This is a genomic window from Salinimicrobium profundisediminis (genome assembly GCF_026241755.1).
GTDB lineage: Bacteria > Bacteroidota > Bacteroidia > Flavobacteriales > Flavobacteriaceae > Salinimicrobium > Salinimicrobium profundisediminis.
In genome coordinates this window covers 173,015-230,205 of the sequence record NZ_JAPJDA010000002.1, presented here as the reverse complement: position 1 = coordinate 230,205, position 57,191 = coordinate 173,015, and the positions used below count along the sequence as shown (strand labels likewise).

Below are 57,191 nucleotides of genomic sequence, written 5' to 3'. Positions count from 1 at the left end.
TCGCTTTTTTGGCATTTTTGGCACCTTCTTCCAGTTTGGCGTGCACCGCCTCTACAACCACAATGGCATCATCTACCACAATACCAATAGCCAGCACGAGTGCAAACAGCGTAAGCAGGTTGATGGAGTAACCAAAAAGGTTGAGGAAGAAGAAAGTTCCAATAATAGACACCGGCACTGCAATGGCAGGAATGAGCGTAGATTTAAAATCCTGAAGGAAGATAAACACTACCAGGAATACCAGCAAGAAGGCTTCAAAAATGGTCATTACCACCTTGCTTATAGAAGCGTTCAGGAATTCGTTAGAGTCGAAGTTGATCACCGTTTTAAGTCCGGTAGGATAATTTTTTTCAAGCTCATCAAGTTTATCGTGAACGGTCTCGATAATTTCCTGGGCGTTTGATCCCGGGGTTTGATAAACTGCCATACTCACCCCCGGTTTTCCGTTGGTGAAAGATATCACGTTATAACCCTGGGCATCAAGTTCTACCTGGGCAACATCTTGAAGCTTTAAGAACCTTCCGTCATCAAGGGCTTTAATAACAATATTATTGTAGTCTTCGGGGGTATTATATCTACCACTGTACCTAATAACATATTCAAAAGCTTCAGCATTATTTTGACCTAAAGATCCGGCTGCAGCTTCCTGGCTTTGCTCGTTAATAGCACCAATAACATCTGAAGGGATCAGGTTGTAGGCGGCCATTTTCTCAGGTTGTAACCAAACCCTCATCGCGTAGGTCTTGGCCCCAAACACACTCACGTCACCAACCCCGTTGATCCTTTTAAGTTCAGGGATCACGTTGATGTTAAGGTAATTCTGAATAAAAGTAGCGTCGTAAGCTTCATTTTCAGAAAGTACCGTAAGGAACATGAGGGCACTGGTTTGCTGCTTTTGGGTGGTAACCCCACTTTGAGTCACCTCGCGTGGCAGTAAAGGAGTAGCACGGGCTACCCTGTTCTGTACGTTTACCGAAGCAATATCGGGGTCTATTCCCTGTTTAAAGAATACATTGATACTTGCACTACCGTTGTTACTGGCAGTAGAGGTAATGTAGTCCATTCCCTCAACCCCGTTAATTTGCTCTTCAATGGGAATGATCACACTTTCGAGTACGGTAGCTGCGTTGGCCCCGGCATAATTGGCATTTACCTGCACCGTGGGGGGAGCAATATCGGGATATTGGGTCACCGGTAAAGTGGTGATGGCCAAAATTCCCAGCATAACTATAACTATCGAGACTACTGTAGATAGTACAGGTCTCTCTATAAAAGTCTTTAGCATTAGTCGTTCTTATTTAAAGATTGGTTTAATGGAAGTGGCAATACTGTCAAAGGATACAGGCTGAGGAATAATTGGAGTGTTATTTCTCAATTTTCCAACTCCCTGCGCTACGACCTTGTCGCCAGGTTTAAGTCCTTCTCCCACTACAATAAGATTTTGAACGCGGTCAAGCACTTCGATTGGTGCACTGGTAGCAAGGCTGTCTCCCTGTACTGCGTACACATACACAATTCCCTGTTGTTCAAAGGAAGCAGATTCGGGTACTACCGGAACGTCTTCATAGGTACGCGGAATTCTAATTCTCCCGCTGTTACCGCTGGCAAGAATACCGCTAGGGTTAGGGAACATAGCTCTAAAGCTCACTGTTCCTGTTGATGGATCAATTTGCCCTGTTACGGTTTGAATCTCTCCTGTTTCAGAATAGATCCTGTCGTTCACCAGTTGAAGTTGTACCGGCGGGAAATTCTCTATTTTTTCTGAAAGGTTTTCCCCTTCAGCATTTTGAATGAAGTCTAAATAATCTCTTTCATTCATAGAGAAAAAGGCATAAACCTCATCAATGTCTGAAACAGTGGTGAGTGGTGTTGGATCACCCGGACTAACCAGCGCTCCTTCTCTAAAATTAATGGCACCTACATAACCGTCTACAGGGCTCTTTATAGTGGCGTAACCAATATTTGCAGCAATACTGCTATAACCGGCTTTTGCCTGCTCAAGTCTTGCTTTTGCAGTTTCAAGTTGTACCGGGCTTATAATCCCTTTTTCTACAAGGGGCTGTAGTTTATCTACCTCTACCTGTGCGGCATTTACGTTAGCTTTAGCTGCACCGGCTTCCTGTGATAAAGACTCAGTTTCAAGCCTGAAAAGCGTTTGGCCTTTTCTCACTTTTTCTCCTTCATCTACTAATACCTGCGTGACATATCCTGGGACTTTTGCTCTCACGGCACTGCTTACAGTACCTTCAATACTAACGGGATATGAAGTAAAACCTGTGATGGTTCTTTGTGGAACTTCAATAACCGGAAAAGGAGTGGCAGCACCACGTTGGGCTGCGCCTGCCTGCTGGTCCTGGCATGAAAAAGCCATAAAGGCAATTAACATCATTCCTATAGCGTGTAGTTTTCTCATATTCTGCTTTCTGTCTGTTTTAATTGTTTCTAGATAAAAGTTTGTCCCTGAATTTTTTTACTGCGTTTGAAGTTTCCTCTAAATAAGTGAGAAAATCTTCCTGAAATTCCAGATCAAATTGAAAGCCGCCGGTTTCCCTGGCTTCGCAATTGCACTGCTCTTTATATGCCCGAATTTTGAGGTGGAGCCTTTTCTCTTTGTCCCATTTTGTGATCATTTCCTCCATTAGGTTGAGGATAAGATTAGGGTCAATGACAAAGTACCGCTTGCGGTCCCCAGGTTTGGTAAAATATGTTACCCTGTTTGTTGCTTGAAGATGATCCAGATGAGTAGAAACCGTACTTTTTCCTGCACTTAATTCACACACCATCTCATCGAAAGTCACCCCTCTTCTTCCCGCAAGAATAAGAGTAGCAAGAATACGCGCTGCAAGGGGGGCAAGATTGTCCTCCTCCAGGTGTACTCCCAGTTCTTCTATTAGCGTCTTTCGCTGAATTTCTAAGTCCACGTTTTTAACTTCTCAAATTTGAAGCTGCAAAACTACCACTTAGTTCGGGAATTTCCGAACTAAAGGAACTATAAAATTTTGTTAATGCCTGCTGCCTGAATATGAAAAAAGCCGCCTAAAAGCTATTGTTGTCATCCTGAAGTTTCAGAAATGACATTTTAAGAGCTTTTAATACAGCTTTTTAGGAGGTGTATTCGGAAGGAATATTACTCGCCGTAGATGCCTATTTCCAGGTCTCCATCCCGGTTCATTTTTGCGCGATACATTCCGGCGGTATTAAATTCCATGGCGACATTTCCATTGTGATCTATTGCAATAATGCCACCGTCTCCGCCCAATGCCGGGACCTTTTCTTGGATTACTTCCCTTGCGGCATCCTCCAGGCTTAATCCGCCGTATTCCATAAGTGCCGAAATATCATAGGCCACCATACCGCGGATGAAGAATTCGCCCCAGCCCGTGCTAGATACCGCCACGGTTTTATTATTGGCGTAGGTACCCGCGCCAATTATAGGGGCGTCGCCAATGCGGTTGTATCTTTTGTTGGTCATTCCGCCGGTAGAGGTTCCTGCGGCAAGATTTCCGTGTTTATCGAGCGCAGCACAACCCACAGTTCCAAATTTGGAATCTTTAATATAGGGATCCAAAAATGCTGTTTTTTGATCGTCATGGTCCAGCTGTGTTTTCTCCTGTTCCCTAATACGCTGCAGACTCCTGTACCGGTTTTCGGTATAAAAATATTGCGGGTCTACGATCTCGATGCCCTGTTCTTTGGCAAATCTTTCGGCGCCTTTACCGGCCAGCATCACGTGTTCAGAATTTACCATGACTTCATAAGCCAGGTTGATGGGGTTCTTGATGGTAGTGACCCCGGCCACTGCGCCTGCATTGAGGTTAGAGCCGTCCATAATTGATGCATCGAGCTCATTAGTGCCTTCGTTGGTGAAAACAGCACCTTTCCCGGCGTTAAACAATGGCGAATCTTCCATCACATTAATGGTTCTTTGCACGGCTTCTACCGCAGTACCGCCATTGGCCAGGATCTCATGTCCTGTTCTTATGGCTTCTTCAAGCTTTGCCCGGTATTGCTGCTCCAGGCTGTCGCTCATATTTTCTTTTAAGATGGTGCCGGCGCCACCGTGAATCACAATCCCAAAGTTGGGTGCTGTATCTTTCTCTTCGGAAGCTGCTTCAGGGGTTGCCCCCTCTACCTTACTTTGTTTTTCAGCATTATTACAGGCCAGGGTGCCAAAAATGGCAAAAACGAGAAGTATTTTTTTCATAACCGGAAGTTTTTCAGCAGGAAAGTTATAAAAAAAGAGCGGTATCACAGCAAGTAATGCTTTGGGTGGTGCTTCAGGAAAAGATTGCGTAAATTTAAGGTCCAAAAATAGAGACATGGCAATTTCAAAACCTTTTAATTTAAATAAGTGGATAGCGCAGAACCGGGATCTTCTAAAACCGCCTGTGGCCAATAAAAGCATCTATCCCGACGCCGAAGATTATATTGTAATGGTAGTGGGCGGCCCAAACTCGCGGAAAGATTACCATTACAACGAAACCGAAGAGTTGTTTTACCAGCTGGAGGGGCAAATAAAAGTGCACGTTCAGGAAGAGGGTCAAAAAAGGACTTTTGAGCTGGGGCCCGGCGATATGTATCTCAACCCCGCAAAAGTGCCGCATTCGCCCGAGCGTACAGAGGGTTCTGTAGGGCTTGTGGTGGAGCGAAGAAGGATAGAGCTTGATGCTAAAGACGGTTTATTGTGGTTTTGTGAAAACTGTAATAATAAATTATATGAAGTCTATTTCCCGCTGAATGATATCGAGAATGATTTTCAGAAGCATTTTGAACATTTCTACAACAGTGAGGAACTGCGCACCTGTAACAACTGCGGAACGGTGATGGAAAAGCCGAAGTAGGGGTTTAAACAAGGCTTTCCTCTTTAATTTTTTTATATTCGCAACTATCCAAACAAAAACATACTAAAACAACAACAAGAATGAGCGCAATTGCTGAAAAATTCGGAATAAATCAGGCTTTAAAAGATCTTGGTCTTAATGTAGACAAGGTGAACAACGGTACTTCTACCGGGAAGGAATGGTTTTCTTCGGGAGAGGTCATCGAATCTTACTCCCCGGTTGACGGAGCTTTAATTGGAAAAGTAAAGTCTACTACCCGCGAAGATTATGAACGCACCATCAAAACTGCACAGGAAGCTTTTAAAGCCTGGAGAACAATGCCTTCGCCTCAAAGAGGGGAAATAGTAAGGAAATTTAATGACGAATTGCGCCGCTTAAAAGAGCCTCTTGGGAAACTGGTTTCTTATGAAATGGGAAAATCTTACCAGGAAGGGCTGGGAGAAGTACAGGAGATGATCGATATCTGTGATTTTGCAGTGGGATTAAGCCGGCAGTTGCACGGGCTTACCATGCACTCAGAACGGCCCGGGCACCGCATGTACGAACAGTACCATCCGCTGGGGATAGTGGGAGTGATCTCGGCTTTTAATTTCCCTGTAGCTGTATGGTCGTGGAACACCGCTCTTGCCTGGGTATGTGGCGATGTATGCGTGTGGAAAGGATCTGAAAAGACCCCTTTAACCTCTGTGGCCTGCCAGAATATTGCAGCCAAAGTTTTCTCAGAAAACGGACTTCCTGAAGGTATTTCCTGTTTGATCACCGGAGACTACAAAGTTGGTGAAATGATGACCAATGATAAAAGGGTTCCTTTGCTATCTGCAACCGGGTCTATAAGAATGGGTAAAATAGTTGCCCAGGCAGTTGCTGCAAGACTTGGAAAATCTCTTCTGGAACTTGGTGGAAACAATGCCATCATTGTAACTCCCGATGCCAATATTAAAAATACAGTGATTGGAGCCGTTTTTGGAGCCGTGGGAACTTGCGGGCAACGCTGTACTTCAACCCGTAGATTAATTGTGCACGAAGATGTTTACGACCAGGTGAAGAACGCTATTGTTGATGCCTATAAGCAAATACGAATTGGTAACCCATTAGATGAAAATAACCATGTAGGGCCACTTATCGATAAGGACGCGGTTAAAAATTACCAGGCTGCTTTAGACAAAGTAGTTGAAGAAGGCGGAAACATCCTTGTAGAAGGTGGGGTGCTTGAAGGTGAGGGTTATGAAAGTGGATGCTATGTAAAACCGGCAATTGCTGAAGCCAAAAATGAATTTGAGATTGTACAACACGAAACCTTTGCTCCGGTCTTATACATTATGAAGTATTCGGGAGATCTCGAAAATGCGCTGGAACTTCAAAATGGAGTGGTACAGGGATTATCATCTGCAATTATGACCAACAACCTAAGAGAGGCTGAAAGATTCCTTTCGGTAGAAGGATCTGACTGCGGAATCGCCAATGTGAACATAGGAACCTCGGGCGCCGAGATTGGTGGAGCCTTTGGAGGTGAGAAAGAAACCGGTGGTGGTAGAGAATCAGGTTCTGATGCCTGGAAGGTCTATATGCGCCGACAAACAAATACGATCAACTACACGACTGAACTGCCACTGGCGCAGGGAATCAAGTTTGATTTGTAAGAGCTAAACACGCTGAAACAATAAAGAGGCTGTCCCGAAAGACAGCCTCTTTATTTTAGCATTTTTGGAACCTTATTTTAGTGCAGGTTCTCTTTCAGTTTTTACCGGGTAATCTAAATATCCTTCTTTTCCGGGGGTGTAGAAGGTTTTCTCATCCCATTCGGTTAGTTCAACGCCCTGTTCAAACCGCTCTACCAGGTCGGGGTTTGAAACGTAAGGTTTTCCGAAGGCTACAAGATCGGCATTGCCTGCTTTCAGAACGGTATTTCCACTTTCCTGGTCAAAGTTGGTATTGATCATTAAAGTCCCGTTATACATAGGCCTGTAACGTTTCGCGATCTCAGTTTCAGCAAAAGGAAGATCGGAAACATCATTAAAAGGTTCAGAAAGGTGAAGGTAAGCCAGGTTGTAATCATTCAGCTTCTTAATGATGTAATCAAAAGTAGGAATGGTTTCTTCATCCATGGTCATCCCAAAGATCCCGTGCAGGGAAGGGTTAAGGCGCAGGCCAATTTTCTCTTCGGGCATTACTTCTTTAATGGCGTCAATCACTTCAAAAAGGATCTTTGCACGGTTTTCAATGCTGCCACCATACTCATCGGTGCGTTGGTTTGAGGTTCCATTAAAGAACTGGTGCAGCAAATAACCATTTGAGGAATGGATTTCTACCCCGTCAAAACCGGCTTTCATGGCGTTTGCAGCGGCTTGTTTAAAATCCTGCACGGTAGATTTGATTTCCTCCACGCTCATTTCTTTTGGCGTGACCGTGTCTTTTAAACCTTCGGAAGTGAAGGATTTTGAATTTGGATTTATGGCTGAAGGTGCCACGGGTAAATTTCCGTTGTGAAAATCGGGGTGAGACATTCTACCCACATGCCAAAGCTGTATAAAGATCTTTCCGTCGGCTTCATGAACTTTATCGGTGACTTCTTTCCAGCCTTGAATTTGTTCTTCAGAATGGATCCCCGGCGTATTGATATAACCCACGGCCTGTTTAGAGATTTGGGCCCCTTCGGTAATGATGAGTCCGGCGCTGGCCCGTTGTTTATAATACTCCCCCTGAAGTTCTCCGGTAGGTTTATTTTCAGCGTTTGTGGCCCGGCTTCGTGTCATGGGAGCCATGACCACGCGGTTTTTCAGGTTCAAACTTCCTTTATTATACGGTTGTAATAGTGCTTGTTCTTTGTTCATATCTATAATTTTATTTGTCTTGTTATGAGGTTAATCCTCAACAGTGTAAAGGTAATAAAGGCCTGGCGGGTTAGAATTGATGTATGTCAAAGGAAAGGGTTAAAGTATGTTAAGTTAAGCCTGTTAAAACCCTTGCGTAGAAAAACCACTTCTTTTAAAGTGACAGATTCTTTATCTTAGAACAAACTAAACCAACTACTCAAATGAAAAGAATCTTTACAGTCTTGTTGTTTATCGGCCTTATTTTCTCCTGCGTCCCCGAAGATCATGTTCTGGAACTGGAACTTGTCAACAATACTTCTGAAACAGTTAAAAACCTGCGGGTCTTCACTGCCGGGGAAAAAGTAAGTTTTGAGGTCGATGCCTTGCCGGCAGGGCAGGAAATAGCGCATACCCTTCAGGTGCCCGGAGATGCTGTTGATGGTAAGTACACCTTCAGGTTTACCCGCAACAACGGAAAAGAAGAATCGGTTACCGGAAGTTATCTCCAGGAGGGAGACGATTATTTTAAGAAGACCCTGGTTTTTGACATTCAGCAGAATGCGGTCAACGTGAGCCACAAGAATCTGGAGGTAAAGTAGAGATTCAGGAATAACAGGAGCGGTTATTTCCGAAGAAAGGAAATGCTGCTAAGGTGTGAAAAATGGCATTTTTCGCCCCTAATTTTTCTTCAGAAAAGTAGATGCTTTGCTTGTGAATCGCGAAAGCACCATCAGTTTTTTCTTGGTGTTTATAAAGTATACTCCCGTGAGAAGAACGGCTGCGGCAATGGCCGACTGGCTTGTGATTTGTTCATCTAAAAAGTACCAGCCCAGAATCATGGCAATAACCGGATTTACATAGGTGGAAGTGGCCACTTTTTCGGGAGAGATCACCTTCAGCAGGTAATTAAAGGCTGTAAATGCTACAATACTTCCGAAGATAATGAGCAGTAGCATCGAGTATTGTACCGGGGTGCTCCAGTTGAAAGGAGAGCTCCAGGGCTCGTTGAAGGCAAGACTTGCTATGGCCAAAATGATGCCTGCTGCAAACATTTGATAGCCCGTATTGACAAAATGATTGGTTGGTAAATTTGCTTTTCCCACAAAAAGGCTTCCGTAAGACCAGCTAAGAAGACAGCAGAAGATCATGATACTTCCCAAAACTGAATTTTCTTCTGAAGTGACCTGCTTCTGGCTCACGAGTAGGTAAATACCTGTTAAGCCCAATGCGACCCCTACCATAGACATGGGCAGGATCTTTTTTCCCTCAAAAATGCGCATAAACACCAGCACTACCAGGGGTTGTGCCGAAATTATCAGGGCTGCAAAGCCGCTGTCTACATACCTGAGAGTCCAAACCACCACGCCGTTTCCAAAAGCCAGGAAAAGGAATCCCGCAATCGCGGTATTGAAGAATTGTGCGCGGGTAATTCGCAGTCTTTTGCCCATGGCACGGCTTATCCCGAATATGAGGAGGCCCGCTGTGGCAAACCTGATAGAAGCCAGCATGAATGGCGGCAACTCGGTCACCGCGATCTTGTTGAGCAGGTAAGTGGAGCCCCAGATCACATAGATGGAGAAAAAGGCCAGAACTATAAAAAGCGGATTTTTGGTGGTACCCATGCTAAAAATTTGCTGTGCAAACTTAGCAATAAAACGGCTGCTTCAGCTACCGCGATTTTTTCTTTAAAAAACAGGATTCCTGTGGATAGTTTTTGAAAAATCTTCAGCAGGAAAATTGATTTCCTTTTTAGACATAATTTTTACTGAAAGAGTTCCTGGAAAAGCTGCTCAAAATTGCCATTTTTGGAAGGAAACTTCCGCAGAAAGAAAACAAAAAAAAGAGGCTGTCTTTTTAAGAACAGCCTCCCAATGCTTATAACTTTCCGTTTGGTGTTACCCAGGCAAACTGGTGCGGATCTTGTGGAACTTTGATCCTCTCAGCAATTCTCGTCATCCTGTCTGGAAGTTTCATGAGGTAATCACGGGCTTTTTCGGCTTTATCTGTAAGGGAAGTCATTTTGTCAATTTCCCAGTAGTCATTCAGTTTTTGAAGGATCTCGATGTAATCTTGTGTAGTGTAGACGCCAAGCCTTTGAGCAGCATTTGAGAAGTTTTCAAAAGCCTCGCCAATGCCCTGGCCACTCTCTCTAATGAACTGGGCAGGCATAACGATCTTCTTTTTCATCATATCTTCAAAAGCAAGCATCATCTCACTTGGATCGTACTCAAAAATGGTCTTTACAAACTCCCTGTAGGCAAGGTGGTGACGCATTTCGTCTCCCGCGATGATGTTACACATCTTGGCCAGCATTTTATTACCTTTCTTTCTCGCAAGTTGCCCTACTCGTTTGTGAGAAATATTGGTTGCCAGTTCCTGGAAGCTGGTATATACGAAATTGCGGTAAGGATCACGCCCGGTACCAATGTCAAAACCATCATTAATGAGGTGTTGCGTGGTTTTTTCCACTTCCCTCATGTTTACTCTTCCCGATAAATAAAGGTATTTATTGAGTGTATCTCCATGACGGTTCTCTTCGCCGGTCCAGTGGCGAATCCATTTAGCCCATCCGTTTTGATTCCCTTTTGAGGCCCCGTGTTGTTCTACACCTTCCATGTCCATAAGCCAGGATTCGTAAGTAGGCAGGGCTTCTTCGGTGACCATATCGGCTACGAGCACCACCCAGAAATCGTATCCGAGTTCCTGTGCTTCTTCACGGATCTGGGTCACTTCTTCAAAGAAATTCTCTTTCTGCGAATTTGGCAAAAGATCTGTAGGCTGCCAGATATCTTCCACCGGAATGAGATACTTTTCTACAAATTCATCGATAGACTTTTCAACAGTCTTCATTACTTCTAATCTAATATTCTCTAGCGCCATATAGGTAGGGTGTTTTTCATGGTTATATTCTCAAGAACCGAACCATTATAATTTTGGTAATCTACAAAGATAGAAAGTTAATAGAGGAGAGCGTTAAAAAAATTCTTAATTTCTACCCGATTCGTCAGGATAAAGGCTATGTACCGGGTCACTTTGAACCACTTTTTTTGAATTTACATCGAGTAAAGATAGCTTTCCCATAAAGGCCGCACCGGTGTCTATGTTAAAAACATTTGCAAAATTCGCAGGTTTGTCTTCACCAATCCTGGTAACCGGCGTATGGCCAATATAGATCTCCCTGAATAGCTCCAGGCGTTTTGGATAATGCGTTTCTCCCGGCTTTAATGCGGGATTAACAGCCATGGCCATTTCCCAGAGGGTGCGGTCCCAGTAGAACGGCGTGGGGGTATATTCCTCTTCGGGGCCTTTTTGATTGGTGAACCCGGCGTGTACAAAAAGCCGGTTTTCGGCATCAATATAATAATTGACCATTTCTTCAAAGAACCTGATGTGCTCCTGTTTTTCTTTATTGGTAAATCTACGGTAGGCATCAATGCTCGACTGCCCCCCGTGTTGCAGCCATTTATCATTCAGCTCGCCGGTTTTTAACCAACGGTGGGTGAGGTCGTCATGGTTTCCGCGTAAAAAAATGCAGGTGTTTTGTTTTGAAAATTCTATTAGATAGGAAACCACATTGGCCGAATCGCTCCAGCCATCTACATAATCTCCCAGGAATATGATCTTATCATCTGGCGTTATTTTGGCCCTTTCCAGTAATTGAACAAGCGCTTTTAAACCTCCATGAATATCTCCTATTACAAGAGTCCTTTTCATTTAATTATATTTTACTTTCCTCAATATCCGCAGGCTTTCCTTGTACTGCTGATATATTCTTTCATCAAAATTTTTCAGTTCTTCTTTAGCATCTTCCAGCCTGTCAAGGGCTTCGCTAAAGCCGTTGAAATGACATAATAAATAAGTGGCAGGCACATTATAAAGGTCTTTTTCTTCGGAAGGGGTCAGCTGCAAGTTTTGTTTCAGCTTTTGTACCAGTGCAATATTGGAATTGTAGATGTGGTAAAGCGTTCTTTTCTCGAATTGCGGAGGTTCAAAAAGCATGTTGGTTTTAATCTCGTAAGTGGCATTATCCTTAAAGAGGATCTTTACTTCTTCAAGCGGATAGTATTTAAACCTGTCATTAAGCCCCAGTTTTACATACTCCAAAATGGTAAAAAGGTCTTCAGAAATATTAATGCTCACCTCATCAAGTTCAGAATAAAAAAGTTTTACCTGCTCATTAATAAGTTCAATATCTACTCTCGAGTAGTAAACTTCCTGGTTGATTTCTTTCTTCTTGCCGCTCCAGCACACTACAAAGTACTCTTTAAAAACCTTATACTCGGGGCTCAGGTTCTCATGTTTTCCCATGAAGTCGAATACCCCGTCAAGGGTAAGTTGTACGTTATTCTGAGAATGCGCCTCAATGGCACCCACTACTTCTGAATTATCGCTTTGAATGCCCCGGGAAAATTCTGAAGCTATGCTTATGCTGCCTTCCCTGAAGAATGTACTGCCCGCAGGATACTTCCAGATGCCTTTTCGCAACGAACAGGTTGTACCTTTGTTGGGTTTAATGGTCACCAATCCCACCACCATGTCGTGGGGCAAATGCGGGAATGGAATATTCTCATAGGCTACCAGCGGAGGGTTCTTGAGATAGGCATTCACGAGGTTCTGGATCTTGCTGTCGTCAAAAAAATCTACTCCCTGTATTTCGTTGTCGGCGTCTTCTACGCCAATCACCATATAAGAATTATTGTTGGGGTTGGAATTGGCAAGGGCGCATATATGTTTTAAAAATTTGGCCTTTCCTTCTTTTTCCCCCAGGTTGATCTGGCGCTTTTTATCGTAAAAACTATTTTCGCTGTTATGCGCAAGCAGGTTTTTGATAAGAAGGCGCTTATTAATCATTTCTTCCTATTCCTTGTGCACAATGGTAGAAGTTGCCTGTGCGGTAGGCAGTACCAGCAGGTCGGCAATGTTCACATGTGGCGGGCGGGTCACCACAAAAGCTACGATCTCGGCAATGTCTTCAGGTTTAAGGGCATTAAAGCCAGTGTATACAGATTTTGCCCTTTCGGAATCTCCTTTAAACCTCACTTCACTAAAGTTGGTCTCTACCAGCCCCGGGTTAATGGCGCCCACTCTTATCCCCTTTCCGTTGAGGTCTATGCGCATTCCCTGGTTTATAGCATCAACAGCGTGTTTGCTGGCGCTGTATACGTTCCCGTTTGGGTAAACTTCTTTTCCCGCCAGTGAGCCAATATTGATGATGTCTCCGGCGCCCCTTTCCACCATCTGCGGAATGATCTCCCGGCTTACGTACAACAGGCCTTTTACATTAATATCTATCATTGCGTCCCAGTCTTCAATGTTCCCCGTTTGAATTGGGTCAAGACCGTGGGCATTTCCTGCATTATTAATCAGTACATCAATGGTCTTAAAGTCCTGCGGAAGGCTTTGGATGGCCTCCTTCACCTTTTCTTTATCTCTCACGTCAAACTGAAGGATGTGAACTTCAGTTTTACCGCTTAGTTCATTTTTTAAGGTCTCCAGGGCTTCTTTTCTTCTGCCGCAAATAACCAGGCGATAACCTGCACCGGCCAGTGCTTTCGCGGTTGCTTTGCCAATTCCACTACTGGCGCCGGTGACTAAAGCTGTTTTGTTCATAGGTGTCAAAAAAGTGTTTTTTTCAAAGTCTTTCCGGCAGCTTTTTAAAATCCTCTTCAATGATAGAGGTATGGAAAGCTTTATATGCCGAATCTATTATCGCTTCAGAATTTCCTTTAATCACAGCATGAAACTGGGCTTTGTGGTGCAGTAACCATGCAAAAAGCAGCTCTTTTGGGCGCAGGTTGTACTTTCCGGCGGCTTTTTGGAGCTCTTCATGCTCATTTTCCCAGTCCCCGCTTTCAGGAATGATCATTTGAGTGATCCCTTCGGAAGCAGCTTCAGCTAAGGTAAGGCTTTTCACGGTTGCGGGTGTAAAACTGAAGGCAGAAAGTGTGGCGCTGGCAGGAAAATCTTCCAAAAATGCCTTTTTCTCTCCCAGGCGTTTTTCCACTATTCCAACTTCCACAATCTTACCCACTGCCCTTAGCTTTTTTATAGCCGAAAGAAGGACTTCTGATGGTACGTCAAAATCGAGAAGCAATAGATCGAGGTAGTCGGTATCCAGAAGTTCGAGAATTTCATCTACCCGGTCAAAAATAGCTTGTTCTTCTGTAAGATTTGTACCGGGACAGGCTGCTATTTGTACCTGGTCACGGCTTAATCCGCTCTCGCTAAATGCAGCTCCCAGGTCATGAGTGTAGCTTTGGGTCCCGGAAAGGTCAATTAAAAAACTGGTGATTCCTTTTTCCACGCAATGTTGAAAAAGCTGAATTTTCTTTCCTTTTGAAAGTTGTTGCCAGGCTTCAGGATCCTGAATAATACGGGAATAAGAATTTCTTTGCCTCATGTTTTAAAAGTAATGAACTCTATTCTTCTACGAAGGAGGCGGATTGTTAAAGAATTCGAAGGAGAGTTAAAAAGAGTTAAACTTCGTTTATCGATAGATTAAACCCTTTCATCGAGCGTTATCATGCCTAAACCAAAACAAATCATTTATGAAAAAGTATCATTTATTTTTATTCTTTTCTGCCCTGCTTAGCGGGCTTGTTAGTTGTAGTTCAGATGACGATGCCAGTGGTTCCGACAGGGGTACTGCAAGAGTGGCAGTAGAACTAACCGATGCTCCCGGTGATTACAAGCACGTATACGTGGAAGTTGAAGATGTAATGATAAAAACAATCACCGAAGGTAATGACGAAGAAGGCTGGACGAGCCTTGAAGGAGTGAACACAGGAGTAATTGATCTTTTAAGCCTTACAGGTGGTGTGACCGAATTATTGGTAGACACCGAAATTGAAGCCGGTTACCTTCACCAGATAAGACTTATATTAGGTGGTGACAACAGTGTTGTTGTTATGAATGGAGATGTAGAGCAGGAATTTGCTTTGAAAACCCCGAGCGGTCAACAATCTGGCTTGAAAGTAATGGTGGGGCAGGAACTGGAAGCAAATGCCGAGTACACTTTTATTCTTGATTTTGATGTAGACCAATCTGTGAAAAATACTTCAGCCGATGGTTACAACCTTCACCCTGTAATAAGAATGGCAGTTGAAGAGAAATCAGGTTCTATTATGGGGAGCGTACATCCAACTACAGAGCAGGCTTTGATCAAAGTTCAAAACGCTACTGTGAATGCTTCTGCTTATACCGATGCCAATGGAAAGTTTGAAGTACACGGGCTGCCTGCAGGTACTTATAAAGTTACCGCTGTCCCTGCCGAAGGTTCCGGGCTTAATTCTGCAGTAGTGAATAACGTTGAGGTTGAACAGGGGGAAACAGTGCCTCTTGATCCTATGTTCCTTGACGGAGAGTAAATAAGTCTTTAAAAAAGCATTTTTAAAGCAGCGGTAACCCCGCTGCTTTTTTTGTTTTAACAAAAATTTAAGATACTTTGGTTGAATATTTGCTGAGGTTGCGCCGTTGACAATAGATAAGTATCTTCACCTAAATAAAATTTTTTATCCATGCAGGAAAATAACAGCTCGGTAGACATAGCCAGTATCAATGAAAAAATTGAGCGCGAAAGTGCCTTTGTTGATATTTTAAGTTCAGAAATGAAGAAGGTCATTGTGGGCCAGAAGCATATGGTTGAACGTCTGTTAATTGGTTTGCTGGGCCAGGGGCATATTCTTCTTGAAGGTGTGCCGGGGCTGGCAAAAACCCTTGCTATTAATACGCTGTCACAAGCCGTACATGGTTCCTTCAGCCGTATACAGTTTACACCCGATCTTCTTCCGGCAGATGTTGTAGGTACCCTTATATACAATATGAAGCTGAATGATTTCAGCATAAAGAAAGGGCCCATCTTTGCAAATTTCGTGCTTGCCGATGAGATTAACCGGGCGCCGGCCAAAGTGCAGTCGGCTTTGCTGGAAGCCATGCAGGAAAAGCAGGTGACCATTGGGGAAGAGACCTTTGTGCTGGACAGGCCGTTTTTAGTAATGGCAACCCAGAACCCGGTAGAGCAGGAAGGAACTTATCCGCTGCCCGAGGCGCAGGTTGACCGTTTTATGCTGAAAACCGTCATTAAATATCCTGAAATGGCCGATGAGCAAATGATCATTCGTGCCAATTTAAAAGGTAGTTTTGAAAAGGTGAATCCGGTGGTGAGCCTGGATCAAATTGCCAGAGCCCAGCAAGCGGTGCGCGAGGTTTATATGGATGAAAAGATCGAAAAATATATCCTGGATATCGTTTTTGCAACTCGTTTCCCTGAAAAGTACGGACTTGAAAGTCTTAAGCCTTTAATCAACTTTGGTGCTTCGCCAAGGGGAAGTATCAACCTGGCAACGGCGGCAAAATGCTACGCCTTTATCAAGCGCAGGGGTTATGTGGTGCCCGAAGATGTTCGCGCCATAGTACACGATGTGCTGCGCCACAGGATTGGAATTACCTATGAAGCCGAAGCCGAAAATGTAACTTCTGAAGATATCATCAACAAGATCGTCAACGAGATCGAAGTACCTTAAACAATGAACAATTAGCAATTAGCAATGAACAGAATTTGAAGGTCTGTCAGCTGTTAATTAGTCACTGATAATTGTTTATTGATCATTGTCAATTGAAGAAATGGATACTAAGGAGTTACTCAAGAAAGTACGAAAAATAGAGATTAAGACCCGCCGGTTAAGTGACCACATTTTTGGCGGGGAATATCACTCTACCTTCAAAGGGCGGGGAATGACCTTTAGCGAGGTACGCCAGTATCAGTTTGGGGATGATGTAAGGAATATTGACTGGAATGTTACTGCCCGCTATTCTGAACCTTTTGTGAAGGTGTTCGAAGAGGAGCGCGAGCTTACCATGATGTTGGTGGTTGACGTTTCCGGCTCCGGATTGTTTGGTACCCGCAATGGGTTCAAGCAGGACATTATTACTGAAATTGCCGCTACTTTGGCATTTTCGGCTACCCAAAACAATGATAAGATAGGGCTTATCCTGTTTTCAGATATTATTGAACTTTATATTCCGCCTAAAAAAGGGCGTTCTCATGTACTTCGTATTATCCGCGAACTGCTGGAATTTGAACCTAAAAGCCAAAAGACCAACCTGGAAAATGCCCTGAGCTACCTTTCACGCGTCATGAAGAAGAAGGCCATTGTATTTGTGCTTTCCGATTTTATTGCTGAAGATTATCAGCGTACCCTAAAGATCACCAGTGGTAGGCATGATGTGACCGGGATTAGGGTTTATGACGAGCGCGAGGAAGAGATTCCTAACCTGGGAATGGTCGCCATGCAGGATGAAGAAACCGGAAAAAGGATACTTGTAGATACTTCTTCCAAATCAGTGCGCCGCAATTATTCGAAGTATTACCACGAAAGGGTGGAATATTTTACTGAAAGCTTCCGAAGAAGTGGAGCGGGAAGCCTTAGCACCCGTGTAGATGAAAGTTATGTAAAAAAATTACTGGGCTATTTCAAGGCCAGATAAAAGAATACCAATGCAAAAAATAGTAAGGCAGAATGGCATTTTTGACACCCCCGCGAAGAGCGTTCTCTTTTTCTGCCTGTGTACATTTTTTCTGCTGCTTAACAATTTTAGGGGGCAGGCACAGGAAGTTTCTGCTTCCGTAGACACCACTACGATAAAGATAGGGGAGCAGATCACCTATAAACTGGCTGTGGAAACCAGTCGTGAAGACCTGGTTGTTTTTCCCGAAGGGCAGAGCTTCTCTCCGCTCGAAATGATAGAGACTTTTGCAATAGACACCAGCGAGATAAGCGACCGTTACCGCCTTACCCGCGAATATGCGCTTACTCAGTTTGATTCTGGCAGCTATTCTATTCCGCGGCAGCGTGTTTTAATAAACGACAGGGAATTTCGCACCGATTCGTTTTCGGTGGTAGTGAATGATGTGGTAGTTGATACTACCAAACAAAAAATGTTTCCCATAAAACCTGCTGTTGAAGTACCGCCGGCCTTTGGTGTTCCCACCTGGCTCTGGTGGCTGCTGGGGCTTATTCTTTTGGGGATAGTAGCATATCTGCTTTACAGGAGCAGGAAAAAGAGAAAAGAGGCTGCAAAACAGCTTCCGCCTTATGAGCGTGCACTTTTTGAGCTAAAGCAGCTGGACGATTCTCATCTTTTGGAGCAACGGGAAATAAAAGAATACTACTCCCAGCTCTCTGCCGCAGTAAGGCGATACCTTGATGGAGAGATCTATGACCATGCACTGGAAAGTACCACCAATGAGCTTATCACCTACCTTGAAGCCGAAAGAGACAAGGGTAAACTGAAACTGGAAAACACCACCATTAGCCGCTTAAAAGAAATACTGGAAAGAGCCGATCTTGCAAAATTTGCCAACTCCAAACCCGATGTGCTTACGGCAAAAGAAGACCGCAGCAGTGTTGAAAATGTTATAAAAGACACTAAAGCTTCTATCCCGCAGCCAACAGAAGAAGAACTGTTGAGAGATCGTGAATACAGGGAGCGACTTGAAAGAAAAAGGAAGGTCAAAAAGATCATTTTTGGGATCGTTGCAGTTGTACTTCTTATAAGTGCAGGTGCTGCATACCTCATTTCTACCCGCGGGATAGAATATTTCACAGACACCTACATTGGGAACAGCAGTAAAGAGATGCTTGAGAGCGATTGGATCTCCAGTGAATATGGTACGCCGTCTGTTACTATTGCCACGCCCGATGTGTTGGTAAGAAATATCCGCGATAGCGTAGGAATGTCGCAGGGCAAAGAGACCTTTAACTTTGGCAGCCTTGATACCAACCTGTTTGTAAGTGTAAGTACGCGCCCCGCCAGTGAAGATTTTGATGTGGAGATGGCTGTAGAAGATGTTTATGCCTTCCTTGAGGCTAACGGTGCAAAGAACATCATCACCAAACAGGAAGGTTATGAAACTTTGAACGGAGCTCCCGGTTTCAAAATATTTGGAACCATGAGCCTTCAAAAAGATGAAAAATCACAACCTGTTTCCAAAGAATACACTATCCTAAACTTCGGAATGGGAGAAGGATTCCAGCAGGTGGTAGTGATCTATAATGAAAATGACAAATATGCCGATGAGATCGCCCAGCGCATCACCACATCGGTTGAACTTATAAACAACAGCAATTAATGTTCGAAAGATTAGTTTTTGAAGATCCGCAGTTCTTTTGGTTATTGTTGCTTTTGCCACTGGCCCTGGGCTGGTACATTTGGAAACGACACCGGCAAACCGCCGAACTCAGGATCTCGAGCATCAAAGGTTTTGAGGCTAAACCCGGTATGTTAGGGAAGTTGCGGCCCATTCTCATGGTGCTCAGGTTGTTGGTTCTTGCGCTGGTGATCACTGCCCTGGCCAGGCCCCGCAGCGTTGATGTCTCTTCTCGTACCAGCAGCAACTTTGGTATCGACATTGTCATGGCTATAGATGTTTCGGCCAGTATGCTCGCACGCGATTTAGATCCCAACCGGCTGGAAGCTACAAAAGAAGTGGCAGCCGATTTTGTGAAAAACCGTCCTGCAGATAGAATTGGGCTAGTAGTCTATGCCGGGGAAAGTTTTACCCAAACCCCAATTACAAGTGATAAGAGTATAGTGCTAAGTGCGCTTGAAGATATTGAATACAATAATGTACTCGAAAATGGTACCGCAATTGGAATGGGCCTCGCTACAGCAGTAAATAGATTAAAAGACAGCAAAGCCGAAAGTAAAGTAGTGATCCTGCTTACCGACGGGATGAACAATGCCGGTTTTATAGATCCAAAGATTGCCAGCGAACTGGCAGTGGAATTTGGGATTAAGGTTTATACCATTGGAGTGGGAAGTAATGGAACCGCACTTTCTCCCATAGCAATTTTACCTAACGGAAGTTTCCAGTACGGCAGGGTACCGGTAGAGATCGATGAAGCTCTTTTAAAAGATATTTCTGAAACCACGGGTGGAAAATACTTCCGGGCGACCGATAATAAGTCCCTCGAGGCAATTTATGATGAGATAGATGAATTGGAAAAAACTGAAATAGAAGAATTCAGGTTCTATAATTATGAAGAGAAATTCCGGCCTTTGATTTTACTGGCAGGATTCCTGTTATTGGTGGAAGTGCTGTTGAGATTTACTATTTTCAGAAGCTTTGTTTAAAAAGAGAATAAGATGTTTTTGTTAGAAGATAAGACTTACTTGTGGTTATTGATAGGTATCCCGGTCATTGTACTGCTGTATGCCATGGTCATCTTTTGGCAAAAAAGAACGCAGCGGAAGTTTGCCGATAAGGAGTTGCTGGACAGGTTGAGCCCTAATCGCTCTACCGGAAAGCAGGTGCTTAAAATTGTGCTGCTTTGCCTGGCTATTGCCAGTTTTGTTATTGCCCTGGTGAATCCGCAGTTTGGCACAAAATTGGAAACTGTAAAACGGGAAGGGGTTGATGTTGTTTTTGCAATAGATGTCTCGAAAAGTATGCTGGCCGAAGATATTGCCCCCAACCGGCTTGAGAAATCAAAACAACTGGTAACCCAAATCATCAATAACCTGGAGAGTGACCGCGTGGGGATCATAGCTTATGCCGGAAGTGCTTTTCCGCAGTTGCCAATCACGACAGATTATGCTGCGGCAAAAATGTTTCTGCAGGGCATGAATACCGACATGCTTTCATCGCAGGGAACAGCCATTAGGGAAGCGATTGAGCTGTCTAAGTCCTACTTTAATGATGACGAGCAAACCAATAGGGTTTTATTCCTTATTAGCGACGGGGAAGATCATGAGGGTAATATTGAAGATATTGCTGCTGAAGCCGCCCGAGAAGGCATCAGGATAGTAACTATTGGAGTGGGAACTTCTAAAGGTGGGCCAATTCCCATCAAAAGGAACGGAGTAGTTCAGAATTATAAGAAAAATAATCAGGGGGAAACGGTGATCACCCGGCTTGACCAGGAAACCCTGAAGGAGATAGCTTCCGAAGCAAACGGCAGATATATTGATGGCAGTAATACAGCGCAGGTAGTGGAAGAAGTGACCGACATTCTTCAGAATATGGACAAGAAGGAGTTTGAATCCCAGCAGGTGGCCGATTACAAAAGCCAGTTTCAGTGGTTTTTAGCCCTGGGTCTGCTCTTCCTGTTGCTCGATATACTTTTGCTTGAGCGACAAACTTCCTGGTTAAAAAGGTTAAATTTGTTTAACGAAAAAAGAAGCTGATGATGAATAGGATGATGAAACCACACCTGCCAAAAATGCTGTTTTTGGGTTTGCTTTTTTCTTTTCCGTTGGTTGCAGGTGCACAGGAAAATCCTGAAGCAGCAGTTAAAGCTGCAAGAAAGTATATGCAGGAGGCCGAAGCTGCTTTGGCAGATAATGACCCTGCTACGGCCGAGGCGTATTACCGTAAGGCAATAGCAAAAGACCCGGCAAATGCCGAAGCAAAATACAACCTCGGAAATCTTTACTACAACAAAGATATAACGTATCAGGCGCTGGAGCGACATCGCGGTGCTGCAGCAACAGCCGAAGAAAAGCCTTTAAAACACGATGCTTTTCACAACCAGGGGAATGCCTATATGAAGCAAAAGAAGTATAGTGAAGCTGTTGAGGCTTATAAGCAGTCCCTGCGCAATAATCCTAAAGACGACGAGACCCGCTACAATTTGGCTTTGGCTAAAAAGATGCTGGAAGAAGAGCAAAAACAAGGTGGCGGCGGCGACAGCAAAGAGAAAGATCAACAGGATCAACAAAAGCAAGAGGATCAAAAAGAGCAGCAGGACGGCGAAGGCGAGAAGGAGCAGAACGAAGATGGCAAGCCTGATGAAAAGGAAGGTGGCGATAAAAAAGAAGATGAGAACAAGGAAGGCGAGCAGAAGAAAGACAAAGCCGGCCAACCCGATGATAAAGAACAGAAAAAACAGGAGCAGCCAAAAGAAGGAGAGCAGCCTAAACAGCCACAGCAGCGACCGGGCCAGCTTTCACCACAACAGGTGAAGAATTTACTGGAAGCTATGGGAAATGAAGAAAAGAAAGTTCAGGAAAGGATAAATGCCAAAAAGGCTAAAGGAGTTCCTGTGCAAACAGAAAAAGACTGGTAGTTAATGATGAAGCATAAACTGGTACTTTTAGTAATGTTACTACTCTCTGGTCTTGCCATTGGGCAGGTGCAGTTTGAGGCTAAGGTAAGTAAGGACAGGCTGGGGGTGAATGAGCGCCTTAGGGTAGATTTTGAGATGAACCAGGATGGAGATAATTTTAATCCGCCAGAGTTCACCAATTTTACCGTAGTGGGAGGTCCCAACCAGGCGGTGAGCAACAGCTGGATCAACGGCAAACGGACTTATTCTAAAACCTACAGCTATTTTCTTGCCCCAAAAGGGCGTGGTAAATTTACCATTGGGCAGGCCGAGATCACAATTGATGGTAAGCTTTATAAAACAACACCAGTACAGGTGGAGGTAACGGCTGCCGTAGATCAGCCTACCGATGGGGAGAATTCAGAGTATGTGGCTTCAGAAAATCTTCATTTGGTGGCAGAAATCTCCAACACCAATCCTTATCTCAATGAAGCCATTACGGTAGTGTACAAGCTGTATGTGAGTCCGCGGATTAACGTGAGTGACTGGCGGCAGCTTGATAGCCCCAAGTTTAGTGATTTCTGGAGTCAGAATATTGACATTAGAAGGCTGGAAGTAGAAAACGGCACTTATGAAGGAGAGCCTTATCGCTTTGTAGTACTTCGGAAAACAGTCCTTTATCCGCAGAAGACCGGAAAACTAAATATAGAACCCCTTACATTGAATATTTCAGTAGAAGTTCCGGGCAACCGAAGGGATATCTTTGGAAACAGGTTCTACGAAACAGTAGATAAAGTAGTCGCTGCGGGTAACCGGGTGATTGATGTAAAACCGCTGCCACAGGAAGGCCGCCCTGGCGATTTTACAGGGGCTGTGGGTAAAAATCTTAACCTTAAAGTTACCACAGACAAAACTGAACTTAGGGCAACAGAATCTTTACAGGCTACAGTTGAGGTGCGGGGCCAGGGGAACCTTAAATTATTTGATCTTCCACCGTTAACAGTACCGGCCTCTATGGAAAAATATGAGCCGGAGTATACTGAAAATGTAAACACCACGATCAACGGGATGCAGGGAAGCATTGCTAATCAATATACACTTGTGCCACAGGCCAAAGGCAAGGTTCCTATTCCGCCGGTGAGTTTTAGTTACTTTGATCTTGATTCCCGTTCCTACAAAACCCTTACTTCACAGGAGATCCTGCTCGAAGTTGAGGCAGCGCCGGCAGGAAGCCGTGCCACGCCGGGTGGTAATCAGTCTGCGGTAGCACAACAGGTGCCAGCTGCGACAAATCAATTTAGGTATATCAAACTCAATACTTCTTTAAAAACTATTGGAGATACAGCATTTATGGGATCGGCTTTATTCTGGACCTTGTTTTTGAGTCCGTTGCTTTTCATTCCGCTGGTAATTCTCTTCGGAAAAAGAAGACGGGCAAAAGCAGGTGATGTGCGGGGTAACCAAATAAGAAAAGCTGACCGACTGGCACGCAAATATTTGTCTGAAGCTAAAAAGAACCTGGGAGACCAAACCAAGTTCTACGAATCTTTGGAAAGGGCATTGCACAATTATTTAAAGGCAAAACTGCACATACAAACCAGCGAGATGAGCAAGGAGCGCATAAAGGAACTGCTGGAAAGCAGAGGTGCTAATGCAGGCACAGTAGCAGAATTTAATGAACTGCTTAAGAGCTGTGAATTTGCCCGCTACACCCCGGCTTCAAATGTGGCCATGCAGCAGGATTATGATAAGGCAGTACGTGTAATTTCAGAATTGGATAAACAAGTATGAAAAAGCTGATCTTTTTACTGGCACTGTGTTTCAGCTTAAGTGCAACAGCACAGAACTCTCAGGTTTTTGAGGCTGCAAATAAAGCTTACGCTGCAGGAAATTATGAGGAAGCCATAACACAATACGAACAGATCCTGGAAAACGGACAAACTTCGGCAGCACTGCATTACAACCTCGCAAATAGCTATTATAAGCTTAACCGGGTCGCGCCAAGTATTTTCCATTACGAAAAAGCATTGCAACTCGCACCCGGTGATGAAGACGTGCACAATAATCTTGGCTTTGCCAGGAACATGGCGATTGACGCCATAGGAGAGGAAGAACAGGCAGGCTTTAGAGGCATTTTTGACACCTCTACTGCAGCGTTCTCAGCTTCAGGATGGGGATTGGTAGCTATTTTTTGTATGCTCGTGTTTGTGGTCTTTTTCCTTGTTTACTATTTCAGTAACAAAACTTTGGTGAAAAGGCTGCTGTTTATAGGTGCGATGTTCTTTTTGGTGATGGCTATATCTTCAGCAGTAGTGGCTGCGACAAAACAGAGCTTTGATAAGGAGAGTAATTATGCTATTGTTTTTTCTGAAGAAGTACAAATAAAGAACGAACCCTCTCCCAGGGCCGAAGATGCCTTTTTACTTCATGAAGGGGCGAAGGTGAAGATCACTGAAAATTTCCAGGACTGGGTAGAAATAGCGCTGCCCAACGGAAGCCGGGGATGGTTAGAAGAAGACAATCTCAAAAGGTTGTAAATCAGTCTTTCTGCAAATAAGTATAAATTTCGCTTATTTCCCATAGTTAAAAAGAATTGAAAATTTCCACAATTCCGGTGTTTTAGAGGACTTTGAGGGGTGGTAAGGTTTGTGACACTCGTCAAAAATGTTATTTTTGTAACCTTTGAAAAAGATCGCTTACATATTGTTCTTTGTTTTCCTCACATTTATTGTGGGGCCTACAACTATTGCTTTAATAGATGATTCTGTAGATATATCTTTTGCCTTTACCGCAAACGAGGAGGAAAACTCTTCAAAAAACCTTTCTTCTTTTGAAACTGTAATAGAAGATAATTATTCAAATCACGTTAGTATTGAATATCTAAAAGGCCATCAAAAAGAAAATTTTTCTTACACCAAAAATTATTATCCGGTTTACCTGGAGGTAATTTCTCCCCCGCCCAAGAACACATAATTATATCCGTTTTTTAGGTCTGCTTTTATGTGGCTGCACTTTTGCGGCCCAGATATTCCATGTGCTGTATTTGCACTTTTGGCAAGGCCTTTCATTTTTTATCAAATTTTAATAACCAATTGCAGGAGCAAAAGAAGTTCCTGTGAGTAAACGTATATATTTTATGTTCAAGCAACTCAAAAGTGATTTGCCGGCCAGTGTTGTAGTATTTTTTGTCGCCTTACCACTTTGTTTAGGAATCGCCTTAGCCAGTGGCGCACCTTTATTTTCAGGATTAATTGCCGGAATTGTTGGAGGTATTGTGGTTGGAGCCATAAGTGGTTCTAACGTAGGGGTGAGTGGCCCCGCTGCCGGACTGGCGGCAATAGTTCTTGCCGCAATTGCCAGTTTGGGAAGTTATGAAGACTTTCTTTTAGCCGTGGTTTTGGCAGGAGTTATCCAAATCTTATTTGGTGTGCTCAAAGCCGGGATCATCGGGTACTATTTTCCATCGTCTGTAATTAAAGGAATGTTGACGGGAATTGGGATAATTATTATTCTAAAACAGATCCCGCACTTCTTTGGATATGATGGAAACATTGGGGATATTTATTCTCTTGAAGGAATAGGTAATGCTTTTAATAGTATAAGTGTGGGGGCTACTGTAATTGCCCTGATAGGAATGGGGATCCTCATTCTATGGGACTCGGTGCTTACTAAGAAAAGCAAGATCTTTAGGTTGATACAGGGGCCGCTCGTGGCAGTGGTAGTAGGAATTATTTTCTTTATTGTAACCCGTGATTCCTCCATGTTTGCTATTGATGAGAAGTTCCTGGTAAACGTGCCCGTACCTGATAGTTTTGACTCTTTTATAGGGCAATTCACTTTTCCTTCCTTTAAAATGATTGGAAGTTCAGAGATTTGGATCACGGCTTTTACTATGGCGCTTGTTGCCAGCCTTGAAACCCTTCTTTGTGTAGAAGCTACAGATAAGCTTGATCCTCATAGAAGAACTACGCCTACAAACAGGGAATTATTTGCACAGGGAACCGGAAACCTTGTCTCCGGATTTATTGGAGGTTTACCTATCACACAGGTAATTGTAAGAAGTTCGGCTAACATCCAGTCTGGAGGGCAAACCAAACTCTCTGCCATCATCCACGGATTTTTGTTGCTTATCTCTGTAATTATTATTCCTACAATCCTTAATTTCATTCCGTTGTCGGTACTTGCGGCCGTGTTGTTTCTTGTGGGTTATAAACTTGCAAAACCGCAGCTTTTTGTGCAGATGTACAACGCCGGATGGAAGCAATTTGTACCCTTTATAGTTACGGTAGTAGGTATTATCTTTGGAGATTTGCTGGTAGGGATTACCATGGGATTACTGGTTGGTATTTGTGTGATCCTTATCAAGAGTTACCAAAACTCTTACTTCCTGCATAAAGAGGATGTGCAAAACGGGCAAAAGACGGTGAAAATGAGGTTGGCCGAAGAAGTTACCTTTATCAATAAAGGGGCAATTATAAAAGAGCTTAATCGGCTTGAAGAAAATTCATATCTCATCATGGATGTGAGCAAAACTCATTATCTTGATAGTGATATTATAGAGATATTTGATGATTTCAGAATCAAGGCAGAAGAGAAAAAAATTAACATTAAAATTATTTCTCAAAGAGGCACGGTAGAAAACCCGTCCAGCTATCAGCAGTTCTTTATGAGACCTAAGACAGCTTAAGACAAACTAAATTCAAACAGAATATGCCTGCTATAGCAGGTGAATCTAAAAAACTAAATAATAAATAAAATGGCACAATTATTTGATCAAATATTAAAGAATAACAAGGAGTGGGTAGAACATGAGTTAAGTAAAGACCCTGAATTTTTTAAAAGACTTGAAAAGGGACAACAGCCACCGCTTCTTTGGATAGGTTGTGCAGATAGCCGTGTACCAGCCAACCAGATTATTGGGGCGGCACCCGGGGAAGTCTTTGTTCACAGAAACATAGCCAATATGGTTATACACAGCGATATGAATATGTTAAGTGTGCTCGATTATGCTGTAAATCATTTAAAAGTAAGACACGTGATGGTTGTGGGCCACTACGGCTGCGGGGGTGTGCAGGCTGCAATGAAGAACCAGTCTATCGGGCTTATAGACAACTGGATTCGTCATATAAAAGATGTGTACCGTGTGCATAAGAATACACTGGATAGTATTGCTGATGAAAAAGAGCGATTTGACAGGTTTGTTGAGTTGAACGTGGTAGAGCAGGTTTATGACCTGGCTAAGACCACTATTGTTCAAAATGCATGGAACAACAATCAGGATCTATTCCTGCACGGCGCTGTGTACGGGGTTGGCTCAGGAATTATCAAAGATCTGGGTGTAAACATCAGCAACAATTCTGAACTGGACGAGGTTTACCAGTTAAACTTCTAATATACCTTCCAAAAAGGGGATTTTTCGGAGATTATTTTGGAGTTGTTTCAGCTTCAGAAGAAGTCTCAAAAAGATCCCCTTCTTTTATTTCTTTAATAATAGTAGGAAGAATTGCCGGTGCAAGTACACTCACCGGGGCGTATAATACAGATTCTTCTTTCGTAGCTTCTTCGGCATCAAAGACTTCAAAGCCATCTACGAACATTATAAAAATACTTGCCAAAAATGCCATTTTTAACACTCCCAGAGCTGCACCTGCCAGTCTGTTGATAATACCCAGTGCCACCATATGTACCATTTTGGTGAGAAAGCTCCCCGCCAGAGAAATGATGAGCGCCACCACGAAAAAGGTAAGGGCAAAAGACAGGATACTCAGGTATTTTTCATCCCAGTTGATAAAGGAACCGAGAAAAACATAGGTGCTGCCCGAAAAGTGAATGGCAGCATATATTCCTAAAATGAGAGACAACAGGGCTGCAAGTTCTGCAAAGAAGCCTTTAAATAGCCCTCTTACAAGCCCTAAAAGTAGAAAAATGCTAAGCAGCAGATCCAGGATATTCATATTCCCAAAGATAGCAATTTCCGGTTCTTAGTAATTATCTTTGCGCCATGTCTAGAGATGAACAATTAAAACAACGTTGGGCCGAGGTCGAAACTAAACTTTCAAAGCAGTTTGCCGACGGGGAGAAGCTCGAGCTCGATGCTATCATATATATAATTGGCCTGCAGGAACTGGGGCAAATTCACAGGAAATTCAAAAAAGATCACAAGCTCGATTTGATGCACATCGCCATTTGCCGACTCCTGGAGCCTTATGGTTACTATGAATTTGAATATTTTGATGATGAAGGTTGGCCTCATTATAAGGTGGTTGAAAACCTGCCGACCTTAAAACCCGGAGAACAGGCGGTACTCATGAAAGAAGCTATAGTGCAGTACTTTTTGGAAAAGGAATATATAAAATGACATTTTTGGCAGGTTAGCTACCCAAATATTGCACCGGCACCCACAGTTGGAGTGCCGTATTATTTTCCTAAATTTGCAGCTTCCTAAAGACAAGGGACCATGACAGAAACTATTAAGGAGCATATCTCTGAAATTGAAGCCTTCACGGCGAATACTAAAGATGAAGTTGAAAATTTTCGTATAAAATACCTTGGCAAAAAGGGCATTTTGAACGGGTATTTTGCTGAATTTAAGGCGGTGCCCAATGAAGAGAAAAAAGCATTTGGGCAGGCGGTGAATGAGCTGAAGGATGCTGCTACCAATAAAGTTCAGAAATTAAAGGAAGAACTGGAGAGCCGCGAGGAGGAGAAAGGGGTTTACGGAGACCTTTCACGCCCCGGGGAGCCGGTTGAGATAGGTGCGCGCCATCCAATTTCTATCGTAAAGAACCAGATCATCGAGATCTTTTCCAATATTGGGTTCAATGTTTCTGAAGGGCCCGAGATGGAAGATGACTGGCATAACTTTACTGCATTAAACCTTCCGGAATACCACCCGGCAAGGGATATGCAGGATACTTTCTTTATCCAAACCAACCCCGATGTGCTGTTGCGCACGCATACTTCTTCGGTACAGGTGCGGTATATGGAGGATAACAAGCCGCCAATTAGAACGATCTCTCCCGGAAGGGTTTTCAGAAATGAGGCAATTTCAGCAAGATCACATTGTATCTTTCACCAGGTAGAAGGCCTGTATGTTGATAAAAATGTGTCGTTTGCAGATTTGAAGCAAACTTTGTTGTATTTTACAAAGCAGTTGTTCGGGAAATCTAAGATCAGGTTGCGCCCTTCTTACTTCCCTTTTACAGAGCCAAGTGCAGAGGTTGATATCTACTGGGGCCTTGAAACAGAAACCGATTACCGCATCACAAAAGGTACGGGTTGGCTGGAGATCATGGGCTGCGGTATGGTAGATCCAAACGTACTTCGCAATTGTAACATAGATCCTTCAGAATATTCAGGTTTTGCTTTTGGAATGGGAATAGAAAGAATTGCCATGCTGCTTTACCAAATTGGGGATATTAGAATGTTCTATGAGAACGACATGAGATTTCTGGAACAGTTTAAATCGTCTATATGAAAACAGCAGGCCTGGTATTTATTGGAATCATTGCAGTTGCGATCATCATCCTATTAGTAGCTATTGAGATCATTGAATTCACAATAGGAGCAATTTTAGTGGTTGTTGCCGCATTAATTTTATGGGGTGTGTACAAATGGGCTAAAAGCAAATTAGATCGTTAGTGAAAAAGGATATTGATATCCCGCAGGTGAAGAATGTATTCATAGCAGCCGTACGTGAAAAACACGAGGAATATGGCAGCCTTGACTGGAACATCTACCTTATAAATGATCGTGCCGAAGCCATTGAAGGAGTCCTGATTGTTTCTAAAGGTTACGACGGAAAGAAGGAAACTTCAACCATGAGGCACAGTATAACCAACCTGCCGCCGCAATCTTTTGCTAAAGTGGAATTTTTGCAGGACGACGTGTTGCAACTGAACAACGAATTCTCAGTATCTTTTTTTGCTGAAGGAAAGATGTTTCACAAGAAATTTGTCTTCCAGAAGAACAGCATCAATGAAAAAGCCCTGCAAGACCTTCCGGTAATGCCGAAGAAAGGCGTGCTGCTGAAGTAAAACCTCTTCCCCGCCTCTGTAAAGGAGAGGAGTATATTTGCGATAAATATTTGGAAGACCTGCAAGGTCTTTTTTTGACCTTGTAGGTCTTATCAGAATGAAAGACCTACAAGGTTTCAAAAACCTCGCAGGTCTCCGTATCAGTCCAGTTTCTCGGCCAGTTTATTGAAAACCTTCTTTGGTTCCTTTCCCTGGTATAAAATTCCGTAAACGGCGTTTATAATAGGAGTTTTAGCTCCCGTTTCCTGCACTATTTTATAAGCACTGTCTGTAGCGTAATAACCTTCGGCTACCATGCTCATCTCCATTTGTGCACTCTTTACCGTGTAGCCCTTTCCAATCATATTTCCAAACATCCGGTTACGGCTAAAGGTAGAATATCCCGTCACTAAAAGGTCGCCCAGGTAAGCCGAATCGTTGATATTCCGTTTCATCTTATGTACCTTTTTGATGAATTTCTTCATCTCCCTTATGGCATTGCTCATCAAGACGCTTTGAAAATTATCTCCATACCCAAGGCCGTGAGCAATACCTGCAGCAATAGCGTAAATATTCTTCAGCATTGCAGCATATTCGGTACCCACAATGTCATCACTTGTTTTGCAGGTGATGTAGTCGCTGCTAAGGTGTTTGGCAACCAGTTTTGCCTTCTCTTCATCAGAACAGGCAATGGTGAGGTAAGAAAGACGCTCCAGTGCCACTTCTTCTGCGTGGCACGGCCCTGTAATTACCCCAATGTTTTCGTAAGGTATGTTGTAAGTCTTGTGGAAGTGTTCACCCACAATAAGACTGGTTTCGGGTACAATTCCTTTAATGGCCGAAAAGATGATCTTGTCCTGGAGGCTTTCAGTGAGATGATCGAGTTCCCGCTTTAGAAAAGCTGAAGGAATTGCAAAGATCAATACATCTGCCCGTCTAACGGCTTCGTTTATGTCGCTGGTGAGATAGAGTTGAGAATTGTCAAATTCTACCGAGCTTAAGTAATTGGGGTTGTGGTCCTGTTTTTTAATGTGTTCAATAGCATAAACACTTCGCATGTACCAGGTAACCTCGTCGAGGTTCTCACAAAGCATTTTTACATTAGCTGTAGCCCAGCTCCCTCCGCCTATAACGGCAAATTTCGGCGATTTCTCCATAGAATGGTAATTGTGTCACCAAAAATAAGCAAAATAAAGGGGTTGATAAGAATAGCCGTAGCAAAGAATAGTTTAAAAAGCTATTTATAAACTTTAAAACTTTAACATTTTGCAGGTGTTAATGATGTACGATTAGCACTTCAATTGCGTTATGATATAAGAAAGATTATAATTAAAAGAAGAGTTTTCTTTTTTGGTTGGTTAGTTAGTGAGGATTGCCTCCGGAAGCTTAAGCTTCGGAGGCAATTTTTTTTAGCGGTAGAAGTTCATTTGATCAATATACTTCCAAACTGTGGGAGGTAATAAAGGCCGCACATCTTTTCCCTCTTTAATTGCATTTCTTATAAAAGTGGATGAAATTTCTACTCTTGGGGCATCGGTAAGGGTAATTCTGGGATGCTCCAGCAATTCGGGGTGATTTTCTCCTTCAGAATATCTGGGGTACACCAGGATATCATGCCTTTCGAGAATAACCTCATAATTTTTCCACTTCGGGAAGCTCTTCAGGTTATCTTCTCCCATGATCAATACAAATTCATAACCTGGATGCTTTTCTTCCAGGTGTGCCAGGGTGTACACCGTGTAATTGGGCTGTGGCAGATTGAATTCAATATCGCTCGGTTTTATCCCGGGATATTCTTCGCACAGCTGCCAAACCATTTCAAATCGGTGATGGTTATTTAAAAGGCTGCTTTTCTTCTTGAAGGGGTTGTGTGGCGTTACCACCATCCATACTTCATCGAGGTTTGAATACTGTAGCAGGTGATTGGCCAAAATAAGATGCCCTACATGTACAGGGTTAAAAGTGCCAAAAAATAAACCTATTCTTTTTTTCACTTTTTTGAGACTTTAGTAGCGCCCACAAAATCGGTCACCAAAGTGTAAGCCTCTTCGAGGGCAGTATTGAGGTCGTTGTTGATGATAATGTGATCAAACTGTGGGGCAGTAGCCAGCTCAATAGAGGCTTTTGCCACCCTCATGCTAATCTTGTCGGCCGATTCTGTCTTGCGTTTCTTCAGGCGTATCTTTAACTCCTCAATACTGGGGGGTTTTACGAATACGGCCAGGGTTTTTTCAGGATAGATGTTCTTAATGTCGAGCCCGCCCACCACATCGATGTCAAAAATGACATTTTTGCCATGTGACCAAATGCGCTCTACTTCACTCTTAAGCGTTCCGTAGAAATTATCACGGTAAACTTCTTCCCATTCCAAAAATTCGTTGTTCTTGATCTTATTTTTGAACTCCTTAAGGTCCAGAAAGTAGTAATCTTTACCGTGCACTTCTGTACCTCTTGGTTCGCGCGAGGTTGCAGAGATGGAGAATTCAAGATTTAGTTCTTCCTGGGCAAGCAGGTATTTTACTATAGTTGTTTTTCCCGATCCTGATGGTGCCGAAAAAACGATTAATTTGCCATCAGCCATTAGAGTACGTTTAGAAGTTGTTCTTTGATCTTTTCCAATTCGTCTTTCATTTGCACCACCAGTTGCTGCATGGGTGCATAGTTTGATTTGCTGCCAATGGTATTGATCTCACGACCCATCTCCTGAGAGATGAAACCGAGTTTTTTCCCGTTGGAATCTAATGATCCAAGCGTCTTCTGAAAATAGTCCATGTGATTTTCCAGCCTCACCTTTTCTTCGGTAATATCGAATTTCTCGATGTAGAAGACCAACTCCTGTTCAAAGCGGTTCTGGTCAACGTTTTCTTTTAGTTCGGCTACTCCTTTTTGCAGGCGTTCTCTCACCCCGGCAATTCTTTCGGGATCCATGGCGATTACTTTTTGCAACAGCTCCTGAATGTTTCCGGCTCTTTGTTCCAGTTCATCTTCGAGTACCTTCCCTTCAGCCGAGCGAAAATCATTGATCTCTCTAAGAGCTTCATCAACGGCTTCTTCTATAGCCTGGAATTCATCTTCATCAATTTCTTCTCTTTCCGTCTTAAAGGCATCGGGCATGCGCACTGCCATTTGAAGAAGGTCAACATCAGGTGCCGAATAGATCTCCCGCAACTGGTTCATGTATTTTTTTACTGCAGCCGCATTGACTGCCGAGCTGGTTTCTTCTCCTGTAACTTCAACATAAACCGAAAAATCAACTTTTCCGCGGGTGAGTTCCCGTGAAATTTTATTGCGTAGCTGCAACTCCTTTTCCCTGTACTGGGATGGGATGCGCGCATTTAAATCTAAATTTTTGCTGTTGAGGGATTTGATCTCTACGGTGATCTTTTTGGAAGGCAGCTGTAAAACGCTTTTTCCAAAACCGGTCATGGACTGAATCATACGGTAATTTTATTGATGCACAAAGATAAACAAATTCAAGGCGGTACAAAGAAAAGTGGCTAGAGGTGGGAATGTATGAACTGGTATGCGCGCTCTTCGGTATAGGTCTCCGGTTTGTTTTGCATGAAACCTACATGTCCGCCATACTCAGGCGTTTCCAGGTAAAGATATTTGCTTTCTTCAGCAATTTTAAAAGGATAGCAGGCAGGAGATAAAAAGCCATCATTCTTAGCATTTATAAGCAGGGTGGGCACCCCAATATTTTCAAGAAAACGACGGGAGCTGTTTTTGTGGTAGTAATCTAGCGCATTTTCAAAATCATGGGCCCTGCTGGTATACAGGTCATCAATGTCTAACAGGCTGTCACAGGCATTGATTTCTTCAGTGGTTAACTGGTTGGGGAAATGCTGTGCGCGCTGGCGTAAATGATTTTGAAGTTTGATCTGGAAACGTTTTGCGTAGAGAAAATTCTCCCTCTTCTCGAGTTGTTTCCAACTGCCATGTAAGTCGCAGGGCACCGAGACCATCACTGCTGCTTTGAGTTGCTTCGGAATTTCCCTGTCTTCGCCAAGGTACTTAAGCATTAAATTCCCACCAAGGCTGAAGCCGTTAAAGGCCATTGTAGCATACTTGTTTTTCTTCAGAATATGCTCCACCACTTCCTGAAGGTCATTGGTGGCCCCGGCATGGTAAGACCTGAAATGGCGGTTGATCTCGCCGCTGCAACCTCTAAGGTTCACGGCAGCAACATCCCAGCCTTTTTGAGTGAAATATTTGGCAAGCCCGGTAACGTAAGGGCGTTTTGCACTGCCCTCCAACCCGTGAATTACAATAAGTACTTTTTCTGATCTTTCTTCGGAAAAGCTCCAGTCAAGATCCAGAAAATCCCCATCCTGAAGGTTTATCCGCTCGCGCTGCTGCGCTACAGGTGCCCGTCTAATCATGGCAGAATACACGGTTGAGACGTGATAATTCCTGAAGATCATTGGGGGTTTATATGTACTTTCTACTATGGGCATCGAGCGGTGTAAGGTTTTAGAACTGTAAATGAAAGAAAAATTCGTTATGCATGCATAGTATAAATTTGTAATTTTATCTCAAAATTTGAAAAATGTACAAGAAGAGTTTTGAAATAAGATGGAGTGATATCGATGCAAACAGGCATTTGGCTAACACTGCCTATATAAATTTTATGAGCCACACCCGAATGAGTTTTCTAATGGAAAACGGCTTCGGACAAAAAGAAATGGCGCAGCACAACCTGGGGCCGGTGGTGTTTTATGAACATATCTCATACTTCAAAGAAGTTTTTGCAGGTAAGCCGGTAACCGTTACTTTACAATTAAAAGGCCTTTCTGAAGACGGAATGTATTTTGAATTCATCCATGATTTTTATGATCACAAGGGTAGGAACTTTGCGAGCTGTGAAATGATGGGCGGCTGGATAGATCTAAAAGAGCGCAAATTAACAGGTCTCCCAAAAGAACTGTTTGACAATATTAACCACCTATCCCACACCGAAGATTTCAAGATCCTAACCCGTGAAGACACCAGGAGGTATGGCAAGAAGCCAAAAGATATAGATCCGGCTATGCTGCAGGCTTAGGTTTAGGCTTTCGGGTTACCATATAAACCCCTGCAAAGACTAGAAGTGCCGCCACTATTTTGAGCATATTCAGAGAATCGGCCCCGGTCGAAACTGCGTAAACAATCGCAATAAGGGGCTGTAAGTACACAAAAGCGCTTATGGTGGAGGCGCTTAGCTGTCTAAGTGCATATACGTTGAGCAGGTAGGTGAGAAAAGTGGTTCCTACAACAACAAAGCTCATCCCAAAAATAGCTTCGGTAGGTAGGCTGCTCCATTCCACCTGTGTGAATTCCTTCAGGGTGAACGGCAAATTGATAATAATCGCCATTGTAAAAAGCCATTTCATTAGGGTGACCGGGTGATACTTGCTGGTAAGCGGCTTTACCAGGATGAGGTAAAGTCCGTAAGAAGTGGCATTAATAAGCACCAGGAAGTTTCCCAGCGGAATGTTACTGGCGTTCCTTACTTCGCTACTGCTAAAAAGTATGAGGCCAAGCGCCCCGGCAAGCCCTGTTATTATTCCTACCGTTTTTAGCAGGGTAATCTTTTCTTTGATAAGAATGGCAGCCAGCACCAGCACGATAATTGGTGTGATGGTGGTGATCACCGAGCTGTTGATTGGGGTAGTGAGGTTAAGGCCTTTGAAGAAGAACAGCATGTTAATACACATTCCCAGCACGGCACAACCAAGCAGTCGCGGCCAGTCACTGGTGGCGATTTTCTCTTTGGGTCCCAACGGGCTAATGAGCCAGAAAAGAATAGCAGCTCCCGTTACCCGCAGCAGGATAAAACCAAATGGCTGGATGTAAACAGGCATCAAACCTTTTGCTACCGTGTGGTTAATACCATAGATAGTGCCGGCACCAATGGCTGCGAGAATAGCCAGCAGCCTGCTATTCACTTAGCGCAGCTTTTGCGGCAGAGACTTCCTTTTTGGAATTGCCAATAAAGATCTTTTGATTGTTTATAATCACAGGTCGCTTTAGAAAAGTATAATGCTCCAAAAGGAGATTTTTATAATCTTCTTCCGAGAGTTGTTTATTCTTTAAATCCCGCTCCTGGTACATTTTTGCCCGTTTATTAAGAAGATATTCATAAGTGCCCGCTCTGTGTTTTAATTCCTGAAGCTGGTCTAAAGTAAGAGGTACTTTTTTAACGTCCTGCAGTTCATAATCAGCAGGTGGGTCAAGTTCTTTTAGAATCCTTTTGCAGGTATCGCAGGTAGACAGGTAATAGATTTTCTTCATGGGGTAAAATTATTCAATCTTCATGAAAGGCCGAACTTCGTGCAGCGGAATTTCCATTACGATATCCCCGGCTGCATAAGGAGCAATCTCATAAGAGTTGTATATAAGGATCACTTTTTCTTCGGAAAAGCCAATATTTTCGGGTAGGCTGAAGGTTTCATTTTCAAACCAGAACCCTGTGCTGTTGATGTTTTCATCTTCAGGAATTCCCTGTTCCTGCCGAAATATTTGCTCTACAAATGGAGAAAAATCCTCTTCAAAAATGTCATTTTTGGATAACTTTTTTCCGGTGGCAGGATCAATATTAAGAAAGGTAAGTGTTTTATAGCCGTGGGCGCCACCGCTAAAGATCTCGGTGGTTATACCAATAGAGATCAGGCTGTCTGATTGCATATACACCTTTTGATCTACGTATGCTTCCCATGGTGGTTCTTCCGAAAAATTTTCGGCAGCCTCGCGATAGTCTTTCAGGAATTTTTCAGCCAGTTCCTCGAGATTTGAGATATCAGGATTTTCCTGGGTAGCAACCAGCCCAATGGTGTGTTCATCAAGCCTGCGGTTTATTTTTTCTGAAACTTCCGAAGCCCCCTTGGCCCTCACCACGTCCAGCGCAATGATAGAACAATCATAATCGGCCGTATCACAGTGTTCTCCGGCCTTTCTAACCAGGCTCTCCTTTTGAAAGCTTAAAGGGGCTAAATTTCTTACTGGTTTTTCTTCTTCTTTGTCTTGTTTACACCCTGTAAAGACCAGTGCCAGGCATACCAGGGCCAATAAATTGCGGAACATAAATTCTTGATGTTAAACTGATCTGAAAGGTACGGGCTATTTTGGGAAAGCCCAAGGTCAATGCTACCTTTGTATCTTAAATAAAATGTAAAAATGAAGTTCAATACCAAAACCATTCATGGAGGCCAGGAGAACACAGACCCTGCTTATGGATCTGTAATGCCGCCCATTTACCAGACAAGCACTTACAGGCAGGATACTCCGGGAGGCCACAAAGGTTTTGAGTATTCCCGAAGCGGAAATCCTACCCGCGCTGCCCTCGAGAGATCTCTTGCCAGTCTTGAAAATGGCAATTTTGGCCTTGCTTTTGGCTCGGGTCTAGCCGCAATAGATGCCGTGCTAAAGCTGTTTGGTCCCGGTGATGAGATTATTTCTACCAATGATCTCTATGGAGGTTCTTACCGGCTTTTTACCGGAATTTTTGAAAAGTTAGGTATTAAATTCCGGTTTGTGAGCATGCAAAATTCCGCAGAGATTGAGCAGTATATTAATCTAAATACCAAAATGATTTGGGTGGAAACTCCAACCAACCCAATGATGAATATCATCGACATTGAAGCCATGGCCGGTATTTCCAAAAAACACGGACTGTTACTGGCGGTAGACAATACATTCGCAACCCCATATTTGCAGCAGCCGCTGGATTTGGGAGCCGATATTGTAATGCACAGTGCTACAAAATATTTGGGCGGGCATAGCGATGTGATCATGGGGAGCCTGGTAGTGAAAGATCAGGAACTTGCCCAAAAATTATATTTTATCCAGAATGCCAGCGGGGCGGTGTGTGGGCCGCAGGACAGTTTCCTGGTGCTGCGCGGCATCAAAACCCTGCACCTGCGTATGCAGCGGCATTGTGAGAACGGGGAAGCTGTAGCAAGGTTTCTGAAGGCACATCCAAATGTGGAAAATGTGTACTGGCCGGGATTTCAAGATCATCCTAATCACGAAATTGCAAAAAGGCAAATGAGCGGTTTCGGCGGAATGGTTTCTTTTACCACTGCTGAAGGAACTATGGAAAGCGCTGTGAAATTTGTAGAAAAACTGAAGGTTTTTACGCTGGCCGAATCCCTTGGCGGCGTGGAGTCTCTTGCGGGTCACCCTGCCACCATGACCCATGCCTCTATTCCGAAGAAAGAGCGGGAAAAGACCGGGGTAGTAGATTCCATGATTCGACTGAGTGTAGGGATTGAAGATGAAGAAGATCTCATCAACGACCTTCAACAGGCTTTAGAATAAGCTTTCAAAAATGTCATTTTTGAAAGCTATTTCGAAATTTTAATTTTCATTATTAGTCACAGTTTTTGTTAAACATTTTTGTTTATTTCGATTGTTTCGTTTATTTCGATTAAATTTATGTGTAATCAATTTCGTGAAGCAATGGAAGAATTAAAAAATATCAAGAGACCATCAAAGGAAGAACAAACTACGGCATTTGAATCTTATAATGCGCTGGAAGCTGTATTGAAAGAAATCAGAGATAAATCTCCTAAAATTGAGATAGAAGAAACCAAAGATAAAATAAGAATTCCTCTTAAGGCTTTAAAACTATTAGCCAAAATTTTAAAAGCCATGGGTGAGGGAAAACCCATTTCTGTAGTGCCTGTCGCTGCTGAAATGACGACTCAGGCAGCAGCAGAATTTTTAAATTGTTCCAGACCTCATTTTGTAAAACTTTTAGAGAAAGGGGAAATTCCATTCACAAAAATTGGCAAACATCGAAGAGTAAAATTTGAAGATGTATCTAATTATAAAGATCGAATGAAGAAAGAGCAGGAAGATTTAATTATTCAAATGATGAAATCAGACGAAGAATCTGGTCTATATGATTCATAGTGTTAGGTTTATTTGTGTTTTAGACACCAATGTGATTTATCCTCTACTAATTAGGGACCTAATGTTTTGGTTTGCTTATTATGAATTGTTTACTCCAAAATGGAGTCAACATATTTTTGATGAATGGATTAATGTAATGGGAAGAAAAGGCATTTCAGAAGAAGAAATAACCAAACGAATTAATATAGCTAATAGAGCATTTCCTGACGCAATGGTTGATAATTATGAGCAACTAATAACAAGCTTAGAATTACCCGATGAGAAAGACAGACACGTTTTAGCTGCAGCTATAAAGACTAATGCTAATATAATTGTAACTGAAAACCTGAAGGATTTTCCTGAAGATTACCTGGCATCTTTTGGTTTAAGTGCTAAATCTAGTGATGAGTTTTTAACTGATATAATTGACCTAAATCCAGAAAAAGCAGTTGAAGCATTTAAAAAGCTTGTTCTGAATAGAACAAATCCTGATTTAGATGAATTTGAAATTCTTGATCGATTAAGAAATTTGGGCTTAAATAGTACAGCAAACTATTTACACTCCTGTCTATAATAATTGCTTCTAACTCTCAATAAATCTCCCGCCTACCGTCTACAGTCTACCGCCTAATTAAAAATTCAGGTAATAAATATACCCGAAGTTTAACCAGAACATCATGTCGTTAAACTTGTTTTGGGGGTTGTCGTGATCAAGTCCATCCAGCCAGTCGGTGTCGTAATACCGCCACTGCATATTCATCACCAAATCGCTGGAGACTGCCAGCCTGTAACGGAATCCTGCGCCCAGGGTCACGCCCCAGGTAGAGCCTTCTTCCTGGCTTACGTAACCTTTAAAGGTAGGGAAAATATTTTCGTCAAGTGGCCCCAGGGTTGAATAAGTATTAGGATCATAACCCACAAAGTTGAAACCAAGGCTTACATAAGGGGCAATGGGATAGGCAAAAGCTGTATAATCTCTTATGCTTAGTGGGTAGTATTCAAGATGGGCGCCCATTTCATAAACCTTTACTTCTCCAATCATTGAACGCAGCTGTTCACCACCGGTACTTGCTTTTTGAGAAAGAGGCCCATAGTGATTAAGCTCCCCCTGGTGATAATCAATTTCGGCCCTAACTCTAAAATGATCGTTAAAATAACTGTAGCGGGCATAACAATTACAATCGGCCCTATATGCGAAGTTGAGATAGTAAACCAGGCCTACTCCAAAACCTACGTTAGATGAATTTGTTTCAAAATTCCAGCGCAAACCGTAATCGGTGAAATAGGCTACCGGTCCCGCTACTATACCTATTTCCTGGCCTACCATTCCCACCTGTGCGGTAGCAGTTCCTTTTCCGAAGAAAAAAAGGAACAAACCCAGCATTAAAGATTTGAGAATGTTGGCCATATAGAAAATTACGATACGAGCAAATATATAAAAACATCTTAAGGAAAATTGGAATTATGGGGCTTTCAGAAAATGATTAATTATAAAAGGAATAACAAAAATTTCAAGGCTAAAATTTGCAGATAATGTATATTTGCATCGAATCGTATAAAACGTTTTCGTTAATATAATTTTAGCCAAAACCATGGAACAAAATGTAAAAGAATTTCTAGATAGCGTTTCAAAAAGGAATAGTAATGAACCCGAGTTTTTACAGGCGGTTCATGAAGTTGCTGAAACTGTTATCCCATTCATTGAAAAAAATAAAAAGTATCAAAATAAAAAATTACTGGAACGTATGGTCGAACCAGAGCGCGTGATCATGTTTCGTGTGCCCTGGATAGATGATAACGGCGAAGTACAGGTGAATCGTGGTTTCAGGATCCAGATGAACTCTGCCATTGGGCCTTACAAAGGTGGTCTTCGTTTTCACCCTTCCGTAAACCTTTCTATTTTGAAATTCCTCGCTTTTGAGCAGGTGTTTAAAAACAGCCTTACTACCCTGCCTATGGGCGGTGGTAAAGGAGGATCAGACTTTGATCCCAAAGGAAAGTCAGATAATGAGGTGATGAAGTTCTGCCAGAGCTTTATGACCGAATTGCAACGTCATATTGGTGCAAATACAGATGTGCCTGCAGGAGACATTGGAGTAGGTGGGCGTGAAGTAGGATATTTGTACGGACAGTACAAAAGACTTCGCAATGAATTTACGGGAGTGCTTACCGGAAAAGGCCTTTCTTACGGCGGATCTTTAATTCGTCCCGAAGCTACAGGTTATGGGAACGTATACTTTGCCGAAAATATGCTGAAGACCAAAGAAGACTCCATTAAAGGTAAAACTATAGTGGTTTCAGGTTCCGGAAACGTGGCACAGTATGCTGCTGAAAAAGCTACCCAGCTGGGTGGGAAAGTAGTAACTATGTCCGATTCTTCAGGGTATATTTACGATAAAACCGGAATTGACGCCGGGAAACTTGCTTTCATCATGGACCTTAAGAACGTGAAAAGAGGCAGGATCAAAGAATATCTCAACGAATATCCGGATGCCGAATACTTTGAAGGAGAAACTCCGTGGAATGTGAAGTGTGATATTGCGCTGCCATGTGCAACACAAAACGAGCTGCAGGAAGATGATGCACGCGCTCTTGTGAACAATGGCTGTATCCTTGTAGGTGAGGGTGCCAACATGCCTTGTACTCCCGAAGCTATTGCCGTGTTCCAGGACTCTAAGATCCTTTTCTCTCCTGGGAAAGCTTCAAATGCCGGTGGGGTTGCAACATCTGGACTTGAGATGTCTCAAAACTCCCTGAGGTTCAACTGGACTTCAGAAGAAGTAGATTCAAAACTTAAGCAAATCATGAACGATATTCATGCCCAGTGTGTGAAATATGGTACAGATGAAGACGGTTACGTTGACTACGTAAAAGGAGCCAACATCGCCGGATTCGTAAAAGTAGCCGACGCCATGCTAGCGCAGGGGGTTGTATAAACTTTTGCTGAAATAAATTCTGAAAAGGCCGCTTTTGCGGCTTTTTCTTTTTTTAGCTTACATTTATTGCTTCTGAAGAACAACTGCTAAAAATGCCATTTTTGACAGGTAAGCTGAAGTAATTATTACCTCTTAAAAATGCCATTTTTGAAACCTGTTTTCTCCTGAAAGACCAGTAATACATGTTGATCACAACCAAAGGAATTGTTTTTAGCGCCTTAAAGTACGGGGAAGCCGATCTTATTGTGAAATGTTTCACCCTGCAAAGCGGTTTAAAGACTTACCTGCTACGCGGAGTGCTAAAGTCTAAAAAGGGCAAATTCAAAGCCTCACTTTTTCAGCCGCTCACCCAGCTTGAAATTGTGGCCAATCACAAAGACAAGGGTACGATGGAGTACATGAAGGAAGCTAAACTTGGTAAAGTTTATCAAAGCCTGCATACCAATGTGGTTAAAGCCAGTGTGGTAATGTTCCTTTCTGAAGTGCTCAAAAATGCCATTAAGGAGGAGGAAGCTAACCCGGCCCTTTACAATTTTCTCGAGACCAGCCTTGAATGGTTTGACACCCATAGCAGTACGGTAAATTTTCATTTGCTTTTTCTGCTGAAGCTTAGCCGTTACCTTGGGTTCTACCCCGATGATTATCAACAGGATGCGCCGGTTTTTAATCTTGTGGATGGTACTTTTCAGGATGTGGAGACTAATCCAGATTGCATAAATGATGAAAACGTGGTACTTCTACAGCGCCTGTTAGGCACAGACTTTGATGCGCTTTCTGCCATTAAACTTAACCAAACCACCCGTTCGGGATTTCTTTTAATGCTTTTGAAATATTATGAAATTCACCTTCAGGGTTTTCACAAGCCAAAGTCTCTTGCGGTAATGAATGAAATCTATAATTCATGATGAGACTTTACTCTGGTTTAGCCCTGTTTTTCCTGCTTTTTTCTGTTTGTTCAGCTCAGGAAATTACGGTGCTTGATAAAGAAACAGGAGAGCCTGTTTTCAATGTTGCAGTTTTTAATAAGGATAAGTCGAAAAACCTTCTTACTGGTTTTAACGGGGAGGCCAATATTTCAGGTTTTTCTTCTAATGAAGTCATCTTCTTCAGGCATGTTTCGCATTCAGATTTTCATGCGACCAAACGGCAAATCCTTCAGAAGAAAGGAAAAGTATATTTGGCATCTACTAAAAATGAACTTTCAGAAGTAGTGCTTTCGGTCTCAAAATTTGAGCAGAACCGAAACATGGTCCCCCAAAAGGTCATCACCATTAACCGGAAAGATATACTTACCGCGGCACCTCAAACTTCAGCCGATCTACTGGAGAGTACCGGGCAGGTATATGTTCAAAAGAGTCAGTTAGGTGGTGGGAGCCCCATGATTAGGGGATTTGCAACCAATAGGTTGTTGATCACTGTAGATGGGGTTCGTATGAATACTGCCATTTTTAGGGGTGGTAATGTGCAGAACGTGATCTCTATAGATCCTCTTTCGGTTGAAAGGACCGAAGTTGTTCCCGGCCCCGGATCTTTAGTTTTTGGGAGCGACGCTATTGGTGGCGTGATCAATTTTCTCACCCTTTCTCCTGCTTTTTCGGTGGCAAAAGGAGGAAATCTTTCCGGCCGCGCTTACAGCCGGTATGCTACTGCCAATAATGAGAAAACCGGGCATCTCAATTTGTCTTACGGTCTAAAGGAATGGGCATTCTTAAGCAGTGCTTCTTATTCAGATTTTGGAAATATGCGCATGGGAAGCCACGGGCCCGAAGAATATTTGCGTCCCAACTATGTGGTGAGGCGAAACGGGCAGGATGTGATGGTAGAAAATGACAATCCGCAGGTGCAAAAACCTACGGGATATGAGCAGCTCAATCTACTTCAGAAAATAAGATTCAAACCCAATGAAGAATACAATTTTTCCCTCGGAATGATCTATTCAACTACTACCGATTATCCGCGTTACGACCGGCTTTACCGTAAAAAGAATGGAGTTTTAAGAGCTGCCGAATGGTATTATGGCCCACAGGAATGGCTGCAAACTAATTTTCAGCTTAATAAAGTCGGGAATGGAAAAATTTATAATGAAGCAAAATTGACTGCAGCATACCAAAATTTTGAAGAGAGCCGTAATGACCGTGCTTTTGGAGATGACATCTTTTATCATACGCAGGAAGAAGTCGATGCTTATTCTCTTAACCTTGATTTTGAAAAGAACTTCCACCTTACCACACTTTCTTACGGAGCAGAATATGTGTACAACAAAGTAGGGTCTAAAGGGAGTGAAAAGAACATCATCACCGGAGAGTGGTCTGCCGGCACTTCGAGGTATCCCGATGATGCCACCTGGCAATCTTTGGCTGCCTATGGTAATTTGCAGTGGGAAATTGATCCTTCCCTTACGTTGCAAACCGGGGCCAGATATAATTACATTCTTTTAGACGCTGTTTTTGATGAGGATATTTACGATTTTCCATTTTCAGATGCCAATTTACGAACTGGCGCTTTAACGGGAAGTGCCGGATTAAACTGGCAGCAAAATGACATTTTTGGATGGCAATTCAACCTTTCTACCGGCTTTAGATCGCCTAATATAGATGATGTAGGGAAGATCTTCGATTCGGCTCCGGGCCTTGTGGTAGTGCCCAATCCCGATCTTGAGCCCGAAAAAGCCTATAACGCAGAGCTGGGGCTTGCGTTGAACTTTGATAATGTGGTAAAGTTCGATCTTGCCGGCTACTACACACTTTTGGAGGATGCTTTGGTGCGGCGGGATTTTGACCTCAATGGTGAAACTACAATTGAATACCACGGCGAGCCCAGTAGGGTGCAGGCTATTCAGAATGCGGCTCGTGCGCATGTGTATGGATTCGAGGCCGGGGCAAAAATCAGGTTTAGCGAACAACTGAAGTTAAAGGCGCAATTAAGTATTACTGAAGGAGAGGAAGAGCAGGATGATGGTACAACAGCACCTTTGCGGCATGCAGCACCTCTTTTTGGAAATGCACACCTGGTTTGGGAGAAAGACAGGCTTAGGTTTGACCTTTTTAGCGAGTACAATGGAGAGATTAGTGCCGATGAGCTGGCGCCTTCAGAAAGGGACAAAGACTACCTGTATGCCATAGATGAAAACGGGGATCCTTATTCTCCTGAATGGTATACACTTAACTTTAGTTCTCAATACCAGGCAGGGAAAATGTGGCTGGTCACTGCCAGCCTTGAAAACATTACCGATCAACGCTACCGCACGTACTCATCGGGAGTGGCGGCTGCCGGCAGGAACCTGATCCTCGCCCTGCAGTACTCCTTCTAGTATAAGCTTCAGATTTTAAATAATTTAGAACTGACAAAAATCAGCTCGTCTTCAGGTTTTCCTATTTTAAACCACTCGATTTACTAAAAATCATTATTTTCGCGCAACTATTTTGAAAGAACAAGATGATGAGCGCAAAGTTCCCTGAATATAAAGGACTTGACCTGCCAAAAGTGGCCGAAGAAATTCTGCAATTCTGGAAGGAAAATGACATTTTTGAGAAGAGTATAACTTCAAGAGATGGAGAAGAGCCGTTTATCTTTTTTGAAGGGCCACCTTCAGCAAACGGTCTACCCGGAATTCACCATGTCATGGCGCGTGCCATTAAAGATATTTTTTGCAGGTTCAAAACCCAAAAAGGTTACCAGGTAAAGCGAAAAGCCGGTTGGGATACCCACGGCCTGCCTATAGAACTTGGTGTTGAGAAGGAGCTGGGCATCACCAAAGAAGATATTGGGAAGAAGATAAGTGTAGAGGAATATAACGAGGCGTGTAAAAATGCCGTGATGCGTTATACCGATGTGTGGAACGACCTTACTGAAAAAATGGGGTACTGGGTAGATATGGATGATCCATATATTACCTACAAGTCCAAATACATGGAGACCGTTTGGTGGCTGCTTTCCCAGATCTATAAAAAAGGCCTTATTTACAAGGGCTATACCATACAACCCTATTCCCCAAAAGCGGGAACAGGCCTTAGTTCACACGAGCTCAACCAACCCGGTACTTATCAGGATGTGACCGATACCACGGTTACTGCTATGTTTAAGGCGAAGAAGGAAACGCTTCCCGATTTTCTTTCAGAAATTGAAGGGGAAGTATTTTTTATTGCCTGGACCACCACTCCTTGGACGCTCCCATCTAACACTGCCCTCACAGTTGGCCCCAGGATAGAATATGTGACGGTTAAAACTTATAACCAGTACACTTTTGAACCTATTACAGTTATAGTTGCAAAAGACCTGGCCGAAAAGCAGTTCGATAAGAAGTTCCAAAAAGTGGATTCTGAAGAGGCTTTGCAGGCTTACAAAGAAGGGGATAAGAAAATCCCATTTTTGACAGGTAAGTCTTTCACCGGTAAGGAAATTTCAGAAAGCAGGTATGAGCAGTTGATGCCTTATGCGCAGCCGTATGAACATCCCGAAAATGCTTTCCGGATTATTCTTGGGGATTTTGTTACCACCGAAGACGGTACCGGAATTGTTCACACTGCCCCAACTTTTGGTGCCGATGATGCTATGGTTGCAAAGCAGGCAAACCCTGAGGTGCCGCCAATGCTCGTAAAAGACGAGAATGACAATCTTGTTCCGCTGGTAGATCTACAGGGAAAATTCAGGCCCGAGTTAAAGGAGTTTGGAGGAAAATACGTCAAGAACGAATATTACAATGATGGTGAGGCCCCCGAAAAGTCGGTGGATGTAGAGATCGCCATCAAATTAAAAGAAGAGAACAGGGCTTTTAAAGTTGAGAAATATCTTCACAGTTATCCTAACTGCTGGAGAACCGATAAGCCTATTTTATATTATCCGCTTGATTCCTGGTTCATCAAGATCACAGAGGTCAAAGACCGGATGCATGAACTGAACAAAGAAATAAACTGGAAGCCAAAATCTACCGGCGAAGGCCGTTTTGGAAACTGGCTTGCCAACGCTAATGATTGGAACCTTTCAAGATCCAGATATTGGGGGATCCCGCTACCTATCTGGAGGACTGAAGACGGGAAAGAAGAAAAGATCATAGGATCTATTGAAGAGCTGAAGCAGGAAATGAGCAGGGCCGTAGAGGCCGGGTTTATGGAAGCCGATCTTTTTGAAAGCTTCCAGCCTGGAGATTTTAGCGATGACAACTATGACAAAGTCGACCTGCATAAAAATGTGGTTGATGGGATTGTACTGGTATCAGGTTCAGGAAAACCAATGAAGCGCGAAGCCGATCTTATCGACGTGTGGTTCGATTCAGGTTCTATGCCTTATTCGCAGTGGCATTATCCTTTTGAAAATGCCGAAAAAGTTGAAAAAACCTGGCGTAAAGCCGATTTTATAGCTGAAGGTGTTGACCAGACCAGGGGCTGGTTCTATACGCTGCACGCTATAGCGACCATGACCTTTGATGATGTGGCTTATAAAAATGTGGTTTCTAACGGACTTGTACTCGATAAGAACGGGCAAAAAATGTCCAAGCGTCTTGGTAATGCCGTAGATCCTTTTGAAACCCTTGCTGCCTTTGGGCCCGATGCCACCCGTTGGTACATGATCTCTAATGCCAACCCATGGGACAACTTAAAATTTGATATTGAAGGAATTTCAGAAGTAAGGCGTAAATTCTTCGGAACCCTCTACAATACGTACTCTTTCTTTAGTTTGTACGCAAATATTGATAATTTCACTTATTCCGAAGCCGATGTGCCATTGGAGGAAAGACCAGAAATAGACCGCTGGATACTTTCAGAATTGCACACGCTCGTTGAGAATGTTGATAAATTCTATGCCGATTATGAGCCTACACGGGCTACAAGGGCAATTTCAGAATTTGTACAGGAGAATTTGAGTAACTGGTATGTGAGATTGTGCCGAAGAAGATTCTGGAAAGGTGAATATGGTACCGATAAAATCTCAGCTTACCAAACGCTTTACACCTGCCTTGAGACCGTAGCCAAGCTGGGAGCTCCCGTGGCGCCTTTCTTTATGGACAGGTTGTACAAAGATCTTGAAAAAGCCACTCAGAAGGAGAGTTTTGAGTCGGTACATTTAGCGAATTTCCCCGAGGTAGATCACAGTTATGTGAATAAGGAGCTGGAGCGTCAAATGCAAAAAGCGCAAACCATCTCTTCGCTTGTACTTTCGCTTCGGAAAAAAGAGATGATCAAAGTGCGCCAGCCTTTGCAGCGAGTAATGATCCCTATTCTGGATGAGCAGCAAAGAAAGGAAATTGCGGCAGTGGCTGAGCTCATCAAATCTGAAGTGAATGTGAAGGAGCTTGAGCTTATTGATGATGCTTCGGGCATTTTGGTAAAGCAAATCAAGCCTAATTTTAAAGTTCTGGGCCCCCGTTTTGGAAAAGACATGAAGCAGGTGGCGGCTAAGATCAATAGTTTTTCCGCAGAAGACATCAAAAAAATTGAGCGCGACGGAAAAATTGAAGTTGATATTAACGGGAATTCGCTTACATTAGAAAGCGGAGATGTAGAAATAACCTCCCAGGATATTGAGGGCTGGTTAGTAGCCAACTCTGGAAATATTACTGTTGCTTTAGATATCACCATTTCTGATGAACTCAAGAAAGAGGGGATTGCTAGAGAGCTGGTGAACCGCATTCAAAACATGCGTAAGGATTCTGGCTTTGAAGTGACAGATAAAATAGATGTGACCCTACAAAAGGACGGCACTGTCGAGGATGCTGTTCAACAAAATATTCAATATATTAAAACCGAAACCCTCACTGCAAATCTCGACTTAGCAGAAGAAGTGAACAACGGACTGGAAGTTTCTTTTGATGAAGTGACCACAAGGTTGTTAATTAAAAAACATTAAGAACTATGTCAACAGAAGTAAAAGAACGCTACAGCGATGCAGAGCTGGCGGAATTCAGGACATTGATCCTTGCCAAAATTGAGAAGGCAAAGGAGCAGCTGGAACTTTACAAGAGCGCCTACATGAACGACGGGAACAATGGTACAGATGACACCTCTCCCACGTTCAAGGCTTTTGAAGAAGGCAGTGAAACAATGAGTAAAGAGGCTAACTCGCAGCTGGCTATTCGCCAGGAAAAATTTATTCGTGACCTGAAGAATGCCCTTGTGCGCATTGAGAGCAAAACCTACGGAATTTGCAGAGTTACCGGGAAGTTAATTGCTAAAGAGCGATTAAAACTGGTTCCTCATGCTACCCTTAGTATTGAGGCAAAAAACATGCAGCGATAAACTGTGATGTTATCTCATGATAAAAAACGCTCCTGCCGTTAGGTTTGGAGCGTTTTTTGTTTTTTTCCCGCTATGAAATCATATCTCGTTATTTTCCTCTTCATATTATCTCTTTCGGCAAGTGCGCAGAAGGTGACGCAGGATGTTTTAGCTTCAGCTCACCTTGACAAAATCGTTTTGTCCAGTGACGAGATTTACAGGATCAATATTAAAGCAAGCACTAGAGAAGAGATCCAGATTAAGACCAAAACCGAAGGAGAATACTTCAACCAGATTAGTCTCGACACCAAACTTGAAGGCAATACTCTTCTTTTGAGCTCCCGCTACATGAAAATTTTGCAGAGTGGTTATGACAAATTGAGTGCCCATAAAGTTTTTTCTATGGAAGTTGACCTTGAAATACCTGAAGGTATGCTGCTGCAGATAAATTCTAACACAGCCAGTGTCTATCTTTCGGGCAGGTATAAGTCGGTATTTATTGAGCTGAAGAATGGCTCCTGTTACCTTAGCGACTTCAGCGGGGAAGCAGTGATCAATACTTATGACGGTAACATCCTGGGAACGGTGAGCAAGGTGAATGTGGAGGCGAAAACAAGGCATGGCACTGTGAATGTACCACAAGTTCCCGATGGAGTTCACAATATGGTATTAACCAGTATTAACGGGGATATAAAGCTTACTGAAACTAAATAATATTAGTATTTTTACTCCGCTTAAAAAACTTTCAATGTCCTTAAAACAAGCTTCTGCCCTTATAGTTGTGATCCTCTTAATTGATCAGGTTTCAAAATTCTATATTAAAACCCACTTTATGTTGGGAGATGAAATAAGGGTTTTTGACTGGTTCAGGATTCTTTTTGTGGAGAATAAAGGTATGGCGTGGGGCGCCCAGATTCCCGGCGAGTACGGGAAATTACTGCTTACCACCTTCCGGTTAATTGCGGTGCCCTTTATTGGCTACTGGTTATGGGATTCGGTGAGAAAAAATGGATCAAGGACGCTTATCACTGCCATAGCTTTGATCTTTGCAGGGGCCGTGGGTAATATTATAGATTCAGTTTTTTATGGAGTGATCTTCGAGCACAGCTACAATCAGGTAGCCGATTTTATGCCCGAAGCGGGAGGTTATGCTCCTATGTTGTACGGCCATGTTGTAGATATGCTGTATTTCCCTTTATGGTCTGGTTACCTGCCCGAGTGGCTTCCAATATGGGGAGGTGAGTATTTTACCTTTTTTGAGCCTGTATTCAACATCGCCGACTCTGCCATTACTGTAGGTTTTTTCCTATTGATCATCTTTAACAAGAAGGTTTTTCCGCAGGATAAAAAAGAGCAGGAACAGTCTAAAGAAACCGTTAATTAAGCGACGTCCTGATCAAAGATCTTCTCAAATTGTTTTAGCTCTATGGGCTTGATCAGGTAATCTGTAACCAGGTTAAAGGATTTAGCCCTTTGCAGGTCCCTGGGATCTATTGAAGAACTTACTACATACAGCGTTATCTTCTTATTGAAGTTATTCTTGATCTTTACAAATTCACTAAGAAATTCCCAGCCGTCCATCACCGGCATATTGAGATCTAGAAAAATGATATCGGGCAGCCTGTTTTCACTTATGTTCCCGAGAATAGCTTTAAAGTAATCAAGCGCTTCTTTGCCATTTTTGAAGATGATAAGGTTTTGGGAAAGCTTTTTGATCTCGATGATCTTCTTTACCAGGTTAACATAGATCCTGTCATCGTCAATGATACAGGCAAGTTCTATTGGATGATCCATAGAATTAGAGAGTAATTTTAAAAGTGGTGCCAATGTTCACTGTACTGGTCACAGAAATTTTTCCTCCCATGGTTTCCACCTGATTTTTGGTAATAAATAAGCCTATTCCGTTTGCTTCGGGATGCCGGTGGAAGGTTTTGTACATGCCAAACATTTTATCCCCGTGCTCATCAAGATCAATACCCATCCCGTTGTCGCTTATCTCAAGAATGTTTTCTCCATTCTCTTTGTAGGTCTGGATAAAGATCACTGGTTTTCTGCCTTCGAACCTGTACTTTATGGCATTGGTGATCAAATTTAGCAAAATACTTTCCAGATATTCCGAAATGTAATTTATTTCGTTCAACTGATTAAATTCGGCGATGATCTCCGCATTTTCTCTCTTGATAAGAGAATGTGCAGAGGCGATAACTACATCTAGAGCATCTTTAAATTTCACCACCCGGCGTTCTTTTTTAAGGTTGTTCTGTTTTGTAACTATTGTATTGAGCTCAACAATGGCTTTTTCGAGATTTTTTGAAATGTCATTTACATTGATAAGCAGGTCAAGCTTATCTTCAACAGATTTTGACTCTTCAAGAAGTTGGGAGATGAGGTTTAAATTACTGCTATGGCAGCGTAGCTGGTGAGATACAATATGTGCAAAATTGAATAATCTGGAATTTTGGGATGCTATAATATCCAGGGAATTTTGCAGGTTCAATTCGTTGGTCTTCTGCTCATCTATATCCTGGAAGACACCCCGAATCCCAATAATTTCCTGGTCGTTATTGTAAACCGGCTTGCCAGTGGCCCTCACCCAGAACTCCCTGTTGTGAAGGGTACGCATTTTTATCTCTACCTTGAAAGGGATCCCGTATTTTGAACATTTATGGAACATGTCTGTCACTTTTTCCCGGTGATCTTCGGCATAGAAACGCATTTTATCTTCGGGCTTTGGCTCATGATCTAAAGGGCAATCTAAAATCTTTTTCGTTACATTATCCCAGTACACAGCGCCCGAAGTCACATCGTAATACCAGCCACCCGTAGAGGTCATTTCAGCAGTTTCGTGATAGTAGAAGAAATTCTCTTCAATGGTGTATTCGTCTCTCTTTGCCTGGTGAATGTTCACAAACATGAGTATGGCTGTATCACCAAAAGCACCTTCTTTACCTTTTAAATTTCTGCATTCGAACCACCGGTATTTTCCGTTCTCCAGCTTGATGCGGACTTCAGCATTAAAGGGTTTAGAATGAGTGGTAAGATCTTCAAAATGCTCCCTGAAGTCATACCGGTAATCTTTGTGTAGAATGTTATTGAGAAAGTACTCAAAATGGTCACCTCCTGTATCTGGATCTCCTACCAGATGATTGAAGTGAGGAGACCAGGAAATCTTTTTCGAGAAGACATTGATTTTCCAATAAGCAACATCAAAGTCTTCTAAAATACTGTTTAACTGGAGATCGTTGAGCATTAAAATTCCAATAAGGGAGGTAATAAATGTAATTGAAAACCAGTAGGTTTACAAATTTTTGAAATTATATATTTTGCCGGGAGTGATGCAGTAGTCCAATGGAACGTCGTGTTCGTTAATTTCTTTAATCTCTTCTTCAGCCGGAAATAGCGATAATCCTACTTTTACTACTTCTTTTGTGCAAAGGGAAAGAAACCTGTCGTAGAATCCTTTTCCGTAGCCTATTCGGTTGCCTTTTTTATCAAAAACCAGTAGCGGAATAAAAACCACATCAATTTTTGTAGCCGGGATCTCAATGCCATCTACCGGCTCCGGAATTCCCCAGTCGTTAACTTTAATAACGGTGGAGTCTGTGAGCAGGTAATTGGTAAGAGAGCCACTTTTGAAATCGGATTTTGAGAGTACAATATTCTTATCCTTGCCCTGCAGGATGTGTAAAATGAGCTGTGTGTCAACTTCTTTTTTTTCTGAAATACTCAGAAACAGGTGGTAATAAGAAAAGTTCCAAATAGGAAGATCTAAAAGGCGATTGGCAATCTCCAGGCTGCCTTTTTCAATGTGTTCCGGGGTGAGGGAGTCTCTTAGTTCTTTGTACTCAAGCCGAAGCTGTTTCTTGTTCATAGGATTCTTTTGAAAGAGAAATATGGAAAATGGCATCCCCCTGGTAAACAATGGGCGATTCATTCACATTTATAATGTAACCTGTATTTGGAGCTTTTACTTTGTGCCTCAGCTTTCCGTAAGGGTCGGTAATAGTAGCAATATATTCACCTTTTTCCACGTGTTTGCCGCAGGGGATCTTTACATGTAGAAGGCCACTGTATTTTGCCCTCATCCAGCTGCTGTATTCTATAATAATTGTTTCCCCTGTAGGATCGGGCACATCAAATTTTGGCTTGAGCATTTCAAAATGATCAAGAATGCGCATCACCCCTTCTACCCCCTGTTTTGCAATGGTTTTGTTGCTGTCCTGTGATTTTCCTCCTTCAAAGAGCAGCACCGGTTTGCCCTGTTTTGCACAGGTTTCCCTGTATGATTTGGTAATGGTCTTGGAGATGATCGTAAAAGGTGCATTAAAGATCCTGGCATAGTGCATGGCCATTTCCTCTCCTTTTTTAATCCTGATTTGAGGAGCGTTAAACCGGCTTGCCCCGCCGGTATGAAAGTCCATACAAAAATCGGCTACCGGCAGTATCTTTTGTACAAACTGGTAAGCAAAACGGCTGGCCAAAGAGCCATTTTTGGAACCCGGGAAAACCCTGTTAAGGTCGCGCCCATCAGGGAATTCGCGTGCCATATTTAAAAATCCGAAGACATTTAGAATAGGAATACAAATCACGGTGCCCCTGGCAGGTTTGTTTATTTCTTTTACTATAAGCTGGCGCACCACCTCTACGCCATTGATCTCATCACCGTGAATCCCCGCGGTGATAAGTACCACCGGGCCGGATTTTTTTGACCTTTCAATAATAATTGGCACTTCTACATGGGTAGTGGTGTAGAGTTTGGCCATGTTAAAGTTAATCGTTGCACTTTTGCCGGGAGGTACTCTTTTCCCTAAGATCTCAAGAACATTGTTCTCATCTATAGATGCCATATACTAAACATTTCGCTCAATATAACGAATAATGGTTTTAGCTATATCTTTTCCAGTGGCTTCTTCTATGCCTTCTAGGCCCGGAGAAGAATTTACTTCAAGAATAAGCGGTCCGCGGGAGCTTTGTAGCATGTCTACACCGGCAACACCCAGTCCCATTGCTTTGGCTGCTTTAATGGCTGCGTTCTCTTCGTCGTCTGTAAGCTGAATGATGCTTGCAGTACCGCCACGGTGAAGATTAGAACGAAATTCCCCTTCTTTTCCCTGTCTCTTCATGGCTCCAACTACATGGCCATCCACAACAAATGCCCGTATATCGGCACCACCGGCTTCCTTGATAAACTCCTGTACAATTACCCTTGCCTGCAGCCCGTTAAAAGCTTCAATGACCGATTCGGCTGCGTTTTTGGTCTCAGCAAGAACAACTCCAAGGCCCTGGGTTCCTTCAAGCAATTTAATGATCAAAGGGGCACCTCCCACGTGGTCTATAACTTCCCCAACATCTTTAGAATAATTGGTGAACACGGTTTTAGGAAGTCCAAGCCTGGCGCGAGAGAGTACCTGCAGGCTTCTCAGTTTATCACGGCTCCTTACCAGAGATTGTGACTCGGTAGTAGAAAAAACGCCCATCATCTCAAATTGACGTACCACTGCAGTACCGTAAAAAGTAACCGAAGCCCCAATTCTCGGAATTACAGCATCGGCGTCTTCAATATGCCTGCCTTTGTAGTAAATACTCGGGTGTTTCTTTTCAATAATGAGGTCACACTTGAGAGGGTCAATGATCTCGACATCGTGATGCCTTTTTTTAGCTGCCTCTACAAGCCGTTGCGTGGAGTACAGGCTGCTGTTCCTGGAAAGGATCTTTATATTCATTCTTGTTTCTTCTTAAAAGAGAGATCGTAATACTCGGTATCTACGATATATTTTCTAGTTATAAATTTACGGCCCAAAAGTACGGGAAATCTCATCTCCTGCCGAGCCGAAAGGGACAGGGAAATTTTCCGGGTCTTTCCAAACAGGGTGATCGTGGTCTGGATTTGATAACGCTTTTGAACAATGCCATTACTGCTTTTCACAAAAACAATATCATAGTCTTTAAACCTGTAAGTGCGGCCATTGTACAGCGGGTGCTCTTCATCCAAAAATGTGCATTTTAGCACCCCTTTTTCTTCCACGATGTGATCGCAGTGGATGGATGAGGTGTAAGCTCCTGTATCTACCTTAACTGCTATGTCTTCGAGGTGTAGATCGGGAAAATCTGCCTTGTCAAAACGGCCAATGGTAATTTTTTCCATGAACGCAAGGTACTAAAAGCAGATTTTTAAAATCTTAACTATTTCTGAAAATATATTCTGCTGAAAATGAAGTGAATCCCCATCGGTTTTATACTTCGGAAGGTTCTTTAAAGCCCTTTTATGATTCCTGTTTCTTCCGAAGTAATCCTTCTTTTTGACATTTTTGACACCTGAAGCTTCAGAAGAAATTTTTAACACTATACACCCGAACCTATCCAAAAAGGCAAATTCTAATATTTTACCTTTGAAGCATGGAGGAAAATAAGCTGGAAGTACAATTAAAAACCCTCCCCGAAAATCCGGGGGTCTACCAGTACTTTGACAAAAACGGAAGGATCCTTTACGTGGGAAAAGCTAAAAACCTCAAAAAAAGGGTCACTTCATACTTTACCAAGAACAATGATAGCCATCGCATTCGCGTGATGGTGAAAAAAATCCATGAGATTAGGCATATTGTGGTTTCTTCGGAAACCGATGCGCTTCTCCTGGAAAATAACCTCATTAAGAAGCACCAGCCGCGCTTCAACGTAATGTTGAAAGACGATAAGACTTACCCGTGGATATGTATCAAAAATGAGAGGTTTCCGAGGGTTTTTGCTACCCGCCGCTTAGTTAAGGATGGCAGTGAATACTACGGCCCTTTTACCAGTTTTAAGACCATACACACGCTTATGGACTTGATTAAGGGCGTTTATCCTCTTCGCACCTGCAACTATGACCTTGCTGAAGATAAAATAAGGAACGGGAAGTATAAAGTGTGCCTGGAGTACCATCTTGGGAACTGCATGGGGCCTTGTGAAGCCTATGAAGCTGAAGCAGAGTACCAGAAAAAGATTGACGCCATACGCCAAATCGTCAAAGGAAATTTTAAGGACTCTTTACAGCAGTTCAGGCAGCAAATGAAAGACCACGCCGAAAAAATGGAATTTGAGGAGGCGCAAAAAATCAAGACCAAAATTGACATTTTAGAGAACTATCAGGCTAAATCTACAGTAGTAAATCCAAAGATCAACAATGTAGATGTGTTCTCGATTGTGAGCGATGAGGGGTATGGCTATGTGAATTTTTTACAATTGTCGCACGGGGCCATTATAAGGTCTCATACTATAGAAATGAAGAAAAAGCTCAGCGAGACAGACCAGGAACTACTAGAACTGGGTATCACCGAGATCAGGCAAAGGTTCAATTCTCTCACCCGTGAAATATATGTTCCTTTTAAGGTTGATGTGGGTGAAGAAATTAAGGTGACTGTGCCCGTATTGGGAGACAAAAAACAAATTGTAGATCTCTCTACAAGAAATGCAAAATACTTTAGGCAGGAGCGTTTCAAGCAAATGAAGATCGTAGATCCAGACCGGCATGTAAACCGTATTATGGCCCAGATGAAACAGGACCTCAGGCTAAACGAGGAGCCAAGGCATATTGAATGTTTTGACAACTCAAATATCCAGGGGAGTAATCCTGTGGCAGCCTGTGTGGTCTTTAAAGATGGGAAAGCCAGTAAAAAAGATTACCGCAAATTCAATATTAAAACTGTTGAGGGGCCTAACGATTTTGCTTCTATGGAAGAGGTAGTCTTCAGGCGGTACCGCAGACTCCTGGAAGAAGGGGAACCTTTGCCGCAGCTGGTGATAGTAGACGGTGGGAAGGGTCAGTTGTCTTCGGGAGTAAAAGCTTTGGAGACACTTGGGCTTAGAGGAAAGATCGCCATTATTGGAATAGCAAAAAGGCTGGAGGAAATTTTTTATCCGGGAGATTCTATTCCTTTATACCTCGATAAAAAATCGGAGACCCTTAAGATCATTCAGCAGTTGAGGAATGAAGCGCACAGGTTTGGTATTACCTTTCACAGGCAAAAGCGCAGCAGTGTTGCCCTTAATACCGAACTTGAAGAGATTCCGGGAATTGGAGAAAAAACCGTGGTTGAGTTGCTCAAGAATTTCAGGTCTGTAAAAAGAGTGAAAGAAGCGTCGATAGAAAGTTTATCTTCGGTCATTGGGAAATCCAAAGCCACGCTGATCTATCAATTTTACCATTCAGAAAATGACTAAAAAACTCTGCATATTTTTCCTTTTTTTGGGATTTCTGCCGGGAATTGCCCAGGAGCAGGAAGATCCAAAGGTAGGGTTGGTACTTAGTGGGGGCGGGGCCAAAGGCCTGGCCCATATTGGGGTGCTTAAGGTGCTCGAAGAAGCCGGGGTGCGCATTGATGTTATTGGCGGTACCAGCATGGGGGCTATTGTTGGGGCTCTTTATTCTGCAGGCTATTCGGCTCACCAGCTGGACAGTATTTTTCAAACCATCAACT

Annotated in this window: 59 protein-coding genes (2 of these 59 running past the window's edge); 32 read left to right on the top strand and 27 right to left on the bottom strand. The window is 42.9% G+C overall.

The features are described from left to right. The 4 genes from OQ279_RS02225 to OQ279_RS02210 form a co-directional block, all read right to left on the bottom strand. Positions 1-1,285, bottom strand: the beginning of a protein-coding gene (locus OQ279_RS02225) for an efflux RND transporter permease subunit (protein WP_266068136.1). The gene continues 1,853 nt to the left of window position 1, outside the view; 1,285 of the gene's 3,138 nt are visible here — the first part of the coding sequence; it begins with the start codon at positions 1,283-1,285; the stop codon falls past the left edge of the window. Positions 1,286-1,294: 9 nt separating this feature from the next. Further along, complete coding sequence (locus tag OQ279_RS02220; protein ID WP_266068135.1) at positions 1,295-2,413, bottom strand: efflux RND transporter periplasmic adaptor subunit; 1,119 nt, start codon at positions 2,411-2,413, stop codon at positions 1,295-1,297. Positions 2,414-2,432: 19 nt separating this feature from the next. Beyond that, on the bottom strand, positions 2,433-2,921 hold the full coding sequence (locus tag OQ279_RS02215) for a GbsR/MarR family transcriptional regulator (protein WP_266068133.1): 489 nt from the start codon (positions 2,919-2,921) through the stop codon (positions 2,433-2,435). A 206-nt stretch (positions 2,922-3,127) separates the two neighbouring features. Further along, entirely contained in the window at positions 3,128-4,204 is a 1,077-nt protein-coding gene (locus tag OQ279_RS02210; RefSeq protein WP_266068131.1) for an isoaspartyl peptidase/L-asparaginase family protein, read from the bottom strand. 115 nt (positions 4,205-4,319) lie between these two features. On the opposite strand from OQ279_RS02210, the gene OQ279_RS02205 reads away from it, so the two are divergent. Next, complete coding sequence (locus OQ279_RS02205; RefSeq protein ID WP_266068130.1) at positions 4,320-4,841, top strand: 3-hydroxyanthranilate 3,4-dioxygenase; 522 nt, start codon at positions 4,320-4,322, stop codon at positions 4,839-4,841. A gap of 80 nt (positions 4,842-4,921) precedes the next feature. After that, positions 4,922-6,481, top strand: coding sequence for an L-piperidine-6-carboxylate dehydrogenase (amaB, locus tag OQ279_RS02200; protein ID WP_266068129.1), 1,560 nt, complete (start codon positions 4,922-4,924; stop codon positions 6,479-6,481). Positions 6,482-6,553: 72 nt separating this feature from the next. Here amaB and OQ279_RS02195 read toward each other — a convergent pair whose 3' ends face one another. After that, on the bottom strand, positions 6,554-7,672 hold the full coding sequence (locus OQ279_RS02195; RefSeq protein WP_266068128.1) for an alkene reductase: 1,119 nt from the start codon (positions 7,670-7,672) through the stop codon (positions 6,554-6,556). A gap of 203 nt (positions 7,673-7,875) precedes the next feature. Here OQ279_RS02195 and OQ279_RS02190 point away from each other — a divergent pair, with 203 nt between their 5' ends. After that, positions 7,876-8,253 (top strand): hypothetical protein, encoded by a 378-nt coding sequence (locus OQ279_RS02190; RefSeq protein ID WP_266068127.1) that lies wholly within the window; start codon positions 7,876-7,878, stop codon positions 8,251-8,253. Positions 8,254-8,331: 78 nt separating this feature from the next. Here the strand turns inward: OQ279_RS02190 and OQ279_RS02185 are convergent, their stop codons facing one another. The 6 genes from OQ279_RS02185 to OQ279_RS02160 form a co-directional block, all read right to left on the bottom strand. Beyond that, complete coding sequence (locus OQ279_RS02185) at positions 8,332-9,276, bottom strand: EamA family transporter (protein ID WP_266068126.1); 945 nt, start codon at positions 9,274-9,276, stop codon at positions 8,332-8,334. Between the two features lie 253 nt (positions 9,277-9,529). Further along, positions 9,530-10,534 carry an acyl-ACP desaturase gene (locus tag OQ279_RS02180; RefSeq protein ID WP_266068125.1) on the bottom strand — a complete coding sequence of 335 codons (1,005 nt, stop codon included), beginning with the start codon at positions 10,532-10,534 and terminating at the stop codon, positions 9,530-9,532. A gap of 105 nt (positions 10,535-10,639) precedes the next feature. Next, complete coding sequence (locus OQ279_RS02175) at positions 10,640-11,368, bottom strand: metallophosphoesterase family protein (RefSeq protein WP_266068124.1); 729 nt, start codon at positions 11,366-11,368, stop codon at positions 10,640-10,642. Beyond that, the gene (locus OQ279_RS02170) at positions 11,369-12,505 is read right to left on the bottom strand and encodes an ATP-binding protein (protein WP_266068123.1); all 1,137 of its coding nucleotides are present in this window, start codon (positions 12,503-12,505) and stop codon (positions 11,369-11,371) included. A gap of 6 nt (positions 12,506-12,511) precedes the next feature. Next, entirely contained in the window at positions 12,512-13,264 is a 753-nt protein-coding gene (locus OQ279_RS02165; protein WP_266068122.1) for an SDR family NAD(P)-dependent oxidoreductase, read from the bottom strand. Between the two features lie 22 nt (positions 13,265-13,286). Then, on the bottom strand, positions 13,287-14,054 hold the full coding sequence (locus tag OQ279_RS02160) for an aldo/keto reductase (protein ID WP_266068120.1): 768 nt from the start codon (positions 14,052-14,054) through the stop codon (positions 13,287-13,289). 148 nt (positions 14,055-14,202) lie between these two features. Here OQ279_RS02160 and OQ279_RS02155 point away from each other — a divergent pair, with 148 nt between their 5' ends. From OQ279_RS02155 to can, 12 genes are all read left to right on the top strand, one after another. Continuing rightward, positions 14,203-15,021: a DUF4382 domain-containing protein gene (locus tag OQ279_RS02155; protein WP_266068119.1), complete on the top strand. Its 819-nt coding sequence runs from the start codon at positions 14,203-14,205 to the stop codon at positions 15,019-15,021. 150 nt (positions 15,022-15,171) lie between these two features. Continuing rightward, positions 15,172-16,176, top strand: coding sequence for an AAA family ATPase (locus OQ279_RS02150; protein WP_266068118.1), 1,005 nt, complete (start codon positions 15,172-15,174; stop codon positions 16,174-16,176). A gap of 100 nt (positions 16,177-16,276) precedes the next feature. Then, on the top strand, positions 16,277-17,140 hold the full coding sequence (locus tag OQ279_RS02145) for a DUF58 domain-containing protein (protein ID WP_266068116.1): 864 nt from the start codon (positions 16,277-16,279) through the stop codon (positions 17,138-17,140). Between the two features lie 10 nt (positions 17,141-17,150). After that, a complete protein-coding gene (locus OQ279_RS02140; RefSeq protein WP_266068115.1) occupies positions 17,151-18,785 on the top strand; it encodes a DUF4381 domain-containing protein in 1,635 nt (544 codons plus the stop codon). Next, positions 18,785-19,789, top strand: coding sequence for a vWA domain-containing protein (locus tag OQ279_RS02135; protein ID WP_266068114.1), 1,005 nt, complete (start codon positions 18,785-18,787; stop codon positions 19,787-19,789). Before OQ279_RS02140 ends, OQ279_RS02135 begins: the two co-directional genes overlap by 1 nt. Before the next feature lie 12 nt (positions 19,790-19,801). Continuing rightward, complete coding sequence (locus OQ279_RS02130; protein WP_266068113.1) at positions 19,802-20,842, top strand: vWA domain-containing protein; 1,041 nt, start codon at positions 19,802-19,804, stop codon at positions 20,840-20,842. Further along, positions 20,842-21,723, top strand: coding sequence for a tetratricopeptide repeat protein (locus tag OQ279_RS02125; RefSeq protein WP_266068112.1), 882 nt, complete (start codon positions 20,842-20,844; stop codon positions 21,721-21,723). The genes OQ279_RS02130 and OQ279_RS02125 overlap by 1 nt, the downstream gene beginning before the upstream one ends. Positions 21,724-21,729: 6 nt before the next feature. Next, positions 21,730-23,493, top strand: a complete 1,764-nt coding sequence (locus tag OQ279_RS02120; RefSeq protein ID WP_266068166.1) for a BatD family protein — start codon at positions 21,730-21,732, stop codon at positions 23,491-23,493. Continuing rightward, the gene (locus OQ279_RS02115; protein WP_266068111.1) at positions 23,490-24,239 is read left to right on the top strand and encodes an SH3 domain-containing protein; all 750 of its coding nucleotides are present in this window, start codon (positions 23,490-23,492) and stop codon (positions 24,237-24,239) included. The genes OQ279_RS02120 and OQ279_RS02115 overlap by 4 nt, the downstream gene beginning before the upstream one ends. A gap of 145 nt (positions 24,240-24,384) precedes the next feature. Next, positions 24,385-24,675 (top strand): hypothetical protein, encoded by a 291-nt coding sequence (locus OQ279_RS02110; protein WP_266068110.1) that lies wholly within the window; start codon positions 24,385-24,387, stop codon positions 24,673-24,675. A 163-nt stretch (positions 24,676-24,838) separates the two neighbouring features. Beyond that, positions 24,839-26,389 (top strand): SulP family inorganic anion transporter, encoded by a 1,551-nt coding sequence (locus tag OQ279_RS02105; protein WP_266068165.1) that lies wholly within the window; start codon positions 24,839-24,841, stop codon positions 26,387-26,389. A gap of 69 nt (positions 26,390-26,458) precedes the next feature. Beyond that, positions 26,459-27,094, top strand: coding sequence for a carbonate dehydratase (can, locus tag OQ279_RS02100; RefSeq protein WP_266068109.1), 636 nt, complete (start codon positions 26,459-26,461; stop codon positions 27,092-27,094). Positions 27,095-27,125: 31 nt separating this feature from the next. On the opposite strand, the gene OQ279_RS02095 is transcribed toward can, so the two are convergent. Continuing rightward, complete coding sequence (locus OQ279_RS02095) at positions 27,126-27,656, bottom strand: CvpA family protein (protein WP_266068108.1); 531 nt, start codon at positions 27,654-27,656, stop codon at positions 27,126-27,128. A gap of 47 nt (positions 27,657-27,703) precedes the next feature. On the opposite strand from OQ279_RS02095, the gene OQ279_RS02090 reads away from it, so the two are divergent. The 4 genes from OQ279_RS02090 to OQ279_RS02075 all read left to right on the top strand — a co-directional run bounded on the left by OQ279_RS02090 (position 27,704) and on the right by OQ279_RS02075 (position 29,738). Continuing rightward, positions 27,704-28,060, top strand: a complete 357-nt coding sequence (locus OQ279_RS02090) for a hypothetical protein (RefSeq protein ID WP_266068107.1) — start codon at positions 27,704-27,706, stop codon at positions 28,058-28,060. Between the two features lie 99 nt (positions 28,061-28,159). Next, positions 28,160-29,179 (top strand): phenylalanine--tRNA ligase subunit alpha, encoded by a 1,020-nt coding sequence (gene pheS, locus OQ279_RS02085; RefSeq protein WP_266068105.1) that lies wholly within the window; start codon positions 28,160-28,162, stop codon positions 29,177-29,179. Then, complete coding sequence (locus tag OQ279_RS02080; RefSeq protein ID WP_266068104.1) at positions 29,176-29,343, top strand: hypothetical protein; 168 nt, start codon at positions 29,176-29,178, stop codon at positions 29,341-29,343. Before pheS ends, OQ279_RS02080 begins: the two co-directional genes overlap by 4 nt. Continuing rightward, positions 29,343-29,738 carry a hypothetical protein gene (locus OQ279_RS02075; RefSeq protein WP_266068103.1) on the top strand — a complete coding sequence of 132 codons (396 nt, stop codon included), beginning with the start codon at positions 29,343-29,345 and terminating at the stop codon, positions 29,736-29,738. Before OQ279_RS02080 ends, OQ279_RS02075 begins: the two co-directional genes overlap by 1 nt. Positions 29,739-29,878: 140 nt before the next feature. Here the strand turns inward: OQ279_RS02075 and OQ279_RS02070 are convergent, their stop codons facing one another. The 5 genes from OQ279_RS02070 to OQ279_RS02050 all read right to left on the bottom strand — a co-directional run bounded on the left by OQ279_RS02070 (position 29,879) and on the right by OQ279_RS02050 (position 34,174). Beyond that, on the bottom strand, positions 29,879-30,874 hold the full coding sequence (locus tag OQ279_RS02070; RefSeq protein WP_266068102.1) for an NAD(P)H-dependent glycerol-3-phosphate dehydrogenase: 996 nt from the start codon (positions 30,872-30,874) through the stop codon (positions 29,879-29,881). A gap of 252 nt (positions 30,875-31,126) precedes the next feature. Continuing rightward, complete coding sequence (gene nadD, locus OQ279_RS02065) at positions 31,127-31,711, bottom strand: nicotinate (nicotinamide) nucleotide adenylyltransferase (RefSeq protein WP_266068101.1); 585 nt, start codon at positions 31,709-31,711, stop codon at positions 31,127-31,129. After that, the gene (gmk, locus tag OQ279_RS02060; protein ID WP_266068100.1) at positions 31,708-32,298 is read right to left on the bottom strand and encodes a guanylate kinase; all 591 of its coding nucleotides are present in this window, start codon (positions 32,296-32,298) and stop codon (positions 31,708-31,710) included. The genes nadD and gmk overlap by 4 nt, the downstream gene beginning before the upstream one ends. Further along, positions 32,298-33,155, bottom strand: a complete 858-nt coding sequence (locus OQ279_RS02055; protein ID WP_266068099.1) for a YicC/YloC family endoribonuclease — start codon at positions 33,153-33,155, stop codon at positions 32,298-32,300. Before OQ279_RS02055 ends, gmk begins: the two co-directional genes overlap by 1 nt. A 59-nt stretch (positions 33,156-33,214) precedes the next feature. Then, entirely contained in the window at positions 33,215-34,174 is a 960-nt protein-coding gene (locus tag OQ279_RS02050; protein WP_266068098.1) for a YheT family hydrolase, read from the bottom strand. A 92-nt stretch (positions 34,175-34,266) separates the two neighbouring features. On the opposite strand from OQ279_RS02050, the gene OQ279_RS02045 reads away from it, so the two are divergent. Then, the gene (locus OQ279_RS02045; RefSeq protein ID WP_266068097.1) at positions 34,267-34,761 is read left to right on the top strand and encodes an acyl-CoA thioesterase; all 495 of its coding nucleotides are present in this window, start codon (positions 34,267-34,269) and stop codon (positions 34,759-34,761) included. On the opposite strand, the gene OQ279_RS02040 is transcribed toward OQ279_RS02045, so the two are convergent. From OQ279_RS02040 to OQ279_RS02030, 3 genes are read right to left on the bottom strand one after another with little or no spacing between them, the layout of a single operon-like run. After that, entirely contained in the window at positions 34,745-35,644 is a 900-nt protein-coding gene (locus OQ279_RS02040) for a DMT family transporter (RefSeq protein WP_266068096.1), read from the bottom strand. The genes OQ279_RS02045 and OQ279_RS02040 overlap by 17 nt on opposite strands. After that, positions 35,637-35,990, bottom strand: a complete 354-nt coding sequence (locus tag OQ279_RS02035) for an arsenate reductase family protein (protein ID WP_266068095.1) — start codon at positions 35,988-35,990, stop codon at positions 35,637-35,639. Before OQ279_RS02035 ends, OQ279_RS02040 begins: the two co-directional genes overlap by 8 nt. Positions 35,991-35,999: 9 nt before the next feature. After that, positions 36,000-36,779, bottom strand: coding sequence for a DUF3298 and DUF4163 domain-containing protein (locus tag OQ279_RS02030; RefSeq protein ID WP_266068094.1), 780 nt, complete (start codon positions 36,777-36,779; stop codon positions 36,000-36,002). A 93-nt stretch (positions 36,780-36,872) separates the two neighbouring features. Here OQ279_RS02030 and OQ279_RS02025 point away from each other — a divergent pair, with 93 nt between their 5' ends. The 3 genes from OQ279_RS02025 to OQ279_RS02015 all read left to right on the top strand — a co-directional run bounded on the left by OQ279_RS02025 (position 36,873) and on the right by OQ279_RS02015 (position 39,165). Continuing rightward, on the top strand, positions 36,873-38,015 hold the full coding sequence (locus tag OQ279_RS02025; protein WP_266068093.1) for a cystathionine gamma-synthase: 1,143 nt from the start codon (positions 36,873-36,875) through the stop codon (positions 38,013-38,015). A 141-nt stretch (positions 38,016-38,156) separates the two neighbouring features. Continuing rightward, positions 38,157-38,612, top strand: coding sequence for a helix-turn-helix domain-containing protein (locus OQ279_RS02020; protein WP_266068092.1), 456 nt, complete (start codon positions 38,157-38,159; stop codon positions 38,610-38,612). Next, positions 38,602-39,165, top strand: coding sequence for a PIN domain-containing protein (locus tag OQ279_RS02015; protein WP_266068091.1), 564 nt, complete (start codon positions 38,602-38,604; stop codon positions 39,163-39,165). Before OQ279_RS02020 ends, OQ279_RS02015 begins: the two co-directional genes overlap by 11 nt. Before the next feature lie 57 nt (positions 39,166-39,222). On the opposite strand, the gene OQ279_RS02010 is transcribed toward OQ279_RS02015, so the two are convergent. Beyond that, the gene (locus OQ279_RS02010) at positions 39,223-39,999 is read right to left on the bottom strand and encodes a THC0290_0291 family protein (protein WP_266068090.1); all 777 of its coding nucleotides are present in this window, start codon (positions 39,997-39,999) and stop codon (positions 39,223-39,225) included. Positions 40,000-40,183: 184 nt separating this feature from the next. Here OQ279_RS02010 and gdhA point away from each other — a divergent pair, with 184 nt between their 5' ends. From gdhA to OQ279_RS01975, 7 genes are all read left to right on the top strand, one after another. Next, entirely contained in the window at positions 40,184-41,527 is a 1,344-nt protein-coding gene (gene gdhA / locus OQ279_RS02005) for an NADP-specific glutamate dehydrogenase (RefSeq protein ID WP_266068089.1), read from the top strand. 182 nt (positions 41,528-41,709) lie between these two features. Then, positions 41,710-42,432, top strand: coding sequence for a DNA repair protein RecO (gene recO, locus OQ279_RS02000; RefSeq protein ID WP_266068088.1), 723 nt, complete (start codon positions 41,710-41,712; stop codon positions 42,430-42,432). Continuing rightward, entirely contained in the window at positions 42,429-44,837 is a 2,409-nt protein-coding gene (locus OQ279_RS01995) for a TonB-dependent receptor (protein ID WP_306419730.1), read from the top strand. Before recO ends, OQ279_RS01995 begins: the two co-directional genes overlap by 4 nt. Before the next feature lie 128 nt (positions 44,838-44,965). Then, positions 44,966-48,370 carry an isoleucine--tRNA ligase gene (ileS, locus tag OQ279_RS01990; RefSeq protein ID WP_266068163.1) on the top strand — a complete coding sequence of 1,135 codons (3,405 nt, stop codon included), beginning with the start codon at positions 44,966-44,968 and terminating at the stop codon, positions 48,368-48,370. A gap of 5 nt (positions 48,371-48,375) precedes the next feature. Then, the gene (locus tag OQ279_RS01985; protein ID WP_097054928.1) at positions 48,376-48,759 is read left to right on the top strand and encodes a TraR/DksA family transcriptional regulator; all 384 of its coding nucleotides are present in this window, start codon (positions 48,376-48,378) and stop codon (positions 48,757-48,759) included. Positions 48,760-48,831: 72 nt separating this feature from the next. Continuing rightward, complete coding sequence (locus tag OQ279_RS01980; protein WP_266068087.1) at positions 48,832-49,452, top strand: DUF4097 family beta strand repeat-containing protein; 621 nt, start codon at positions 48,832-48,834, stop codon at positions 49,450-49,452. 34 nt (positions 49,453-49,486) lie between these two features. Then, positions 49,487-50,122 carry a lipoprotein signal peptidase gene (locus OQ279_RS01975; RefSeq protein WP_266068086.1) on the top strand — a complete coding sequence of 212 codons (636 nt, stop codon included), beginning with the start codon at positions 49,487-49,489 and terminating at the stop codon, positions 50,120-50,122. Here the strand turns inward: OQ279_RS01975 and OQ279_RS01970 are convergent. Genes OQ279_RS01970 through OQ279_RS01945 form a run of 6 tightly spaced genes read right to left on the bottom strand, consistent with a single transcriptional unit; the run spans position 50,119 to position 54,883 of the window. Continuing rightward, positions 50,119-50,532 carry a response regulator gene (locus OQ279_RS01970; protein ID WP_266068085.1) on the bottom strand — a complete coding sequence of 138 codons (414 nt, stop codon included), beginning with the start codon at positions 50,530-50,532 and terminating at the stop codon, positions 50,119-50,121. The two genes, OQ279_RS01975 and OQ279_RS01970, sit on opposite strands and share 4 nt — an antisense overlap. Positions 50,533-50,536: 4 nt before the next feature. Continuing rightward, on the bottom strand, positions 50,537-51,988 hold the full coding sequence (locus OQ279_RS01965) for a PAS domain-containing sensor histidine kinase (protein WP_266068084.1): 1,452 nt from the start codon (positions 51,986-51,988) through the stop codon (positions 50,537-50,539). Between the two features lie 48 nt (positions 51,989-52,036). Beyond that, on the bottom strand, positions 52,037-52,609 hold the full coding sequence (locus OQ279_RS01960; protein WP_266068083.1) for a 5-formyltetrahydrofolate cyclo-ligase: 573 nt from the start codon (positions 52,607-52,609) through the stop codon (positions 52,037-52,039). Next, positions 52,584-53,585 carry a succinylglutamate desuccinylase/aspartoacylase family protein gene (locus OQ279_RS01955; protein WP_266068082.1) on the bottom strand — a complete coding sequence of 334 codons (1,002 nt, stop codon included), beginning with the start codon at positions 53,583-53,585 and terminating at the stop codon, positions 52,584-52,586. The genes OQ279_RS01960 and OQ279_RS01955 overlap by 26 nt, the downstream gene beginning before the upstream one ends. Positions 53,586-53,588: 3 nt before the next feature. Then, positions 53,589-54,461: a 30S ribosomal protein S6--L-glutamate ligase gene (rimK, locus tag OQ279_RS01950; RefSeq protein WP_265162311.1), complete on the bottom strand. Its 873-nt coding sequence runs from the start codon at positions 54,459-54,461 to the stop codon at positions 53,589-53,591. Beyond that, the gene (locus OQ279_RS01945) at positions 54,458-54,883 is read right to left on the bottom strand and encodes an ATP-dependent zinc protease family protein (protein WP_266068081.1); all 426 of its coding nucleotides are present in this window, start codon (positions 54,881-54,883) and stop codon (positions 54,458-54,460) included. Before OQ279_RS01945 ends, rimK begins: the two co-directional genes overlap by 4 nt. A gap of 251 nt (positions 54,884-55,134) precedes the next feature. On the opposite strand from OQ279_RS01945, the gene uvrC reads away from it, so the two are divergent. Then, positions 55,135-56,934, top strand: a complete 1,800-nt coding sequence (uvrC, locus tag OQ279_RS01940) for an excinuclease ABC subunit UvrC (protein ID WP_266068080.1) — start codon at positions 55,135-55,137, stop codon at positions 56,932-56,934. Further along, on the top strand, positions 56,927-57,191 hold the beginning of the coding sequence (locus tag OQ279_RS01935; RefSeq protein WP_266068079.1) for a patatin-like phospholipase family protein. It continues 1,958 nt past the right edge of the window; the window shows 265 of its 2,223 coding nt (coding positions 1-265); it begins with the start codon at positions 56,927-56,929; its stop codon lies off the right edge, out of view. Before uvrC ends, OQ279_RS01935 begins: the two co-directional genes overlap by 8 nt.

Coding starts and splice junctions, on each gene's coding strand:
- OQ279_RS02135 (WP_266068114.1), top strand. CDS start 18,785: ATGTTCGAAAGATTAGTTTTTGAAGATCCGCAGTTCTTTTGGTTATTG.
- OQ279_RS02180 (WP_266068125.1), bottom strand. CDS start 10,534: ATGGCGCTAGAGAATATTAGATTAGAAGTAATGAAGACTGTTGAAAAG.
- OQ279_RS02020 (WP_266068092.1), top strand. CDS start 38,157: ATGGAAGAATTAAAAAATATCAAGAGACCATCAAAGGAAGAACAAACT.
- OQ279_RS01955 (WP_266068082.1), bottom strand. CDS start 53,585: ATGGCATCTATAGATGAGAACAATGTTCTTGAGATCTTAGGGAAAAGA.
- ileS (WP_266068163.1), top strand. CDS start 44,966: ATGAGCGCAAAGTTCCCTGAATATAAAGGACTTGACCTGCCAAAAGTG.
- OQ279_RS02050 (WP_266068098.1), bottom strand. CDS start 34,174: ATGCCCATAGTAGAAAGTACATATAAACCCCCAATGATCTTCAGGAAT.
- rimK (WP_265162311.1), bottom strand. CDS start 54,461: ATGAATATAAAGATCCTTTCCAGGAACAGCAGCCTGTACTCCACGCAA.
- OQ279_RS01960 (WP_266068083.1), bottom strand. CDS start 52,609: ATGAACAAGAAACAGCTTCGGCTTGAGTACAAAGAACTAAGAGACTCC.
- OQ279_RS02055 (WP_266068099.1), bottom strand. CDS start 33,155: ATGATTCAGTCCATGACCGGTTTTGGAAAAAGCGTTTTACAGCTGCCT.
- OQ279_RS02030 (WP_266068094.1), bottom strand. CDS start 36,779: ATGTTCCGCAATTTATTGGCCCTGGTATGCCTGGCACTGGTCTTTACA.
- can (WP_266068109.1), top strand. CDS start 26,459: ATGGCACAATTATTTGATCAAATATTAAAGAATAACAAGGAGTGGGTA.
- OQ279_RS02105 (WP_266068165.1), top strand. CDS start 24,839: ATGTTCAAGCAACTCAAAAGTGATTTGCCGGCCAGTGTTGTAGTATTT.
- OQ279_RS02070 (WP_266068102.1), bottom strand. CDS start 30,874: ATGGAGAAATCGCCGAAATTTGCCGTTATAGGCGGAGGGAGCTGGGCT.
- OQ279_RS02185 (WP_266068126.1), bottom strand. CDS start 9,276: ATGGGTACCACCAAAAATCCGCTTTTTATAGTTCTGGCCTTTTTCTCC.
- OQ279_RS02170 (WP_266068123.1), bottom strand. CDS start 12,505: ATGATTAATAAGCGCCTTCTTATCAAAAACCTGCTTGCGCATAACAGC.
- OQ279_RS02160 (WP_266068120.1), bottom strand. CDS start 14,054: ATGAGGCAAAGAAATTCTTATTCCCGTATTATTCAGGATCCTGAAGCC.
- OQ279_RS02150 (WP_266068118.1), top strand. CDS start 15,172: ATGCAGGAAAATAACAGCTCGGTAGACATAGCCAGTATCAATGAAAAA.
- gmk (WP_266068100.1), bottom strand. CDS start 32,298: ATGGCTGATGGCAAATTAATCGTTTTTTCGGCACCATCAGGATCGGGA.
- OQ279_RS02130 (WP_266068113.1), top strand. CDS start 19,802: ATGTTTTTGTTAGAAGATAAGACTTACTTGTGGTTATTGATAGGTATC.
- OQ279_RS01980 (WP_266068087.1), top strand. CDS start 48,832: ATGAAATCATATCTCGTTATTTTCCTCTTCATATTATCTCTTTCGGCA.
- OQ279_RS02035 (WP_266068095.1), bottom strand. CDS start 35,990: ATGAAGAAAATCTATTACCTGTCTACCTGCGATACCTGCAAAAGGATT.
- OQ279_RS02145 (WP_266068116.1), top strand. CDS start 16,277: ATGGATACTAAGGAGTTACTCAAGAAAGTACGAAAAATAGAGATTAAG.
- OQ279_RS02210 (WP_266068131.1), bottom strand. CDS start 4,204: ATGAAAAAAATACTTCTCGTTTTTGCCATTTTTGGCACCCTGGCCTGT.
- OQ279_RS02175 (WP_266068124.1), bottom strand. CDS start 11,368: ATGAAAAGGACTCTTGTAATAGGAGATATTCATGGAGGTTTAAAAGCG.
- OQ279_RS01965 (WP_266068084.1), bottom strand. CDS start 51,988: ATGCTCAACGATCTCCAGTTAAACAGTATTTTAGAAGACTTTGATGTT.
- OQ279_RS02125 (WP_266068112.1), top strand. CDS start 20,842: ATGATGAATAGGATGATGAAACCACACCTGCCAAAAATGCTGTTTTTG.
- uvrC (WP_266068080.1), top strand. CDS start 55,135: ATGGAGGAAAATAAGCTGGAAGTACAATTAAAAACCCTCCCCGAAAAT.
- OQ279_RS02165 (WP_266068122.1), bottom strand. CDS start 13,264: ATGAACAAAACAGCTTTAGTCACCGGCGCCAGTAGTGGAATTGGCAAA.
- gdhA (WP_266068089.1), top strand. CDS start 40,184: ATGGAACAAAATGTAAAAGAATTTCTAGATAGCGTTTCAAAAAGGAAT.
- OQ279_RS02220 (WP_266068135.1), bottom strand. CDS start 2,413: ATGAGAAAACTACACGCTATAGGAATGATGTTAATTGCCTTTATGGCT.
- OQ279_RS01995 (WP_306419730.1), top strand. CDS start 42,429: ATGATGAGACTTTACTCTGGTTTAGCCCTGTTTTTCCTGCTTTTTTCT.
- OQ279_RS02090 (WP_266068107.1), top strand. CDS start 27,704: ATGTCTAGAGATGAACAATTAAAACAACGTTGGGCCGAGGTCGAAACT.
- amaB (WP_266068129.1), top strand. CDS start 4,922: ATGAGCGCAATTGCTGAAAAATTCGGAATAAATCAGGCTTTAAAAGAT.
- OQ279_RS02155 (WP_266068119.1), top strand. CDS start 14,203: ATGAAAAAGTATCATTTATTTTTATTCTTTTCTGCCCTGCTTAGCGGG.
- OQ279_RS01945 (WP_266068081.1), bottom strand. CDS start 54,883: ATGGAAAAAATTACCATTGGCCGTTTTGACAAGGCAGATTTTCCCGAT.
- pheS (WP_266068105.1), top strand. CDS start 28,160: ATGACAGAAACTATTAAGGAGCATATCTCTGAAATTGAAGCCTTCACG.
- OQ279_RS02190 (WP_266068127.1), top strand. CDS start 7,876: ATGAAAAGAATCTTTACAGTCTTGTTGTTTATCGGCCTTATTTTCTCC.
- OQ279_RS02080 (WP_266068104.1), top strand. CDS start 29,176: ATGAAAACAGCAGGCCTGGTATTTATTGGAATCATTGCAGTTGCGATC.
- OQ279_RS02115 (WP_266068111.1), top strand. CDS start 23,490: ATGAAAAAGCTGATCTTTTTACTGGCACTGTGTTTCAGCTTAAGTGCA.
- OQ279_RS02015 (WP_266068091.1), top strand. CDS start 38,602: ATGATTCATAGTGTTAGGTTTATTTGTGTTTTAGACACCAATGTGATT.
- OQ279_RS01975 (WP_266068086.1), top strand. CDS start 49,487: ATGTCCTTAAAACAAGCTTCTGCCCTTATAGTTGTGATCCTCTTAATT.
- OQ279_RS02120 (WP_266068166.1), top strand. CDS start 21,730: ATGAAGCATAAACTGGTACTTTTAGTAATGTTACTACTCTCTGGTCTT.
- OQ279_RS02140 (WP_266068115.1), top strand. CDS start 17,151: ATGCAAAAAATAGTAAGGCAGAATGGCATTTTTGACACCCCCGCGAAG.
- OQ279_RS02205 (WP_266068130.1), top strand. CDS start 4,320: ATGGCAATTTCAAAACCTTTTAATTTAAATAAGTGGATAGCGCAGAAC.
- OQ279_RS02010 (WP_266068090.1), bottom strand. CDS start 39,999: ATGGCCAACATTCTCAAATCTTTAATGCTGGGTTTGTTCCTTTTTTTC.
- OQ279_RS02045 (WP_266068097.1), top strand. CDS start 34,267: ATGTACAAGAAGAGTTTTGAAATAAGATGGAGTGATATCGATGCAAAC.
- OQ279_RS01985 (WP_097054928.1), top strand. CDS start 48,376: ATGTCAACAGAAGTAAAAGAACGCTACAGCGATGCAGAGCTGGCGGAA.
- OQ279_RS01970 (WP_266068085.1), bottom strand. CDS start 50,532: ATGGATCATCCAATAGAACTTGCCTGTATCATTGACGATGACAGGATC.
- OQ279_RS02195 (WP_266068128.1), bottom strand. CDS start 7,672: ATGAACAAAGAACAAGCACTATTACAACCGTATAATAAAGGAAGTTTG.
- OQ279_RS02095 (WP_266068108.1), bottom strand. CDS start 27,656: ATGAATATCCTGGATCTGCTGCTTAGCATTTTTCTACTTTTAGGGCTT.
- OQ279_RS02025 (WP_266068093.1), top strand. CDS start 36,873: ATGAAGTTCAATACCAAAACCATTCATGGAGGCCAGGAGAACACAGAC.
- recO (WP_266068088.1), top strand. CDS start 41,710: ATGTTGATCACAACCAAAGGAATTGTTTTTAGCGCCTTAAAGTACGGG.